Origin of the sequence: Vibrio sp. RM-69-4 (assembly GCF_024743775.1) — a bacterium.
In the GTDB taxonomy this organism is placed as follows: domain Bacteria; phylum Pseudomonadota; class Gammaproteobacteria; order Enterobacterales; family Vibrionaceae; genus Vibrio; species Vibrio anguillarum.
The window spans coordinates 1-57,671 of sequence record NZ_JAMQXI010000076.1; the positions used below are offsets into that span (position 1 = coordinate 1).

Annotated in this window: 49 protein-coding genes, 1 tRNA gene, 1 rRNA gene and 1 other RNA gene (1 of these 52 running past the window's edge); 34 read left to right on the forward strand and 18 right to left on the reverse strand. The window is 45.2% G+C overall.

Going from position 1 to position 57,671, the window contains the following annotated elements; translation table 11 throughout:
* Positions 1–59 precede the first annotated feature (59 nt).
* A tRNA-Thr gene (locus NB504_RS12185) sits at positions 60–135 on the forward strand.
* A gap of 31 nt (positions 136–166) precedes the next feature.
* Positions 167–282, forward strand: a 5S ribosomal RNA gene (rrf, locus tag NB504_RS12190).
* Positions 283–322: 40 nt separating this feature from the next.
* Here rrf and NB504_RS12195 read toward each other — a convergent pair.
* From NB504_RS12195 to leuA, 5 genes are all read right to left on the reverse strand, one after another.
* Complete coding sequence (locus tag NB504_RS12195; protein WP_258429392.1) at positions 323–1,108, reverse strand: DUF547 domain-containing protein; 786 nt, start codon at positions 1,106–1,108, stop codon at positions 323–325.
* Between the two features lie 112 nt (positions 1,109–1,220).
* Entirely contained in the window at positions 1,221–1,823 is a 603-nt protein-coding gene (gene leuD, locus NB504_RS12200) for a 3-isopropylmalate dehydratase small subunit (protein WP_258428985.1), read from the reverse strand.
* Between the two features lie 14 nt (positions 1,824–1,837).
* Positions 1,838–3,259 carry a 3-isopropylmalate dehydratase large subunit gene (leuC, locus tag NB504_RS12205; protein WP_258428986.1) on the reverse strand — a complete coding sequence of 474 codons (1,422 nt, stop codon included), beginning with the start codon at positions 3,257–3,259 and terminating at the stop codon, positions 1,838–1,840.
* 59 nt (positions 3,260–3,318) lie between these two features.
* Positions 3,319–4,410, reverse strand: a complete 1,092-nt coding sequence (leuB, locus tag NB504_RS12210) for a 3-isopropylmalate dehydrogenase (protein WP_258428987.1) — start codon at positions 4,408–4,410, stop codon at positions 3,319–3,321.
* Between the two features lie 73 nt (positions 4,411–4,483).
* Positions 4,484–6,031: a 2-isopropylmalate synthase gene (gene leuA / locus NB504_RS12215; protein ID WP_013856011.1), complete on the reverse strand. Its 1,548-nt coding sequence runs from the start codon at positions 6,029–6,031 to the stop codon at positions 4,484–4,486.
* Between the two features lie 459 nt (positions 6,032–6,490).
* Between leuA and NB504_RS12220 the strand changes: the two genes are divergently transcribed.
* The 6 genes from NB504_RS12220 (at position 6,491) to ilvN (ending at position 14,046) form a co-directional block, all read left to right on the forward strand.
* The gene (locus NB504_RS12220; RefSeq protein ID WP_017048684.1) at positions 6,491–7,024 is read left to right on the forward strand and encodes a phosphatase PAP2 family protein; all 534 of its coding nucleotides are present in this window, start codon (positions 6,491–6,493) and stop codon (positions 7,022–7,024) included.
* A complete protein-coding gene (locus tag NB504_RS12225) occupies positions 7,021–8,067 on the forward strand; it encodes an MJ1255/VC2487 family glycosyltransferase (RefSeq protein WP_176428367.1) in 1,047 nt (348 codons plus the stop codon). Before NB504_RS12220 ends, NB504_RS12225 begins: the two co-directional genes overlap by 4 nt.
* Before the next feature lie 343 nt (positions 8,068–8,410).
* Positions 8,411–9,370, forward strand: coding sequence for a transcriptional regulator LeuO (gene leuO, locus NB504_RS12230; protein ID WP_258428988.1), 960 nt, complete (start codon positions 8,411–8,413; stop codon positions 9,368–9,370).
* Positions 9,371–9,567: 197 nt separating this feature from the next.
* A complete protein-coding gene (locus NB504_RS12235) occupies positions 9,568–11,379 on the forward strand; it encodes a long-chain fatty acid--CoA ligase (RefSeq protein ID WP_258428989.1) in 1,812 nt (603 codons plus the stop codon).
* A 431-nt stretch (positions 11,380–11,810) separates the two neighbouring features.
* Positions 11,811–13,550 carry an acetolactate synthase 3 large subunit gene (locus tag NB504_RS12240; protein ID WP_013856017.1) on the forward strand — a complete coding sequence of 580 codons (1,740 nt, stop codon included), beginning with the start codon at positions 11,811–11,813 and terminating at the stop codon, positions 13,548–13,550.
* Between the two features lies 1 nt (position 13,551).
* The gene (gene ilvN, locus NB504_RS12245) at positions 13,552–14,046 is read left to right on the forward strand and encodes an acetolactate synthase small subunit (protein WP_010319822.1); all 495 of its coding nucleotides are present in this window, start codon (positions 13,552–13,554) and stop codon (positions 14,044–14,046) included.
* Between the two features lie 82 nt (positions 14,047–14,128).
* Here ilvN and serA read toward each other — a convergent pair whose 3' ends face one another.
* From serA to NB504_RS12270, 5 genes are all read right to left on the reverse strand, one after another.
* Positions 14,129–15,358, reverse strand: a complete 1,230-nt coding sequence (gene serA, locus NB504_RS12250) for a phosphoglycerate dehydrogenase (protein WP_026028313.1) — start codon at positions 15,356–15,358, stop codon at positions 14,129–14,131.
* A 263-nt stretch (positions 15,359–15,621) separates the two neighbouring features.
* Positions 15,622–16,278, reverse strand: a complete 657-nt coding sequence (rpiA, locus tag NB504_RS12255) for a ribose-5-phosphate isomerase RpiA (protein ID WP_017046477.1) — start codon at positions 16,276–16,278, stop codon at positions 15,622–15,624.
* A gap of 64 nt (positions 16,279–16,342) precedes the next feature.
* A complete protein-coding gene (locus NB504_RS12260; protein WP_258428990.1) occupies positions 16,343–16,933 on the reverse strand; it encodes a 5-formyltetrahydrofolate cyclo-ligase in 591 nt (196 codons plus the stop codon).
* Between the two features lie 2 nt (positions 16,934–16,935).
* Positions 16,936–17,120, reverse strand: a non-coding RNA gene (ssrS, locus tag NB504_RS12265) — 6S RNA.
* Positions 17,121–17,140: 20 nt separating this feature from the next.
* Positions 17,141–17,449, reverse strand: coding sequence for a cell division protein ZapA (locus tag NB504_RS12270; protein WP_010319818.1), 309 nt, complete (start codon positions 17,447–17,449; stop codon positions 17,141–17,143).
* Between the two features lie 243 nt (positions 17,450–17,692).
* Between NB504_RS12270 and NB504_RS12275 the strand changes: the two genes are divergently transcribed.
* The 3 genes from NB504_RS12275 to NB504_RS12285 are packed head-to-tail and all read left to right on the forward strand — an operon-like array spanning position 17,693 to position 20,704.
* Entirely contained in the window at positions 17,693–18,268 is a 576-nt protein-coding gene (locus tag NB504_RS12275) for a YecA family protein (protein ID WP_115339290.1), read from the forward strand.
* Positions 18,269–18,280: 12 nt separating this feature from the next.
* A complete protein-coding gene (ubiH, locus tag NB504_RS12280) occupies positions 18,281–19,462 on the forward strand; it encodes a 2-octaprenyl-6-methoxyphenyl hydroxylase (RefSeq protein ID WP_258428991.1) in 1,182 nt (393 codons plus the stop codon).
* 12 nt (positions 19,463–19,474) lie between these two features.
* Entirely contained in the window at positions 19,475–20,704 is a 1,230-nt protein-coding gene (locus NB504_RS12285; protein WP_258428992.1) for an FAD-dependent 2-octaprenylphenol hydroxylase, read from the forward strand.
* A 74-nt stretch (positions 20,705–20,778) separates the two neighbouring features.
* Here the strand turns inward: NB504_RS12285 and NB504_RS12290 are convergent, their stop codons facing one another.
* Both NB504_RS12290 and ygfZ read right to left on the reverse strand, forming a co-directional pair.
* A complete protein-coding gene (locus NB504_RS12290; RefSeq protein WP_010319814.1) occupies positions 20,779–20,985 on the reverse strand; it encodes a DUF1107 domain-containing protein in 207 nt (68 codons plus the stop codon).
* 639 nt (positions 20,986–21,624) lie between these two features.
* Entirely contained in the window at positions 21,625–22,596 is a 972-nt protein-coding gene (gene ygfZ / locus NB504_RS12295) for a tRNA-modifying protein YgfZ (RefSeq protein WP_258428993.1), read from the reverse strand.
* 147 nt (positions 22,597–22,743) lie between these two features.
* Here ygfZ and NB504_RS12300 point away from each other — a divergent pair, with 147 nt between their 5' ends.
* Complete coding sequence (locus NB504_RS12300; protein WP_010319812.1) at positions 22,744–23,004, forward strand: succinate dehydrogenase assembly factor 2; 261 nt, start codon at positions 22,744–22,746, stop codon at positions 23,002–23,004.
* Complete coding sequence (locus NB504_RS12305; protein WP_309303453.1) at positions 22,952–23,401, forward strand: protein YgfX; 450 nt, start codon at positions 22,952–22,954, stop codon at positions 23,399–23,401. Before NB504_RS12300 ends, NB504_RS12305 begins: the two co-directional genes overlap by 53 nt.
* A 54-nt stretch (positions 23,402–23,455) precedes the next feature.
* Here the strand turns inward: NB504_RS12305 and nadB are convergent, their stop codons facing one another.
* Positions 23,456–25,063 (reverse strand): L-aspartate oxidase, encoded by a 1,608-nt coding sequence (gene nadB / locus NB504_RS12310; RefSeq protein WP_017046483.1) that lies wholly within the window; start codon positions 25,061–25,063, stop codon positions 23,456–23,458.
* A gap of 405 nt (positions 25,064–25,468) precedes the next feature.
* On the opposite strand from nadB, the gene rpoE reads away from it, so the two are divergent.
* From rpoE to acpS, 11 genes are all read left to right on the forward strand, one after another.
* Positions 25,469–26,041 (forward strand): RNA polymerase sigma factor RpoE, encoded by a 573-nt coding sequence (gene rpoE / locus NB504_RS12315; RefSeq protein WP_026027282.1) that lies wholly within the window; start codon positions 25,469–25,471, stop codon positions 26,039–26,041.
* Positions 26,042–26,075: 34 nt separating this feature from the next.
* A complete protein-coding gene (locus tag NB504_RS12320) occupies positions 26,076–26,699 on the forward strand; it encodes a sigma-E factor negative regulatory protein (RefSeq protein WP_017046484.1) in 624 nt (207 codons plus the stop codon).
* Positions 26,696–27,676, forward strand: coding sequence for a sigma-E factor regulatory protein RseB (rseB, locus tag NB504_RS12325; RefSeq protein ID WP_017050475.1), 981 nt, complete (start codon positions 26,696–26,698; stop codon positions 27,674–27,676). Before NB504_RS12320 ends, rseB begins: the two co-directional genes overlap by 4 nt.
* A complete protein-coding gene (locus tag NB504_RS12330; RefSeq protein WP_017046485.1) occupies positions 27,673–28,143 on the forward strand; it encodes a SoxR reducing system RseC family protein in 471 nt (156 codons plus the stop codon). Before rseB ends, NB504_RS12330 begins: the two co-directional genes overlap by 4 nt.
* Positions 28,144–28,255: 112 nt before the next feature.
* A complete protein-coding gene (gene lepA, locus NB504_RS12335; protein WP_026027281.1) occupies positions 28,256–30,049 on the forward strand; it encodes a translation elongation factor 4 in 1,794 nt (597 codons plus the stop codon).
* A gap of 94 nt (positions 30,050–30,143) precedes the next feature.
* The gene (gene lepB / locus NB504_RS12340; RefSeq protein ID WP_013856032.1) at positions 30,144–31,040 is read left to right on the forward strand and encodes a signal peptidase I; all 897 of its coding nucleotides are present in this window, start codon (positions 30,144–30,146) and stop codon (positions 31,038–31,040) included.
* 36 nt (positions 31,041–31,076) lie between these two features.
* On the forward strand, positions 31,077–31,754 hold the full coding sequence (rnc, locus tag NB504_RS12345; RefSeq protein WP_017047438.1) for a ribonuclease III: 678 nt from the start codon (positions 31,077–31,079) through the stop codon (positions 31,752–31,754).
* Positions 31,747–32,721, forward strand: a complete 975-nt coding sequence (gene era, locus NB504_RS12350; RefSeq protein WP_010319802.1) for a GTPase Era — start codon at positions 31,747–31,749, stop codon at positions 32,719–32,721. Before rnc ends, era begins: the two co-directional genes overlap by 8 nt.
* 47 nt (positions 32,722–32,768) lie before the next feature.
* Positions 32,769–33,497 (forward strand): DNA repair protein RecO, encoded by a 729-nt coding sequence (recO, locus tag NB504_RS12355; RefSeq protein ID WP_026027280.1) that lies wholly within the window; start codon positions 32,769–32,771, stop codon positions 33,495–33,497.
* Entirely contained in the window at positions 33,494–34,225 is a 732-nt protein-coding gene (gene pdxJ, locus NB504_RS12360) for a pyridoxine 5'-phosphate synthase (RefSeq protein WP_013856034.1), read from the forward strand. Before recO ends, pdxJ begins: the two co-directional genes overlap by 4 nt.
* Before the next feature lie 9 nt (positions 34,226–34,234).
* Positions 34,235–34,615: a holo-ACP synthase gene (gene acpS, locus NB504_RS12365; protein ID WP_017042685.1), complete on the forward strand. Its 381-nt coding sequence runs from the start codon at positions 34,235–34,237 to the stop codon at positions 34,613–34,615.
* Positions 34,616–34,711: 96 nt separating this feature from the next.
* Here acpS and barA read toward each other — a convergent pair whose 3' ends face one another.
* Positions 34,712–37,492 carry a two-component sensor histidine kinase BarA gene (gene barA / locus NB504_RS12370; RefSeq protein ID WP_258428996.1) on the reverse strand — a complete coding sequence of 927 codons (2,781 nt, stop codon included), beginning with the start codon at positions 37,490–37,492 and terminating at the stop codon, positions 34,712–34,714.
* A gap of 183 nt (positions 37,493–37,675) precedes the next feature.
* Here barA and rlmD point away from each other — a divergent pair, with 183 nt between their 5' ends.
* The 5 genes from rlmD to eno all read left to right on the forward strand — a co-directional run bounded on the left by rlmD (position 37,676) and on the right by eno (position 45,461).
* The gene (gene rlmD / locus NB504_RS12375; RefSeq protein ID WP_129532741.1) at positions 37,676–38,998 is read left to right on the forward strand and encodes a 23S rRNA (uracil(1939)-C(5))-methyltransferase RlmD; all 1,323 of its coding nucleotides are present in this window, start codon (positions 37,676–37,678) and stop codon (positions 38,996–38,998) included.
* Between the two features lie 63 nt (positions 38,999–39,061).
* Positions 39,062–41,284 (forward strand): GTP diphosphokinase, encoded by a 2,223-nt coding sequence (gene relA / locus NB504_RS12380; protein ID WP_017046490.1) that lies wholly within the window; start codon positions 39,062–39,064, stop codon positions 41,282–41,284.
* Between the two features lie 134 nt (positions 41,285–41,418).
* Entirely contained in the window at positions 41,419–42,216 is a 798-nt protein-coding gene (mazG, locus tag NB504_RS12385; protein ID WP_258428998.1) for a nucleoside triphosphate pyrophosphohydrolase, read from the forward strand.
* A 223-nt stretch (positions 42,217–42,439) separates the two neighbouring features.
* Positions 42,440–44,080 carry a CTP synthase gene (locus tag NB504_RS12390; RefSeq protein WP_013856040.1) on the forward strand — a complete coding sequence of 547 codons (1,641 nt, stop codon included), beginning with the start codon at positions 42,440–42,442 and terminating at the stop codon, positions 44,078–44,080.
* Between the two features lie 79 nt (positions 44,081–44,159).
* The gene (gene eno, locus NB504_RS12395; protein ID WP_013856041.1) at positions 44,160–45,461 is read left to right on the forward strand and encodes a phosphopyruvate hydratase; all 1,302 of its coding nucleotides are present in this window, start codon (positions 44,160–44,162) and stop codon (positions 45,459–45,461) included.
* Between the two features lie 116 nt (positions 45,462–45,577).
* Here the strand turns inward: eno and NB504_RS12400 are convergent, their stop codons facing one another.
* A complete protein-coding gene (locus tag NB504_RS12400; protein ID WP_258429000.1) occupies positions 45,578–46,789 on the reverse strand; it encodes a multifunctional CCA addition/repair protein in 1,212 nt (403 codons plus the stop codon).
* A gap of 88 nt (positions 46,790–46,877) precedes the next feature.
* On the opposite strand from NB504_RS12400, the gene NB504_RS12405 reads away from it, so the two are divergent.
* Complete coding sequence (locus NB504_RS12405; RefSeq protein ID WP_258429001.1) at positions 46,878–48,476, forward strand: ExeA family protein; 1,599 nt, start codon at positions 46,878–46,880, stop codon at positions 48,474–48,476.
* Positions 48,476–49,243, forward strand: coding sequence for a general secretion pathway protein GspB (locus NB504_RS12410; RefSeq protein WP_088721291.1), 768 nt, complete (start codon positions 48,476–48,478; stop codon positions 49,241–49,243). Before NB504_RS12405 ends, NB504_RS12410 begins: the two co-directional genes overlap by 1 nt.
* 62 nt (positions 49,244–49,305) lie before the next feature.
* Here NB504_RS12410 and NB504_RS12415 read toward each other — a convergent pair whose 3' ends face one another.
* The 3 genes from NB504_RS12415 to NB504_RS12425 all read right to left on the reverse strand — a co-directional run bounded on the left by NB504_RS12415 (position 49,306) and on the right by NB504_RS12425 (position 52,157).
* Positions 49,306–49,914, reverse strand: a complete 609-nt coding sequence (locus NB504_RS12415) for a TIGR04211 family SH3 domain-containing protein (protein WP_026029138.1) — start codon at positions 49,912–49,914, stop codon at positions 49,306–49,308.
* Between the two features lie 158 nt (positions 49,915–50,072).
* On the reverse strand, positions 50,073–51,332 hold the full coding sequence (locus NB504_RS12420) for an inorganic phosphate transporter (protein WP_026027278.1): 1,260 nt from the start codon (positions 51,330–51,332) through the stop codon (positions 50,073–50,075).
* A 144-nt stretch (positions 51,333–51,476) separates the two neighbouring features.
* Positions 51,477–52,157 carry a TIGR00153 family protein gene (locus tag NB504_RS12425; protein WP_013856047.1) on the reverse strand — a complete coding sequence of 227 codons (681 nt, stop codon included), beginning with the start codon at positions 52,155–52,157 and terminating at the stop codon, positions 51,477–51,479.
* A 204-nt stretch (positions 52,158–52,361) separates the two neighbouring features.
* Between NB504_RS12425 and NB504_RS12430 the strand changes: the two genes are divergently transcribed.
* The 3 genes from NB504_RS12430 to glnE all read left to right on the forward strand — a co-directional run.
* Positions 52,362–53,885, forward strand: a complete 1,524-nt coding sequence (locus tag NB504_RS12430) for an inorganic triphosphatase (RefSeq protein WP_029189885.1) — start codon at positions 52,362–52,364, stop codon at positions 53,883–53,885.
* Positions 53,886–54,265: 380 nt separating this feature from the next.
* The gene (locus tag NB504_RS12435) at positions 54,266–55,522 is read left to right on the forward strand and encodes a methyl-accepting chemotaxis protein (RefSeq protein ID WP_013856051.1); all 1,257 of its coding nucleotides are present in this window, start codon (positions 54,266–54,268) and stop codon (positions 55,520–55,522) included.
* A gap of 126 nt (positions 55,523–55,648) precedes the next feature.
* A protein-coding gene (glnE, locus tag NB504_RS12440; RefSeq protein WP_258429002.1) for a bifunctional [glutamate--ammonia ligase]-adenylyl-L-tyrosine phosphorylase/[glutamate--ammonia-ligase] adenylyltransferase crosses the window boundary here: on the forward strand, positions 55,649–57,671 show its 5' portion. Its footprint extends 824 nt past the window's final position; the window shows 2,023 of its 2,847 coding nt (coding positions 1–2,023); its start codon is at positions 55,649–55,651; its stop codon lies beyond the right edge, outside the window.

Sequence of the window (57,671 nt, forward strand, 5' to 3'; positions counted from 1 at the left end):
TATAAGAGCCCGTTTGTAAGAGCGGGCTTTTTAGTCACTTGTGACACAAGATACAGTGTGCTGATATGGCTCAGTCGGTAGAGCGCATCCTTGGTAAGGATGAGGTCCCCAGTTCGATTCTGGGTATCAGCACCAGTTTTATAGCTCTGTAAGCTAAAAGAATTTGCTTGGCGACCATAGCGTTGTGGACCCACCTGAACCCATGCCGAACTCAGAAGTGAAACACAACAGCGCCGATGGTAGTGTGGGGTCTCCCCATGTGAGATTAGGACATCGCCAGGTTTGAATTACGAAACCTCAGCAGAAATGCTGAGGTTTTTTTCTATCTATTCGTATCATTCAATGTCCAATCATAGTGATAGCTGATACTCTTTTTCTCGCTTTTTAGTGCCTTGTTGTACTGCACTAAGTGCTCAAATAATTGCTGTTTCGTTCCAAAATCTTCAGCAAACCAGTCATAAATAGAAGACAGAACCCATTTATCATTGGTGATCTTTACTCCTTTTTCGCTATTGATAAACTCAGTGGCTGATTTCTCCAGTAATAATTCAGTATTTTCTGCTGTGAAAGCCTGCTTTTGTAAGTTTGGGCAGCCAAGGCTTGCGCAGTTGACCGCATAATGGGTTCGAGGATCTTTCCAAATGGGTCTTAAAATTCGATGTTCAATATCATTGAGAGTCAGCTCTTTTTGATTGATGGTAATGATCTTTTGTTCCCAAGGGCCAAATGAGAAAAATCCTCCCAGTTTAGTGATGGATGGTATTGGATAATGATCGACGATTAAGTTAACTGTTAAGGCATTATATAAGTTGACCCAGTAAGCATATTGTTCCAGCTTTGCATACTCTCTTGGATCAAGGGCTGATAATTGTGAAATATAGAGCTCTAATTGTTCTTTATCTTTTGAGTTGACCCTTTGATAATCGAAGAGGTTGTTGTGATTTTCTTGGATTAGATAAGTATCAAGTGTTGTCTGCCAAATTTGATGTGAAATGGCTTGTGTATTTTCTTCATTACTAGAGTTCCAATAATCCCATAGTTGTGATTTAGGAGTAGAAAATACATTCGTTGACCCGAGTGTCAAACATAGCGTTAATAGATATTTCATCATTTACCTCTCATCTCATAGGTTATATGACCTAGGTAGGGATTGATAAATTTCAGATAAAATAAAAGGTTGATGCATCTACACCAACCTCTGGAAATTAAATCGATACTCGCTATTTCAAAAAGCTAGGCATTTTTGTTTCATAATCAGCGATTTTATCTTCGTGCTGTAGCGTCAAACCGATATTGTCTAATCCATTAAGTAAGCAATGGCGACGAAATTCATCAATTTCAAATGAGTATGTTTTTCCATTGGCTTTAACTTCCATTCGTTCAAGATCTACAGTTAGTTGAGCACCTTCATTTCCTTCAACAAATTGGAATATTTCATCAACTTCTTGCTCTGTAAGGCGGACTGGAACCATTTGGTTATTGATTGAGTTACCATAAAAAATATCCGCAAAACTGGGTGCAATCATGGCTTTGATGCCGTAATCCGCTAAAGCCCAAGGGGCATGTTCTCGTGAAGAACCACAGCCAAAGTTTTCACGAGCAAGTAGAATGCTCGCTCCTTCATAGCGAGGTTTATTCATGACAAAATTTGGATTCGGTTGCTGACCTGCATCATCTAGAAAACGCCAATCATGAAAAAGGTGTTTGCCAAAACCAGTGCGATTTACTTTCTGTAAAAATTGCTTAGGGATGATGGCATCTGTATCGACGTTCGCTGCATCAAGAGGAACGACCAAACCTGTGTGCTGTTTAAAACCTGACATTGGTGATCCCCTGTTTAGTTGAGTGTTGAAGAATGAATATTACGGATATCGACAAAGTGTCCAGCGATGGCGGCGGCGGCGGCCATTGCAGGACTGACTAAATGTGTGCGGCCATCTCGACCTTGGCGGCCTTCAAAATTGCGGTTGGATGTTGATGCACAGCGTTCACCTGCACCGAGCCTGTCATTGTTCATAGCCAAGCACATTGAACAGCCCGGCAAGCGCCATTCAAAACCCGCTTCAATAAATATTTTATCCAAGCCTTCCGCTTCCGCTTGCGCTTTAACTTGCTCTGAACCTGGAACAATCAATGCATGAACGTGTGGTGCGACTTTTTTACCTTTCGCGACTTGAGCTGCTGCTCGCATATCTTCAATACGTGAGTTTGTGCAAGAACCGACAAAGACTTTATCCACTTTATAGTCTGACAAGGATTTACCTGCTTCCAGTCCCATATACGCCAGTGCTTTTTCTGCTGATGCTTTTTCGACAGGATCACTAAAGCTATCAGGAGATGGAATGGTTTCGTCGACAGCAATTACTTGCCCTGGGTTTGTGCCCCACGTTACTTGTGGTTTGATGTCCGCGGCATTTAGGGTAACGACTGCATCGAATTTGGCATTATCATCGGTTTTTAGCGTTGCCCAGTACTCAATGGCGGCTTCTAAATCGCTTCCTTGAGGAGAAAATTTGCGACCTTTAATGTAGTCAAACGTAGTCTGATCAGGGGCGATAAGACCGGCTTTTGCCCCAAGCTCAATCGCCATATTGCACACCGTCATACGACCTTCCATTGAAAGATCGGTAATCGCTTCACCAAAAAATTCAACGACATAGCCTGTACCACCGGCCGCCGTTGTTTTACCTATAATGGCTAGCACGATATCTTTAGCGGTGATGCCTGGAGCGACTTTGCCTGTCACCTCAATTTTCATCGTTTTCGCGCGAGCTTGTTTCAATGTTTGGGTTGCAAGTACGTGCTCAACTTCTGATGTACCGATGCCAAACGCTAACGAGCCAAATGCGCCATGTGTTGCTGTGTGTGAGTCACCGCAGACAATGGTCATACCGGGAAGAGTAATACCTAATTCTGGCCCCATGACATGAACGATGCCTTGGTATTTATGATTTAAGTCGTAGAGTGTTACGCCAAACTCAGCACAGTTCTTGGACAATGTTTCCATTTGGATTCGAGCCATCTCACCCGAGGCATTAATGTCTTTTGTGGTGGTTGAAACGTTATGGTCCATGGTAGCGAATGTTTTACTCGTCTGACGAACTTTACGTCCCTTTTCGCGTAAACCATCAAATGCTTGCGGTGATGTCACTTCATGAACGAGATGACGATCGATATAAAGGATGGGGGTTTCCCCTTCAGCTGATACCGCAATGTGGGCATCATAAATTTTTTCGTATAAGGTTTTTGCTTGCGACATTGCTTCTTCCTTGAGCTCTTTGAGCTTTATAAAGGACTAGGCGAGCCTAGTCCTACTAATTATGAGTTTAAAATATAGCTGGCAATTTTATCGCCCATTTCAGAGGTTGAAAGTGCCGATTTACCACTGGCAAGATCTGCGGTGAGTTCGCCTGCGGTAAGCGCCTTTGATACGGCATTTTCGATAGCTTGAGCGGCACTTTCTTCGCCCAAGCTATAACGTAGCATTAAAGCGGCGGAAAGAATTTGTGCAACTGGGTTAGCAATGTTCTTTCCTGCGATATCAGGTGCAGAGCCACCTGCTGGCTCATAGAGACCGAAATTGCTTTCATTAAGGCTAGCGGAAGGTAGCATGCCCATTGAGCCTGTGATCATGGCGCATTCATCGGAAATGATGTCACCAAAAATATTAGAGCACAGCATGACATCAAATTGAGAGGGATCTTTAATGAGCTGCATAGTGGCATTATCGATATAAATGTGTGAAAGCTCGACGTCCGGATAATCTTTTGCGATCTCTTCCACGACCTCACGCCATAAGATAGAGCTTTGTAATACATTCGCTTTATCGACTGAGCATACTTTTTTACGACGTAATCGTGCGGACTCAAACGCTATTTTTGCAATGCGTTCGATTTCGTAGCGGTGGTAAACTTCGGTATCAAATGCTTTTTCATTTGCCCCTTCGCCTTCTCGTCCTTTGGGTTGGCCAAAATAAATACCACCAGTCAATTCCCGAACAACCACAATATCGAAGCCACGATCGGAGATATCGGATCGTAAAGGAGAAAAGCTTTCTAAGCCTGAGTGAATTTGAGCAGGACGCAAGTTGCAAAACAGTTGAAAATGTTTGCGAAGCGGTAGGAGTGCACCGCGTTCTGGTTGGTCGTTGGGTGGTAAATGCTCCCATTTAGGGCCGCCTACGGAACCAAACAATATGGCGTCTGCTTCTTCACATCCTTTAATTGTGCTTTCAGGTAGCGGGCAACCGTGGTTATCAATCGCAATCCCGCCGACATCATGTTCTTTTCTAGCAAACCGGATAGCATGTTTTTTTTCAATCGCATCCAATACCTTATGTGCTTGTTGCATTACTTCTGGGCCGATACCATCACCTGCAAGAACGGCAATTTTGTATGTTTTGTCTGTCATGTTAGTCCTTTACTATTTTTATATTTGCTTGCCCCAGTGAGCTCTAAAGACTGAAAGCTCTAATCTAGGTACGTTAAACGGTTGCCACTTTCTTTTGTTTAATTTCTGCAATTTGATCGGCACGATGAATGCTATTGATTACGTGCAACAAGGCTTGTCCTGATGCTTCGACAATATCCGTAGAGACGCCTGTACCGTGATATTTTCGTCCTTTGTAGTTGGCAATAATATCGGCTTGCCCGAGTCCATCTTCACCTTCGCCCTTGGCGGTAAGGTCAAACTTATCCAATACGATCTCATAGCCAGTTAGACGGTAAATACATTGGTAAAGCGCATCGACAGGGCCATTACCAACGGCAGCTTCACATTTTTCTTCATCACCACAAAGCAATTTAATACTGGTGGTCGCCATAACACTGCCTGATTGAACACTCAAATAGTTCAATTTGTAGAAATCGTCTTCATCACGCAGATTTGAAAAGTGCATCAAAGCTTCTAAGTCATAGTCAAACACTTGGCCTTTACGATCTGCCAATTTTAAGAAATCTTCATACAAGGCATTGAGGTTGTATTCGTTTTCATTGTAACCCATGCTATCCATATGGCTTTTTACTGCAGCGCGGCCACTGCGGCTCGTTAAGTTCAGCGCTTGGTTTTTTAGGCCAATTGACTCTGGAGTCATGATTTCGTAAGTGTTTTTGTTCTTCAACATGCCATCTTGATGAATGCCTGACGAGTGGCTAAATGCGTTGGCACCGACAATCGCTTTGTTACTTTGAATCGGCATATTGCACAGTTGGCTAACCAACTTACTGGTGCGGTGGATCTCATCATGCTTTAAGCCAGTATGTACGCCGAGGAATTCTTGACGAGTTTTGATGATCATTGCGATCTCTTCCAGTGAACAGTTACCAGCGCGCTCACCAATACCGTTGATGGTGCCTTCTATTTGCCTTGCGCCAGCCTGTACAGCGGCAATCGAGTTTGCGACTGACATTCCCAAGTCATCGTGGCAATGAACGGAAATAATGGCTTTATCTATGTTAGGGACTCGCTCAAACAGCATCTGAATAATGCCACCAAATTCGCTAGGAACAGTATAACCGACCGTGTCTGGAATATTGATGGTCTTAGCTCCGGCATTAATTGCGGCTTCGACCATTCTACAGAGATTATCAATGGGCGTTCGGCCCGCATCTTCACAGGAAAATTCGACGTCATCGGTGTAGTTACGGGCGTGTTTCACCGCACTGACTGCCATCTCGAGCACATCATCATAACTGCGGCGCAATTTATCTTGCACATGAATGGTTGAGGTTGAAATAAACGTATGGATACGAAAAGCATCAGCGACTTTCAGAGCTTCGGCTGCTGCATCAATATCTTTTGCTACCGCGCGAGAAAGCGCGCAGACGCGGCTGTTTTTAATGTGTTTGGCAATCGTTTTGACCGATTCAAAATCACCAGGGGAGGAAACTGGAAAACCTGCTTCAATAACATCAACACCAAGGCGCTCTAATGCGTAAGCAATCTGCAGTTTTTCTTTAACGGTTAAGCTTGCTGACAAAGCTTGTTCGCCATCACGTAATGTGGTGTCGAATATAATGACTTGATTATTCATGTTTGCTCCCTTGCACCGATGGTTAATCGTTTACTTCCTAAATATAGTTATAAAAAAACCCGCATCTCAGTGCGGGCTCTTGTCATCTTGTGTGGTGTTTTTCTTCCACAACCTACCCGCGCGAATGGTTCACGATAAGGAGCAGGCCCAGCAGGATAGAAAAACGGATAGTCATTCGTAACATTCCACAAGATTAAGTTAACAAATTAGTACCGTACTCGACTTAACTCGTCAACCATTAAGTTGTTTTTTTATTCATATCGGATCAGTTTTAGTCAAAAGCGGTAAAAATGAGCAGAATTGGTAGAGAGGATCACTTTTTGTAGCACGGAATGTTTTCACGCAAGAACGTTTGTCATCGGTTAAATTCATTCATTCTCCAACAAACAGTCACGTATTTGTCATTTTAAACTTCTACGTTTAGAGCGTAAGAGGTTTATGGAATGACAGGAGTCGCTCATGCGTGCCATCGGACAAATTGTTAAGTTTGACGTAGCGTTTTCGCTATTTTGTTTACAGCATCGTTTTAATCAGCCTGTAGCGCAGATCAGCAAAGCTATTTCCCATACTGGGGATGGGCATTTGTACGCGTTGATTGGTGCTTTAGCTTGGTATTTAGACCCGCTTAATGGCCACCTATTCTTAATGGCTGGACTGGCCGCTTTCGCGATTGAACTCCCTATTTATTGGGGATTAAAAAATAGCTTTCAGCGTCGTCGCCCTGAAGAGTTTTCTCCTTCATTCATTGCCTTTATTACCCCTTCGGATCGCTACAGTTTGCCTTCTGGTCATACGGCTGCAGGGTTTGTTATGGCGACATTAATTGGCCATTTCTATCCTCATAGCGATGCTTTTGTCTTGGTTTGGGCTGGCTTAATTGGCGTATCTCGCATCCTACTTGGGGTTCACTTCTTGACGGATATCGTGATTGGCGCGCTGCTTGGTGTAAGTAGCGCAAGATTTGCTTTGTGGTTGGTGGAGAGAGGCTTTTGAAAATTCTGTATGGTGTCCAAGGCACCGGAAATGGCCATATTGCTCGTTCACGAGTGATGAGTGAAGCGTTGAAAGAAGCCAAAATTGATGTGCAATTTCTCTTTTCTGGACGTGAAAAAGAGAAATACTTTTCGATGGAAAGTTTCGGTGATTACCAAACTCGGCGCGGTTTTACTTTTGAAACTGAACAGGGACACGTAAATTACGTTAAAACGGCGCTGAATAATAATTTACTGACTTTCGTGAGTGAGACAAAAAACCTCGATTTGTCTCCGTATGATCTGGTCATTAATGACTTTGAACCAGTATCGGCATGGGCGGCTAAACAGCAAGGTATTCCGTGTATTGGGATAAGTCATCAAAATGCATTTCGTTATAATGTGCCTTTGAAAGGGGCAAGTTGGCTGGATAAACAGATTATTCAACAGTTTGCGCCTGCCAATTACCACGTCGGTTTACATTGGTATCATTTTGATCAACCGATCCTTCCTCCGATTATCTATCGTTCAGAGCAGCATACGTCTAGCGAGCATTTCATTTTGGTCTATCTTCCATTTGAGCATGTTGATGATATTCTTGAGTTGCTTTTTCGTTTTTCAAATCAAGCATTTATTTGTTATCACCCTTCTTTAATGGAAGCGCAATCCGTTGAAAATGTTGAGTTGCGTCCCTTATGTCATACCTATTTTCAATATCACTTGCATCGCTGCGATGGCGTGATTGCTAATGGTGGCTTTGAATTACCATCAGAAGCACTTTCATTGGGTAAAAAGCTGCTACTTAAGCCACTATCAGGTCAATTTGAGCAGCAAAGTAACGTTGCCACTCTTGAGAATCTCGGGCTTGCTGCATCTATGGAGTTTTTGGACCCGTCGGAGTTACGCCGTTGGTTGGATGAAAAACAGGTCGAGCGCGTTGTCTATCCTAATGTAGCGAAAGCCTTGGTTGAATGGGTACAAAATGGCAAATGGGATAATCATAAAGAGCTGAGCCAGTCTTTATGGCGACAGGTTGATTTCCCTAGTTATGTGTCATTTAGCTAATATTGACGAAATGCTTTGAATTTTGACGTAATTGATTTACTTGGTGAATATATCAAGGTGAAGGCTTGTTATTCATCACTTGATTCAATGTTTTGAATAAAATGCATAAATTTTTCTGTTTTATGGTTTTTTATAAAAATACATCGTACTGATAAATAAGGACAATCTTTTTGTTTGGATAAAAAAAACTGATATTTTATCAATCTTGTTGCCAATCGATAAATGCTTAGCAGATAGTAGCCTCCACCCAGTTGTGTCTGGGTAAATATAATAAATGGCAGGTTATCTATTCTAAAAAATTACTTTTACGGTATTGACGATAACAACAAGAGGCGTCCCAAAAATGTTAGATAAAAAAGATGCAATGAGCGCTATTGCTAGTTACCGCATGGAAAGCACATTACGTGGTGTAGATTTAAACCTGCTGACGGTTTTTGATGCAGTAATGCAAGAGCAAAATATTACCCGTGCCGCTCATAATTTGGGTATGTCTCAGCCAGCAGTCAGCAATGCTGTAGCGCGTTTGAAGGTAATGTTTAATGATGAACTGTTTATGCGACAAGGGCGAGGTATTCAACCTACTCAACGCGCACGTCAACTGTTCGGTCCGATGCGTCAAGCACTGCAATTAATCCGTAATGAACTGCCAAGTTCGGTGTTTTCTCCTGAAACATCAACCCGCTTATTTAAATTAGCGATTTGCAGTCCTTGTGATATTCGTTTCGCGCCGAAAATTATGTCATCAGTTCATGAACAAGCGCCTTTGGTCCAACTTCATCTTGATGCGGAATTTAACCGTTTGTTAGCTGAGCGTATGCGTTACCAAGAGATCGATTTTGTGATTGATTACGCGCGTTTTGATGAGCAAGGTTTCTCCAGTACGGAAATTTTCCAAGATGAATTAGTGGTGGTGGCATCTAAGTCTCATCCACGCATCAATGGCTCTGTTAACGCTGATAGCCTAACCGCTGAAAAGCATGCGAAGTTATCTCGCATCCATGGGCAACGTAGCTTTTCTGAGCAAGCATACCGCGAATTAGACTGTGTTCCTTATTATGAAGGGACCAGTTTGAGCAACGTGCTTTATGTGGTCGGACAATCTGAGTTGGTGACGATTGCACCTCGTTGGATGGTTGAGAATGCGGCTAACCGAGATCAGTTACAAATCCTCGATTTCCCATTTGCAAATGGCCAAATCAGTGGTTATCTCAGTTGGCATGAGTCTAGTGAAAAAGACAAAGGCCATATTTGGCTGCGTGATCAGTTAATGATGATTTGCGGCGAAGTTGTTGCATTAAACTAACGTTTACCCGTTAATTTTTACTGTGCTCTAAACTTAGTGACACACCTCTTTTAGCCTTGAATTGGTTATATCCATTCAGGGCTTTTTTGTCTGTAGAATTAATTGATAACTTTGACATCCGTCAGTTGCCTTTTTTGCTTCTAAATGTACACTTGTGCGCTCAAAAAGCTTACATGTGTAAGCTACAGGTAAAAAAGATGCCCAATTTAAATTTCCATATCGTAAAAAGAATTCGTGAACAGATTATCAAAGGTGGCGAGTGCATTGCTCTAAAACACAAAAAAATAGAGAAAGAGTGGCATGGGATCAGCTGGAAGCAATTTGGTCAACGTATCGATGCGATGTCACTTGCACTTTTAACGCAAGGTATAAAAATCCAAGATAAAGTCGGGATTTTTTCGAATAACATGCCGCAGTGGACAATAGCTGACTTGGCTACTTTGCAGTTAAGAGCCGTTACGGTACCTATTTATCCAACTAATACGCCAGCGCAGGCCAGTTATATTATTCAAGATGCTGATGTCAAAGTGCTCTTTGTCGGTGAACAGGCACAATACGATGCGGCACTGGATTTTTTTGATGAGTGCGAACAGCTTGAATTAATTGTCGCCATGAGTGATGGCATTGATCTAAAAAGTTTTCAACATGGCATCCATTGGCAGACTTTTATTGAACAAAATACAGATGGCCAGCAAGCGGAATTAGGGTCTCGCCTTGAACAGGCGAATATGGATGATCTGCTGACGCTCATCTATACCTCTGGCACCACAGGTCAACCTAAAGGTGTGATGCTTGATTACCGTAATATTGGCGCTCAGCTTGAAGGGCATGATGAGCGGTTAAACATCTCTAAGGATGATGTGTCACTCTGTTTTTTACCATTGTCACACGTGTTTGAACGGGCGTGGACTTTTTACATTCTTTACAGCGGTGCGACTAACTGTTATTTGCAGGATACGATGCAAGTACGTGATGCATTGAGTGAGCTAAAGCCAACGGTAATGTGTGCCGTTCCTCGCTTCTACGAGAAAATTTTCTCCGCTATTCACGAAAAAGTCTCGAAAGCGCCGTTGCATCGAAAAGTGCTATTTACTTGGGCGGTCAATATGGGGGCTAAGATGGCTCTTTGCCATCAAGAAAAGCGCCAGCCATCCTTCATGCTGAAAAAGAGTTACGCATTAGCGGATAAAATCGTGTTGTCTAAATTGCGTGCATTGCTTGGTGGGCGGATTAATTTCATGCCTTGCGGCGGCGCGAAATTAGATGAAACCATCGGCCGATTTTTCCATGCCATTGGCATTAACGTGAAGTTGGGCTACGGCATGACGGAAACCACAGCAACGGTTTCTTGTTGGGATGATCGGTGTTTTAATCCTGATTCAATAGGCATGTCGATGCCAGGAGCTCAGGTCAAAATCGGTGACAACAATGAAATTCTTGTTCGCGGACCAATGGTTATGCGCGGCTACTATAAAATGGCTGAAGAAACGGCGTTAGCATTCGATGAACAAGGTTTTCTCAAAACAGGAGATGCTGGGCACATTGATGAGCAAGGTAATGTCTTCATCACTGATCGTATCAAAGAGCTGATGAAAACCTCCGGTGGTAAATACATTGCGCCACAAGTTATTGAGGGAGCGATTGGTAAAGATCATTTTATTGAACAGATTGCGGTGATTGCTGACACACGTAAATTTGTATCGGCTTTAATTGTACCTTGTTATGACAGCTTGGAGGTTTACGCCAAAGAGCTCAACATCAAATATCATGACAGATTAGATCTTATCAAGAACAACCAAGTGGTTGAGATGTTGGAAAAACGAGTCAATGATTTGCAAAAAGAGCTAGCCAAATTTGAGCAGGTGAAAAAGTTTAAATTATTACCTAAGGCTTTTTCAATGGACAAAGGTGAGCTGACGCCGACTCAGAAACTGCGTAGAAAAGTCATTAGTGATCGTTACCAAGATGAAATCGAGGAAATGTACAAAGAAAAGACTAAAGGTGAGTAAGATTATCTTAAGATAGTTTTTTCATTGTTTAAAAATCCTCCACTTGCTTTTCAGATAAAGCGTGGGGGATTTTTTATATTACGACGGAAGTTAAACCTCGCTTCCTCATAACGCTACATTGCTGCATGGTAATATTTTTTGCTTTATTTTTGCTAATTACTCATGGATTGAGCTGTTTTTAATACCAGTTTTACGATAGTTACCTAATAAAATTCCATTTAACCAAACATTTGCCAAAGTGTGCGCTATTTGGCGTTCGACCCGATGATAAGAAAGAGTTACAGTTGTTGCGTTACCTTGTTTTTTGTTATGACAAAAGCAAGACATAGCCGAAAGTGGAAAGTTTTCGAATTAGGCTACAAATAAGCCCTAAACTATGTAAAACCAGGCCCATTGACTGACCATGTGTTGGGTACTGGTAAGGAGAAAAAATGGCAACGCAATCCAATCAACAGATGTTATCTGGCGCAGAGATGGTGGTTCAATCTCTGATCGAAGAAGGTGTAGAGCAAATATTTGGATACCCAGGTGGTTCCGTTCTTGATATTTACGATGCGCTGCACGCAAAAACCGACCAAATTAAACATGTCCTTGTTCGCCACGAGCAAGCGGCCACGCACATGGCAGATGGCTATGCTCGAGCAACCGGAAAAACGGGTGTGGTACTTGTTTGTTCTGGCCCAGGGGCGACGAATACCGTCACAGGGATTGCTACCGCTTACATGGACTCAATTCCAATGATTGTTATTTCAGGCAACGTGCCAAATAACCTCATTGGTAACGATGCGTTTCAAGAATGTGACATCGTTGGGGTTTCTCGTCCGATCGTCAAACACAGTTTTCTTGTAAAAAAAGCTGAAGATATTCCTGAAACCATTAAGAAAGCCTTTTATATTGCCTCAACAGGGCGCCCGGGGCCGGTCGTGATCGATCTGCCTAAAGATGTGATGAATCCTCAGATCAAACTCCCTTACACGTATCCTGAGTCGATCAAACTGCGCTCATACAACCCAACTACTTCTGGTCATAAAGGGCAAATTAAAAAGGCGCTAAAAGCGTTGTTAGAAGCCAAAAAACCCGTATTGTACATTGGTGGTGGCGCTGTTATTTCAGGCGCAGATCAGCACATTTTACAACTGGCTGAAACGCTCAATTTACCCGTAGTCAGCACGTTAATGGGGCTTGGTGCTTTCCCTGGGACGCATAAAAATGCGTTAGGCATGCTTGGAATGCATGGCATGTATGAAGCCAATATGGCGATGCACAATGCGGATTTGATTTTCGGTATTGGCGTGCGTTTTGATGACCGTACAACCAATAATCTAGAAAAGTATTGCCCGAACGCTAAGATCATGCACATTGACATTGATCCTTCGTCGATCTCTAAAAATGTGCCAGTCGATCTGCCGATAGTGGGATCAGCCGAACAAGTACTGGAAACTATGCTGCAATTGCTCTCTGAGCAAGGTGGCTGTAATGATTCGCAGGCGCTTGAACTATGGTGGCAAGATATCCAAAGCTGGCGCGACCGCCAATGCCTAGCTTATGAGAAATCCAGCGAACGCATTAAGCCGCAGCAAGTGATTGAAACTTTACATAAACTGACAAATGGAGACGCATATGTGGCCTCCGATGTTGGTCAGCACCAAATGTTCGCCGCACTTTATTATCCATTCAATAAGCCTCGTCGTTGGATCAACTCTGGCGGTTTGGGCACCATGGGGTTTGGTTTACCCGCTGGAATGGGGGTTAAATTTGCCATGCCAGAAGAAGAGGTAGTGATTGTCACTGGGGATGGCAGTATTCAAATGAATATCCAAGAGCTTTCCACCGCGTTGCAATATGATATTCCAGTGAAAATTATTAACTTAAACAACCGTTTTCTTGGCATGGTAAAACAGTGGCAAGATATTATTTACCAAGGACGTCACTCTAATTCTTATATGAGTTCTGTTCCCGATTTTGCAGCAATTGCAGAAGCTTATGGCCACGTTGGCATCCGTATCTCACAGCCTGATGAACTTGAAGCCGGGCTTAAAAAAGCACTCGATATGAAAGATCGATTGGTTTTTGTTGATATTAATGTGGATGAAACGGAGCACGTCTACCCAATGCAAATTAAAGGCGAAGGGATGGACAAAATGTGGTTAAGCAAAACGGAGAGAACATAATATGAGACACATTATTTCAATATTAATGGAAAACCAATCGGGTGCTTTGTCTCGCGTTGTTGGTCTATTTTCTCAACGTGGTTATAACATTGAATCACTAACGGTTTCGCCAACCGATGATGCAACATTGTCACGCTTAAACATCACCACTAAGACCGATGAAATGCAACTTGAACAAATTCAAAAGCAACTGCATAAGTTGATTGATGTGCTTAAAGTGCAAGAAGTGTCAGAGTGCGAACACATTGAACGTGAGCTGATGATGGTGAAAGTCAAAGCTAGCGGTTTTGCGCGCGCCGAAGTGAAACGTACAGCTGATATTTTCCGTGGGCAGATCGTGGATGTCACTGCGGCGCAATATACTGTGCAGCTTGCCGGAACCAGCGAAAAACTCGATGCCTTTATTCAAGCGTTGTCGGAAGTCACGGAAGTAATCGAAGTCGCGCGAAGTGGCGTGGTAGGTATTGCTCGCGGGGAGCGAGCGCTTAAAGCTTAATTTACCGAGCTCCCTATCGAAATAAGGAAGGCCACATTTTGTGTGGCCTTTTTGTCATTTAGTGCTTTTACTGGAGAAGTGCTTAGTGAAGAATACGCGCACGAATGGTGCCGCTGATGCTTTTCAGCTTAGTCAGAGCTTCCGCAGAGCGAGCGGTTTCTACGTCAATCACTACATAACCGATATCCGCTGACGTTTGTAAATATTGAGCGGCGATATTGATCCCTTCTTCGGCGAAGATGGTGTTGATTTGTGTCAGAATACCCGGACGGTTTTCGTGAATATGCAGTAAACGCGAACTATCACGGTGAATTGGCAGTGATACTTCAGGGAAGTTCACGCTTGATAAGGTTGAGCCGTTATCTGAATATTTTGCCAACTTACCGGCTACTTCAATACCGATATTTTCTTGTGCTTCTTGAGTTGAGCCACCAATGTGCGGTGTCAGAATGACATTATCAAAATGCATCAGTGGGGATTCAAAAGGTTCAGAGTTTGTGGCGGGTTCTTCTGGAAATACATCTATTGCCGCGCCAGCTAGATGGTTTGATGCCAATGCATCGCAGAGTGCGGGAATGTCGACTACCGTTCCGCGTGCTGCGTTGATAAAGATAGAGCCAGGCTTCATGCGTGCAAACTCTTCTTTACCCATCATATTTTTAGTATCTGGAGTTTCAGGCACATGCAGAGAAATGACATCACATTTATTCAGTAGCTCACTCATGGTATGTATTTGCGTTGCATTACCGAGTGAGAGTTTGTTTTCTATGTCATAGAAATAGACTTGCATACCGAGGTTTTCGGCAATGATACCGAGCTGGGTACCAATGTGGCCATAGCCAATAATACCTAAGCGTTTACCGCGTGCCTCATAAGAGTTATCAGCACTTTTTTTCCAAATACCACGATGTGCCAATGCATTTTTTTCAGGAATCCCACGCAGTAGTAGCAGTGTTTGGCCTAAAACGAGTTCAGCAACACTGCGAGTATTCGAAAATGGTGCATTAAAGACAGGAATCCCGCGTTTTGCGGCTGCATTCAGGTCAACTTGGTTGGTGCCAATGCAGAAGCAGCCGATAGCAACCAACTTCTCTGCCGCGTTGATTACCGCTTCAGTCAAATTAGTGCGCGAACGAATTCCGATGAAGTGAGCATCTTTCACCGCTTCGAGCAGTTGTTCATCACCCAGAGAACCTTTGTGATACTCAATATTGCTGTAACCGGCAGATTGCAGTACTTCAACCGTTGAAGGGTGTAGCCCTTCGAGGAGTAAGATTTTGATTTTGTCTTTTTCGAGTGAAACTTTGGCCATTATTCTCGTCCTTAAAAATGGGAAGGTGGGCAAACACGGCGCACATAAAGCAAAAGGGCTAATGTAAAGAGGAAGATTAACCATTTTGTTGGAAGACAAACGTTTTCCTTGTGCGTCTTCTGACCAATAAAGTAACAAACTTTTTTTGTTTTGGGTAAGAAAATTACGAAATAAGGCATGATTTTCTAGGGCATAGCGAAGAAAAACGGCACCCATGGGTGCCGTTTGTAATGAAATAACGGAAAGTAGCCTTATTTTGTGACTTACTCTTCGATTTTGGCACCATTTTCCGTGCCAGTGATGACGACATCAGCACCTCGGTGAGCGAATAAACCGACGGTTACTACGCCGACAATCCCATTAATTTTATCTTCTAATGCTTTAGCATCAGTAATTTTTAATCCGTGCACATCCAAGATAACGTTACCGTTATCCGTTATTACGCCATGGCGATAGGCTGGATCACCACCAAGTTTAACCAGTTGACGTGCCACATAAGAGCGCGCCATTGGGATCACTTCAACTGGAAGTGGGAATTGACCTAGAATATCGACCGCTTTTGTACCATCAACGATACAAATGAATTTATCCGCAATAGCGGCAACGATTTTTTCTCGAGTGAGCGCAGCGCCGCCGCCTTTGATCATATCGCGCGCAGGGTTGATTTCATCTGCGCCATCAACATAAATATCGAGTTGATCAACATCATTGCAGTCGAACACTTCAATACCTAGGCCTTTTAGCTTCTCTGTTGAGGCGATAGAACTTGAAACCGCACCCTTAATATCATCTTTAATCGAACCCAGTGCATCAATGAAGTGATTCACCGTTGAACCCGTACCCACACCAACGATGCTGCCTTTTTCTACATATTTGAGTGCGGCCCAGCCGGCGGCTTTTTTCATTTCATCTTGAGTCATGCCAATCTCCTGATATCGATTTATAGTGACGGTAATGTTGCGGGGCGATTATAGCCTCAATAATTTATGATTCCCATTGCCAGATTTGGCTTGGAGTCACTATTTGAGGTAAAGGTATATCCCATGCTTCGCTCGGCAGATGAGTCACTTGTTGGCAATCATGAGCTAAACCTATGGGTAGGGCACCTTTACCCGTTTTAAACCAAGTTTCTAACGTACGATCATAATAGCCGCCACCCATCCCGAGCCTTTGCCCTGTTTGATCAAAGGCCACCAATGGTGTGCAGATGATATCTAGCTCATTTGCTGGTTTGATCAATGTTTGGTTGAGCTTGGGTTCGGCAATGCCGTATTTATTTCGCGTCATTATGGTTTGAGCATCATAGCGCAAGAACAATAAATTCCCACTCGAGAAGGGGTGTAAAACGGGAAGATAGGTCTGTTTGCCTTGTTGCCATAACCACGCTATGAGCGGTTGTGTTTCAAGCTCACCATCGGTCGCTAAGTAGAGGGCAATGTGCTGACTCGTTAAAACTTCAGGCAGTGTTGAAAAACGAGAGACAAGTTCAATTGAAGCGTGTTTTTGCTGCGTAGGTGATAGCTGTTTACGCCGCTGGCGGATGACTTGACGAAGTGTGTGTCGAGTGTTTTGCATAAGGATACCCCAGAGTGCCGTTGCGGATTTTGGCCCTTGAACCAGCTGGTTCAAGGCGGATCAGCAATGGTAACCGCAGGCTTCTCGGTACGAGCCGAGCTTGCTCAATAGCTACCAAGTACTAACCCTTTGGTGTTGCTTATCGGCTCAGGGACTTAAATCCGGCTGACAAACACTCTAGGGTAAATTTGGTTACGCTGGTAAAGACTACTGCTGTCCTAGCTTCACTTTACTGATGGCATCTTCAAGAGATGCAGCGAGCTGTTCCATGCGCTCGGTTAATTGATTTTGTTGGCCTAGGCTCTCATTGTTTTTGGTTTGCAATTCATAACAAATGTTGAGCGCAGCAATCGTGAGTAGCTTTACCTCATTGGTAACTTTAGTACGCTCTGCCATCTCTTTCAATCGGTTATCAAGATCTTGCGCCGCTTGGATTAAAGACTGCTCTTGTCCCGCAGGGCAATTCACACGAGTCAATTTTCCTAAAATTTCTACGTCTACCGCTTGATTACTCATGATGGATGAACTCTTATCGCGCTGTCTAAGATGGTGCCACTCACATGCCCATCGAGGTGGAAACTATAGGTAAAGCGGCCCTAAGATTCAAGCTTTTCAAAGCGAGCAGTAAAAAATGAGGGACTAAAAACACAGTTATTAGGCAAATTGAGTAAAAGCTACCCACAATTAACGCTTTGAGCATTTTCGCATTGGAAGCTAAGTGGTAGGATCGCGCTTATTTGATTTTATTACGAGCTTCCCATGAGCGAAAAAAAACTACCGGATTATCTTTCTCTTGCCACTGCCCTTCAATCTGCAGCACTTGCGGTTAACCCTGCTGAGTTGCATGGGTTGCTAACGGGCATGCTGGCGGGTGGTCTGGGCTTAAATGATAAGAGCTGGCAGCCACTTATTTTTGATTACACTAACGAAGGTATGGGTTGGCCAGATCGTCCATTGACATTGGCTGAACAAGTACTCACCTTTACAATCGAAGAGCTAACTGGCAGCGAGATGGAGTTGTCACTGCTGTTGCCAGATGAAGAGGCGAGTGCCAGTGTATTTGATTTGGCTGATGGCGTAGCCGACTGGGTAAATCACTTCATTTCTGGGCTTGGCTTGATTGGGGTTGTTTTGAAAAAAGCGTCCGCAGAAACTAAGGAAGCCTTGGCTGACCTAGAAGAAATTGCCAAGCTCGGTATCGATGAAGAGGATGACTTGGATGAGCAAGCTCAACTTTTGGAACACGTCATCGAGCATATAAAAGCTTGTGTGTTAACAATTCATGCTGAATTTGGTATCAAACCTCTACAAGAAACTCAGCCGACCGTGCATTAAAGAGAGATGACTGTGAAGCAATTTGATGTGATTATCGCTGGTGGGGCGATGGCCGGTGCAACACTGGCGTTGGCCTTAGATACGCTTTCTCAAGGAAAGCTTGCGATTGCTGTGGTCGAAGCGCACCCGCTGGATGGTAAGCTCGCCCATCCCGGCTTTGATTCGCGTTCAATTGCTTTATCCCACGGTAGCGTACAAATTTTGCAAAATCTCTCCTTGTGGCAGTCGCTGCAAGAGGTCGCCATCCCAATTACACATATTCATGTGTCGGATCGGTCTCATATTGGGATGACCGATATCACTTGTCAGCAACTCGATTTAGAAGCATTAGGTTACGTGGTTGAATTAGCCGATGTTGGGCAGATTTACGCGCAAAAAATGCAGCAGAGCCCGCATATTGAGTTATTTTGCCCAAGCGCGGTTCAGCAAGTGGAACGCAGTATGGATAAGGTCACTGTCACCCTTAACGATCAACGAACGATCCAAGCTAAGTTATTGGTCGCAGCCGATGGGGCGATATCGACCTGCTGCGAGCAAATCGGCCTCATCCAACAAGAGCATGATTTTGAACAGGTCGCGGTTATTGCTAACGTTGTGAGCTCAAAAGCTCATCAAGGACGGGCGTTTGAACGATTTACCGCCGATGGTCCTGTAGCGTTATTACCAATGAGTGATAATCGACTCTCTTTAGTTTGGTGTTTACCTCCCGCGAAAGCCCAGCAAGTTTTTTCACTCAGTGATGAGGGTTTTTTAGCACAGCTTCAAGATGCGTTTGGTTGGCGTTTAGGGCGAGTGAATAAAGTGGGCACTCGTGCCTGCTATCCATTACAACTGCGTTATCGAGAGCAGAACATTTCACATCGTTTTGCCATTGTGGGCAATGCCGCTCAGACATTACATCCGATTGCGGGACAAGGTTTTAACTTAGGTATTCGAGATGTGGCAAGCTTGGCGGATGAGCTTATCAAGCAGCAAGCCGATGTTGGCTGCTATCACGGCTTACAGGCTTTTTCCCAACGCCGAGAAGCGGATCGTGATGCCACCATTAAGCTGACATCATCCCTGGTGCATCTCTTTTCCAATGATTGGCTAACCACTCGCATTGGTCGCAATGTAGGCCTCATGATGATGGATAATTTACCGTGGCTGAACATGCCGCTACTGCGCCGAACGCTTGGCGTAGTGAATAGATAAAAGGGTCTGTATATGATGCAAAGTGTCGATATTGTCATTGTGGGTGGCGGAATGGTTGGCCTTGCACTGGCCGCCGCATTAAAGCATAGCGAACTGCGCATCGCCGTGATTGAGGGCCGAGTACCCAGCCTTGAACTTGCAGAGCTGCCGGATGTGCGAGTCTCCGCCTTAAGCCGTTCCAGTGAAATCATGTTGCGAAACCTTGGTGCATGGCAAGGTATTATTTCTCGTCGCGCTGCGCCTTATTCGGCGATGGAAGTGTGGGAACGCGATAGTTTTGCGCGGATCGAATTTAGTGCCAATCAAATGACTCAGCCGGATCTGGGACACATTGTTGAGAACCGCGTCATTCAATTAGCCTTACTCGAACAAGTACAAAAGCAAGCGAATGTGACACTCTTTATGCCCGCTCAATGCCAATCGCTGGCTGTCGGAGAAAGTGAAGCGTGGCTAACGCTCGATAACGGTCAATCACTCACCGCAAAATTGATAGTAGGAGCCGATGGCGCAAACTCTTGGGTTCGTCAGCAGCAAGACATTCCATTAACCCATTGGGATTATGGACACAGTGCGCTGGTGGCAAATGTCCGCACGGTGGAACCACATCAATCGACGGCAAGGCAAGTGTTTACACCACAAGGTCCGCTGGCCTTTTTACCTATGTCTGATCCTCATATGAGCTCAATCGTTTGGTCTACAGAGCACAACCGAGCGCAGCGCTTGCTCAGCCTGTCTGAGCTCGAATTCAATAAGATACTGACCGCTGAGTTTGATCATCGTTTAGGTTTGTGTGAGGTGGTCGGTGAACGTGCTGCTTTCCCACTTAAAATGCGTTATGCCCGAGATTTTGCTTTACAACGAATCGCACTCGTTGGTGATGCGGCGCACACCATCCATCCGCTAGCCGGGCAAGGTGTTAATTTAGGTTTACTTGATGCTGCAAGCTTAGCTCAAGAACTACTCGCGTTGTGGCATCAAGGTGAAGATATTGGCTTGCTCAAAAATTTGCGAGGTTATGAACGTTGGCGAAAAACAGAAGCCGCCAAAATGATTGCCGCGATGCAAGGTTTCAAAGATCTTTTTGAAGGTGATAACCCGGCGAAGAAACTGATCCGTGGCATTGGCATGCAGTTGGCTGGACAACTTCCTGGAGCCAAAGATGAGATTATGAAAAGAGCACTGGGTTTAAAAGGTGATTTACCTGATCTTGCCAAGAGTAAAATGGTGCTGCTTGAGCCCTAACAGTGATTAACCTAATGATGGCAAAAGGGCTGGCTTATGGCCAACCCTTTTAAAATTCTTTAATGAAACTCGTATTATGCGTAGGCGCAGCGTAGTCTCATGATTTCCTGATTCACTTCCTTCACCGTCTGAAAGTGGCGCTTGTCTGCGCGCTCTGGCAAGATCAGTTTGCCATTATCGAATTCAAATTTTCCAACCCCGTAAATATAGATTCTTCCTTTAAAAAGCCGACTTACGTGTTTAGCTATCATACCTGGCGTATAGCGCTTAAACAGTCTCATACTTCGATCCTTCTGTTATTCTAACACTGCAAATTATAAATAAATTGCGCCTCTAATAGTGTGATTGCCATAGAGGAATATGCAGTTATTGATGACTCTTTTGGATATTTGTGCTGCCGTAGGCAGAATGTTGGATAAATACCCATGTTTGCGTGATTATCTCCTCAAAATAGTGCTAACAAAAAATGCTCAGTGCACCATTCACTTGGTGCATATTAAGCACGACAAATATTACACTTTAAAGAATAGCTGCTGTTTATGGAAAGTGTTAAATTTTGGTTAAGAATAGCCTAAAAAAAAGCCCGCTTAAATAATAGGCGGGCGAATAGTCACAGATGCATTACACAAAAAGTGGATGTCCTGAAACAATCAGTGGATTCACTTTTTTGCTGGTCAGGACAACTTTTCGTTTGCCCTGACCAGCATTGTTAAGAGTACGTCAAAATAAACCTTGTGACTATTTATGTTTCAAGAATGACTAAAAATTCACCCCTGATGTTGTGTGATTTAGAGAGCGATCACGCGTCAATGTAATGGATTACATTGTTGCATTCTTTTTCCTGAAATTTATTCGAGATAGGCGAGTGTTACAAAGCATACGCCTCGTAAAGAGGCGCATGGTCAATATAAGGAAGAAGCTTATTCGTCAGTAAGAGAGTAAGGGAGAGCTTGCATAAACCAACGAGTGTTTGGTTGGCTTGCAAGACGAAACTCAGTTTCTGGCTCGAGATTGTTTGGTAAGACTACTAAACCGATAGCGGTATTATCAGCAAACGTGTAGTGAACCATTAATTGCCCAGCACTACGCCAGTTTTCTCCAACTGAGCGTTCGATCATGATTGGTTGATCATTATTTAGCGGTTGCTCAATGTTGCCTTGAAGGATGTACATTGCACGCTTATTAATACCTCGATATTTAGCGCGAGCGACGGTTTCTTGACCTGTATAACACCCTTTATTAAAGCTGATACCATTAAAGGCCTGAAGATTAACGGCTTGCGGTATGTGCTCATTTTGATCCGCTTGACCAAGGACGGGGACTGCTTCTTCGATATCAAAGCGAGTCCACGTTTCCTCGGTGACTTTCAGAGCTTCACTTTGCGTCATGAGCTGTTGCGCGGTTTGCTCTGAAACAAGTAATAGCCAACGTTGGGATGAAATTTTGATGGCGCTACCGCCGTCAATCAAACGCACTTCACCTTCATCCGCCGTTAATGTATTGATATATTGCTCAGCTTGTTCGCCCATAACACCCAGAGCGATGTCTTGGCTCTGGCTGATATTGACCTTAGAAAAAATAGCGTATTTTTTCAGCTCTCTTAATTCAGCCTCTATTGCTGATAAAGGCTGGAACATCGCATAACCATCGTGATGGTGGAACAGGCGAAAGACGGACCACACTTTGCCTTTCGCATCACAATGGGCACTTAAGGTTGACTGTGTTGGTTCAAGAGTGACGACATTACAGGTCACTTGGCCTTGCAAATAGGCTTTTTTATCATTGCCTGAAATGATGATAGTGCCCCAGGATGCAAGATGAGTCAGCATCAGTGGTGGAAGTGAGTCATTGGCGGTTACTGCGAGAGGTGTCAATGTGTTTTGCCAGTCCATAGTCGTTACCTAAAGAGAATCTTGAGCCCCATGTTAATCCGGAAATTTTTTTTTGTCAGCTTGAACAGGGACTGTGACTCATCTACTAGTTGTATCTTCATCCAGTTGATACACTCAACGCAAATAAACATAAGGTGAGGAAAACCGATGTACACCACTGAAGAAAAAGCAAGAATCAAGTGGGCATGCCGTCGTGGAATGTTAGAGCTCGATGTGGTTGTGATGCCGTTCTTTGAAGAGTGCTTTGATTCTCTGAATGAAAATGAGCAACGAGATTTCGTTTCCCTACTTGAGTCTGACGACCCTGATCTATTTACTTGGATTATGGGGCATGGTCGTAGCGAAAATCTTGGGCATGCGGCAATGGTGGATAAAATTGTTGCCCACAACCTCAGCAAAGTGCGTTAATTTCGTATTATTTCCTTCCCATTTTGCCCGCATTACTAACGTCATTTTTTTGATGATAGCCGTGTGGGCATTATTGATATCGCCCATTCCACTCGTCACGCTTCCCTTATTTTTCGCTCTTCTTATTATCGCGCAAAAGAGTACCTCACTGTTAGTCCCTAGCTTAATCGGCCAATTCAAGCTCACGAGTCACGGTGAGTGGCAATGTGCCGACCAGAACCTGTCCATTGAAAAGGTTTCTACACAGTTTGCGTTTATGGTGTTGATCATTTATGCACAACAAGGTAAGCGCTATCTAGTGTGGCGCGACAGTTGTGTGGAAACGGATTATCGCCGTTTATTGGTGCAGCTTCGGCAGGTTACCCATAACCAATCACCAACAATAAAGGAGCGATAAACGCTCCTTTATTCATTCGGTCAACTTGACGCCAACAGATGATCGTTGGCGAGGTTACTCGTCTGGCGTTAGGATCGTTGGGCCACTATTTTCGGCTAACTCTGGATAATCGAGCGTGTAGTGCAAACCGCGGCTCTCTTTGCGTTGCATAGCACAACGCACCATCAACTCTGCCACTTGCAGTAAGTTACGCAGCTCAAGCAGGTTATTTGAAACGCGGAAATGACTATAGTATTCGTGGGTTTCTTGTTGCAGTAATTGAATGCGGCGTAGTGCTCGCTCTAAGCGCTTATCTGTGCGGACAATCCCCATGTAATCCCACATAAATAGGCGCAGTTCATGCCAGTTATGTTGGATGACGACCTCTTCATCAGAGTTATTGACCTTACTTTCATCCCAACCGGGTAAGCTTGGTGGGAGCTGAGCCGTTGGTAATCCTTTTAAAATATCCTTTGCCGCTGACCAAGCATAAACGACGCATTCTAATAGAGAGTTCGACGCCATTCGGTTGGCACCGTGTAAACCGGTGTAGCTAACTTCGCCGATCGCATACAGGTTATGCAGATCCGTTTTACCTTGTTTATTGACAATAACGCCACCACAAGTGTAGTGCGCCGCAGGAACAATCGGAATCGGTTCTTTGGTCATATCAATGCCCAAATCCATCAAGCGTGTATAAATGGTTGGGAAATGTTTTTCAATAAAATCGGCCGGTTTGTGGCTGATGTCCAGATACATACAATCAGCACCTAAACGCTTCATCTCATAGTCGATGGCGCGAGCCACGATATCACGAGGAGCCAGTTCGGCACGTTCATCAAAATCGAGCATGAATCGTGAACCGTCTGGGCGTCTTAAAAAAGCGCCTTCGCCACGTAGTGCTTCTGTCAGTAGGAAATTACGTGCTTCAGGGTGGAAAAGACAAGTTGGATGGAATTGATTGAACTCAAGGTTCGCCACTCGGCATCCTGCACGCCACGCCATTGCGATACCATCACCTGAGGAAACATCAGGGTTAGAGGTATATTGATACACTTTTGAGGCGCCGCCCGTGGCTAAAACGACAAACTTAGCGCGGATCGTTTCAACGTGTTCCTCATTGCGGTTCCAAATATAAGCGCCAACCACTCTTTTTTTATCGCCACCGATTTTATCTTCGGTGATTAAATCCAGCGCATTGTGACGTTCAAGGATAGTAATGTTGGGGTGATTATGAACATTGTCTTGCAAGGAGGTTTGCATTGCCATGCCAGTGGCGTCAGCCGCGTGCAAGATGCGGCGATGACTATGGCCGCCTTCACGAGTTAAGTGATAGCGAGGTGCTTCATCACTGTCATTCTCTTCTCTGTCAAAAGGAACGCCACCATCAATGAGCCACTGAACACACTCTTTAGCATGCTCGGCTATGAAACGGACAGTATCCTCTTCACAGATCCCTGCGCCCGCAATTTGAGTGTCTTCGACGTGTGACTCAATACTGTCTGATTCGTCAAAAACAGCGGCAATCCCCCCTTGGGCGTAATAAGTGGCACCTTCACTGCGTGGTCCCTTACTCAGTACAATGACTTTACTGTGTTTTGCTACGCGTAGTGCGAGCGATAAACCCGCTGCGCCACTGCCTACGACTAATACATCGCATAGATGTTCACGGTTTGCGTTCATAAAACTTTTAAATTCCCGAACTAGAGTAGAGTTGTCCAACTCTCATTTTAAATATGCATTGCATGTATCTATACTCTTGAAGTGATTCAGCCGCAAGGTTTATCCACTAACGGTATCGCTATGGCTTCAAGCCAATAGCAGTAGAGAAAGATTTGATGCAATACTTTGTAAATGCCATTGTCTTTCGTCTTATCGACCCTCACTATATTGGGGATCCCCTATAGTGAAATTAGATCACATTTATTGAATAATGCTTGGCAAATATTTTTAGACAGAATGGAACTTTCTATTCTCCCTTGAGTCACAATAGTGCTCATGTAAGCGGTGGTGTCAATACTACATTTTGCATAATGAATGCCCATATCTGAGAAGGTAAGGGGAATAACAATAGGAGTACAGGCTCGAATGAACGAGCAGCTGACCGATCAAGTATTGATTGAGCGAGTTCAGAGTGGAGATAAGCAAGCATTTAACCTTTTGGTTTTAAGGTACCAAAATAAAGTCTGCAACCTTATTTCTCGGTATGTGAGCAATTCCGGAGATGTAGCCGATGTCGCACAAGAAGCGTTCATCAAAGCGTATCGGGCTATCCCAAGTTTTCGCGGAGAGAGTGCCTTTTACACTTGGCTATACCGTATTGCTGTTAATACCGCTAAGAATCACATTGTAGCCCAAAGTCGTAGACCGCCCGCTAGCGATGTTGATGCTGAAGATGCTGAATATTACGAAAGTGGCAACGCATTAAAAGAAATATCGAACCCTGAGAACATTACGTTGTCGAAAGAATTGCAGCGGGTCGTTTTTGGTGCGATAGAAGCGTTGCCTGAAGATTTGAAAACTGCGATGACCTTGCGTGAACTGGATGGTTTAAGTTACGAGGAAATAGCAGAAGTCATGGATTGTCCTGTAGGAACGGTGCGTTCTCGCATCTTCCGTGCTCGTGAAGCGGTAGAAAAGAAAATTAAACCTCTTTTATAGCGCTCATACTGGTAACGAAAATGGTGAATAAATAATGGCTGACAAAGAAAGACTTTCAGCACTCATGGATGGGGAAATGGTCGATAAAGCGCTCATTCAAGAATTAGAGCTCGACCAAGAAAGTTTGCAAACGTGGAAAAATTACCATCTGGTTGGTGATGTGATGCGTGGAGATGCCCCAGTCCGAGCTGAGTGGGATATTGCACAGAGCGTTGCATTAGCATTGGATGACGAACCCGCACACAGTCGTTTACAATCTGCTTCGGTTATTGATTTTCGTGATGCAAGCCGTGAGTCTCAGCCGACGCCAGCTCAAGCTCGTCGGCAGTTACCGGCTTGGCTTTCCCAATTTGGCCAGGTTGCGGTTGCTGCGTGTGTGTCGTTTGTGGTGATTTTAGGTGTTCAACAATACGGTGGCCGTGATTCAGGAGTGAATCAAAACGACCAATTACCCGTACTGCAAACCATTCCGTTGGCTGGCAGCGCAGAGCCTGTGAGCTTAACGCGCGATTCAGTAGAGCGCCAAACCAGCGAAAGCCGCGTGCAAGAACAACGTCGCCGCGTAAACGCATTATTGCAAGACTACGAGCTGCAACTTCGCCTGAACAGTGAAAGTGCAAGCCCACATAACGATGTACTTGAATCGGTAGTTGAATGAATAAATTTCTGATCAGTGCACTGGCGCTGTTCAGTTTGAACTCTACATTAGCCTTTGCAGAAGACCAACCTGCAGAGGCTTTGTTGCTTCAAATGAACGAGGCCAGTCAGCATTTAAATTATGAGCTGTCTTACATTCTGATTAAGAAAAACAGCATCGATCCACTGCTGTATCGTCATGCAAGTCAAGGCGATCAGCAATTTGCGCATCTCGTTTATCTCAGCGGCCCGATCCGTGAAGTGATTCGCCGTGGCAATGAAGTGAGTTACATTGAACCTGGGGTAGAACCGTTCACCATTGAGTCAAGCACTATGGTTGCGCCGACGATTCCGATGCTAACCAGCAATGTCACCGAATTAGGCCGTTACTACGATTTCGTCAAAGTTGGCCGTGCACGTGAAGCGGGTACGGCTTGCCAAGTGGTGCGAGTGGTGCCGAAAGATGGCTTACGCTATTCCTATATTTTGTGGGTAGATGAAACCAGTAACTTGCCATTGCGAGCTGATTTAGTCGATCGCGACGGCGAGGTGCTTGAGCAATATCGCACTATCTCTTACGCCATTAGCGACAAATTAGCGCAGGCGATGCAAGGGCTAAATGACGTTGAGTTACCCGAAGTATTAACGTTACCGAAAGGCAACCTTACGGAAAGTTTTTGGCAAGTGAGTTGGAAACCCGAAGGCTTTGAACCCAAAGAGCTTAACCGTTATCGTATGGCGATTACTGAGCGTTTGGTAGAGAGCCAGATGTTCAGTGATGGGCTATTTAGTTTTTCTGTCTATATTTCCGATAGTGACAACCATTCGCTGAAAGGCCAACTGGTTCGTCAAGGTCGCCGTACCCTGCATAGTGTGGTGAAAGGAAACAATGAAATCTCAGTGGTCGGTGATATTCCACCGGCAACGGCGCAGCGCATTGCTCAATCTGTGACGTTTGTCCAGCCTGCGGCGTCCTCAACAGAGGTAACCAAACCATGATGACGGCGTTAGCAACAGTCACCGCTGTTCAACCTGATGCTAAAGGGTTTCACGTTGAACTCAGTTGTCAGCAGCAGACCAGTTGCAGCAGTTGTTCGTCCTCCAAAAGTTGTGGTACTGGGATCGTATCGAAAGCGATTGGTAACAAAGCGCTGTTATGGCAACTCGATACGAAAAAACCAGTGAAGCAAGGCCAGACGGTTGAAATCGGTTTCCCCGAAAAAAGCTTGCTTCAATCGGCAGCCTTAGTGTATCTGGTGCCGCTTTTTATGATGATGTTTGGCGCTTGGCTGGGTGAGAGCCTCTTGGCCCCTTGGCTCGGTTTAGGTGAGGGCATCGTGATCATCACGGCTGCTGTTTTTATCGCGCTGGGGATCGGAATTGCCAAACGTTGCTCTGTGGTTCTTGAAAAACGATCGCAGCAAGAGGTGGTTTTGGTCCGAGTCCTTGGTGAACCTATCGCCTAATTTATGATGCGAACCCTACCGAAATTGGGTAGAATCGGCCAACTTTATGGAAACGCCGCTTGATGTGGCTTTCTTATGTCCCTTTTTTCAAGAGTTTAGTCATCCCAAATCTATGAAGCACATTCGTAACTTTTCGATTATCGCCCACATCGACCATGGTAAGTCGACCCTATCTGACCGTTTGATCCAAGTTTGTGGTGGATTAAGTGATCGTGAAATGGAATCTCAAGTTCTAGACTCTATGGACCTTGAGCGTGAGCGTGGCATCACCATCAAAGCACAGAGTGTGACGCTCGATTACAAAGCAAACGATGGCGAGACATACCAGCTCAACTTTATCGATACTCCTGGACACGTTGACTTTTCTTATGAAGTTTCCCGTTCTTTAGCCGCCTGTGAAGGTGCTCTATTGGTGGTGGATGCTGGTCAAGGCGTTGAAGCGCAAACATTGGCTAACTGTTATACCGCCATTGAAATGGACCTTGAAGTTGTCCCAATCCTAAATAAGATTGATTTGCCAGCCGCAGAGCCTGAACGCGTAGCGGAAGAAATTGAAGATATTGTCGGCATCGATGCTATTGACGCAGTGCGCTGCTCTGCGAAAACAGGCCTTGGCGTGGATGAAGTGCTAGAAAAAATCGTTTCTGGTATTCCGGCTCCTGAGGGCGATCCTGCTGCGCCGCTGCAAGCGTTAATCATCGATTCTTGGTTTGATAACTACTTAGGTGTTGTCTCTTTAGTGCGAGTGAAAAATGGTGCGCTGAAGAAAAATGACAAGATTAAAGTGATGAGCACAGGCCAAACTTGGGGTATTGACCGTTTAGGTATTTTTACGCCAAAACAAGTCGACAAAACCATGTTGAACACTGGTGAAGTGGGCTGGGTGGTTTGTGGTATTAAAGACATTCTCGGCGCTCCTGTAGGTGATACTCTGACCAGCGCGAAAGATCCGTGTGAAAAAGCATTGCCAGGCTTTAAAAAAGTGAAACCGCAGGTGTATGCGGGGCTTTTCCCTGTCTCTTCTGATGATTACGAAAACTTTCGTGATGCGTTAGGTAAACTGAGCCTAAACGATGCCTCGTTATTCTATGAGCCAGAAAGTTCGGCTGCCCTTGGTTTTGGTTTCCGTTGTGGTTTCTTGGGTATGCTCCACATGGAGATTATTCAAGAGCGTTTAGAGCGCGAATACGATCTTGACCTTATCACCACTGCGCCAACGGTAGTCTATGAAGTGAAGAAGACCGATGGCACGATGCTTTATGTTGATAGCCCTGCTAAATTGCCTGCGGTGAACGACATTGAAGAGATTCGTGAACCGATTGCGCGTTGTAACATTTTGACCCCTTCTGAATATTTGGGTAACGTCATTATGTTGTGCGTTGAAAAACGTGGCGTGCAGGTTGATATGGTCTATCACGGTAACCAAGTAGCCTTGACTTATGATGTACCGATGGCCGAAGTGGTGCTTGATTTCTTTGACCGCTTGAAGTCAACTTCTCGTGGTTATGCATCACTTGATTATGGTTTCCAACGCTTTGAAGCTTCAAGCATGGTCCGTGTGGATATCTTGCTAAATGGTGACAAAGTGGATGCGCTAGCCATCATCACTCACAAAGACAATTCGCAAACGCGTGGTCGTCAAGTGGTTGAGAAAATGAAAGAGTTTATCCCTCGCCAAATGTTTGATATCGCGATTCAAGCGGCGATCGGTAACCACATTATTGCTCGTTCAACCGTGAAGCAGCTGCGTAAAAACGTACTGGCGAAATGTTACGGTGGTGATATTAGCCGTAAGAAAAAACTGCTTAAGAAGCAGAAAGAAGGTAAGAAGCGCATGAAGCAAATTGGTAATGTTGAGTTGCCACAAGAAGCCTTCCTTGCCATTTTGCACGTAGGTAAAGATTAAGCATTGCTTTGGCTTTCTTATGCATGCAGCAGTCACCATTTAAGTGAAAGAGTTTCGGCTCTTTCACTTTCGTATTTTTAGATAAGGGAACTCCATGGCGAATACATTTTCACTCATCTTGGTGATCGTCACATTAGTGACTGGCATAGTTTGGGTGCTGGAGAAGTTGGTGTGGGCGAAAAAACGTCAACAGAAGATGGCCGCTATTGAAGCGCAAACCAACGGCTTGGATGACAAACTCAGCGCCAAAATTTCCGCGCAACCTTGGTGGATTGAAAACAGTGTTTCCATCTTCCCTGTGATTGCTTTTGTGCTGGTGCTACGCTCTTTTGTGTACGAACCTTTTCAGATTCCATCTGGCTCAATGATGCCGACGTTGCTGGTGGGCGACTTCATCTTAGTTGAGAAATACGCTTACGGTTTGAAAGACCCAGTATGGCGTACTCAACTGGTCGAAACTGGTAAACCAGAGCGTGGTGATGTCGTGGTGTTTAAATACCCGCCGCAACCAAGCATTGACTACATCAAGCGCGTGGTCGGCATGCCGGGCGACACAGTTCGTTATAGCAGCAACAAAGAGATTTGTATTCAAGCTCAAGGTTCAACAGAATGTAAACAGGTCAAACTGTCCAATGTTGAAGAGAGTGAGTTCAACCAAAATGGCATCCCTTTAATTCAAGTGAATGAAAAGTTAGGTCAGGTTGAACACCAAATTTTGATCAATCCATTGCGTCGTGATCGTGTTGATGCTTATCAACCACGCCATGGCGTTAATGAATGGGTTGTTCCTCAAGGTCAGTATTTTGTGATGGGTGATAACCGTGACAACAGTGCTGATAGCCGTTACTGGGGCTTTGTTCCAGAAGCAAACTTAGTCGGTAAAGCGGTCGGTATCTGGATAAGTTTTGAATTTGAACGTGGTGCCGATAGCGTTTTACCTTCGTGGATCCCAACTGGTGTGCGTTTTAACCGCATTGGTGGCATTAACTAGGCTAGCTTTGGCTAGCCATCACTACATCGAGAGAGCATGAATTCTCCAATTAGTAAATTAGAAACTAAACTCGGTTATTCATTTAATGATCCCGAGTTTATTTCCTTAGCACTGACACATCGCAGTGCAAATGGTAAGCACAATGAACGTCTTGAGTTTCTGGGCGATTCAATTTTAAGTTTTGTCATCGCTGATGAGCTGTACCACCGTTTCCCTAAAATTAACGAAGGGGATATGAGTCGTATGCGCGCTACGCTTGTGCGTGGTCACACATTGGCTGAACTGGGCAGAGAATTTTGCCTAGGAGATTACTTAAAATTAGGTCCAGGTGAGTTGAAAAGTGGTGGTTTCCGCCGTGATTCAATCCTTGCTGATGCCGTAGAAGCCATCATTGGTGCGATTTATTTAGACAGCGATACCGAAGTAGTACGACGTATTATTTTGAGCTGGTATCAAGATCGCCTTGACGCCATTGAGCCGGGCGTATCGCAAAAAGACCCAAAAACTCGCCTACAAGAGTTTCTGCAAGGTAGAAGAAAGCAACTGCCTATCTACACAGTGACTAATATTAAAGGTGAAGCACACAACCAAGAATTTACGGTATCGTGTGATGTAGCAGGAATGGGAACGCCTGTAATTGGTAAAGGCACCAGTCGTCGTAAAGCTGAACAATCGGCGGCTGAAATTGCACTAGAGCAACTGACAAATGGCTGATAACGAATTTGATTTGGATGCGTACTTCGCATCAAACACCAACAGCAATGAAGCAACTCCGGAAAGTGGTGAGCAGCACTGTGGTTTTATCGCCATTGTGGGTCGCCCCAATGTCGGGAAATCAACCCTGCTGAATAACTTACTGGGACAAAAGATATCCATCACATCGCGCAAGCCTCAAACCACTCGTCACCGCATTATGGGTGTCGATACAGAGGGGCCATACCAAGCGATTTACGTTGATACTCCGGGGTTACACATCGAAGAAAAACGTGCGATTAACCGCTTGATGAACCGTGCGGCAAGTAGTTCACTCAGTGATGTTAACTTAGTGCTGTTTTTAGTCGATGGCACTCAGTGGACCGCCGATGATGAAATGGTGCTCAACAAACTACGTAATGCTAACTTCCCTGTAGTGTTGTGTGTCAATAAAGTCGATAACGTGAAAGATCGTAACGATGTAATGATGCATATGCTAGAGCTATCGAAGAAGATGGAATTTGTTGATGTCGTGCCGATTGCGGCAAAACATGGCAAAAACGTCGATGTATTGCGTAAACATGTGCGTGAGCATTTACCTCAAGCCACGCATCACTTCCCTGAAGAGTATGTGACTGATCGCTCACAGCGTTTCATGGCTTCCGAGATTGTGCGTGAAAAACTGATGCGCTTTACTGGTGAAGAGCTGCCGTATTCAGTAACCGTTGAAATTGAACGTTTTGACTATAACCCTGAAACTGATGGTTTTCATATTAACGCGTTGATCCTCGTTGAACGCAGCGGTCAGAAAAAAATGGTGATCGGCAAAGGTGGTGAAAAAATCAAAACCATCGGCCGTGAAGCGCGTTTAGATATGGAAGAGCTGTTTGGTCGCAAGGTTTACCTAGAAACTTGGGTGAAAGTGAAATCCGGGTGGGCAGATGATGAACGTGCCCTTCGTAGCCTTGGTTATATTGACGATCTATAACCTCTATTCGAGGTGGGTGAGAACATCGCTCACCTTTGAGTGCTGATATGTCAGACGGTTTACAGCGCTGTTTTGTCCTTCATCGACGTCCTTATAGCGAGTCGAGCCTAATCCTTGATGTGTTTAGCGAGGAGTATGGCCGCGTCACCTTAATGTCCAAAGGCGCACGCAGTAAACGATCGAACTTAAAAGGTGCACTGCAACCTTTTACCCCCTTATTGCTCAAATGGTCAGGCAACGGTTCAATGAAAACCTTACGCCAAGCTGAACCGATTAGCCTTGGCTTACCACTCAGTGGTATTCATCTCTATTCTGCCATGTACGTCAATGAGCTGATTGGCCGCGTGCTTGCGCAAGAAGTGCCTTGCCCAGGTCTGTTCCATGATTATCTGCATGCACTCACCGAGTTAGCTCAGTGTGAAAATCCAGAACCAGCACTGCGCCGTTTTGAACTCGCGTTGCTAGCTTCAATGGGTTATGGCGTTGATTTCTTGCATTGCGCCGGAACGGGAGAAGCCATCGATCCTCGCATGACTTATCGCTATCGTGAGCAAAAAGGTTTTATCGCTTCTGTCAGGCGCGATAACCTCACGTTTATGGGCGATGAGTTGATTGCCATTAGTGAGCGGCGCTTTGTCAGTAAAGAGCAGCTTCAAGCGGCAAAACGCTTTACACGCATAGCGTTAAAGCCGTATCTTGGCGGCAAACCTTTAAAAAGCAGGGAGCTTTTCCTGCCCATGTCTAGTTTTTCCAGAGTACGGAGTATAGGAAAATGAGCGCAATTTACTTAGGCGTTAATATCGATCACATCGCCACGTTACGAAATGCCCGCGGTACCAAATACCCAGATCCCGTGCATGCTGCTGAAATGGCAGAGCGTGCCGGAGCCGATGGCATTACCATTCACCTACGTGAAGACCGACGCCATATCAAGGATCGCGATGTGCGTATTTTACGCGAGACGTTGCAAACTCGAATGAACCTTGAGATGGCCGTTACCGACGAAATGATTGATATTGCTCTGCAAACTCAGCCTGAATTTGTGTGTTTAGTGCCTGAAAAGCGTGAAGAACTAACGACGGAAGGTGGGCTGGACGTATTAGGACAGCTTGATAAAGTGAAAGCGGCAACCGAAAAACTGACCGCTGCAGGCATCAAAGTCTCTCTGTTTATTGATGCTGATCGTGAGCAGATTAACGCAGCTAAAACTTGCGGTGCACCGTTTATTGAATTGCATACTGGTCATTACGCCGATGCAACAACCGAAGCGGATCAGCAAGATGAGTTAAAGAAAATTGCGGCGGCTGCGAGTTATGCAAGTGATTTGGGCATTACGGTGAACGCTGGTCACGGTTTGACTTACCACAACGTAGCTGCCATTGCTGCACTGCCTGAAATTTACGAACTCAACATTGGGCACTCGATTATCGGGCGTGCTGTATTTGATGGTTTGGAGAAGTCGGTCGCCGATATGAAAGCCATCATGCAAGCGGCTCGCAAATAAGGTCTACCGATGGCGATTATCGGCTTAGGGACTGATATTGCGGAAATTGAACGCATAGAAAAAGCATTGTCACGCAGTGGCGATGCTTTTGCCGAGCGGGTGCTAACCCAAGATGAATTGGCGGTGTTCCATTCGCTCAAGAAAAAAGGGCGCTATTTAGCGAAACGTTTTGCCGCTAAAGAAGCGGCATCTAAAGCGCTTGGTACGGGTATTGCGCATGGCGTTAGCTTTCAGGATTTTACCGTCACCAACGACGCCAACGGAAAACCCGTGCTAACACTATCAGGTAAGGCTAAGCAGTTGGCTGCCACAGCCGGTGTGAATCACATTCACCTAACCATTTCTGATGAGCGTCATTATGCGGTGGCGACGGTGATTTTAGAGTCTTAATCTGTCAATCTTCTCTGCTTGCTGATAAGCAAACATGGCAACTGCGCGGCAAGCCCCTTTTTTCATTCGGTTAAATTGTCTCTTCGGTTAAATTGCTCATTCGCTTAAATACGGTTTAGCGGTAGCGATCACTTTGTCCATCTCATCTTGTAACTCAAATAATTCCGGTTCGACATCGCTGATGGATTTGCCGGAGCGCAATGCCTGTTCGAGCGCCGCGCACACTTTTTTCAAGCGGGGTACGCCACTGTATGAGCAACTGCCGTGCAGTTTATGAATATGGTGCAGTAGATCTTGAGTAGAGTATTCATCATCTTCCAACGCCATACTGACGACTTGGCTCACCTGTGGAATAGAATCAACTAGCATCTGTAGCAGCTCTTTGGCCAAATCTTCCTTGTTGGCTGATTGTTTGAGAGCATTTTGCCAGTCAATGATAATGGTGTGATTAGGCTGCTCAGCTTCCTGTGACGGCGACGGTATAACTTGTTCTGTGAGTTGTAATTTCTCCAACTGTTTACGGTTGGCGTAGGGGTTCCAGTGTGCTAACACTTGCTGCAAGATGTGCTCTTCAATCGGCTTAGTGAGGTAATCATCCATTCCTTCTTTCAGCAGACGATCGCGCTCTCCGATCATTGCATGAGCCGTTACCGCAATCACGGGCGTTTGGTGATTGAGTACCGTTTTCTTAATTTCCTGGCAAGCGGTGACCCCATCCATCTGTGGCATTTGGATGTCCATCAAAATCATATCAAATTTCTGGCGGCTTGCTTGTTCGACCGCTTCTTGGCCATTCGTACAAGCGATGACGGTTTCAACACGTTCTTGCAGCAGGGCCATGATCAGTTTGAGGTTGGCAGGGTTATCATCCACCGCCATTACTTTCAGGGGCAGTGTATCGAGTGTGATCGGTAGATCTTGAATGGCAGGCTGTACCGGTTGGTGCGCGATTAACAGTTGCAGCAATTTTTTACGCGACAGTGGCTTGGTAATGCACTGCACTGGATGATGCTGCATTAAATAATCGGATAGTGCGAGCTCGGTACTTGGTGTACCGATAATCACGTTGTCGGCAAGCTGAATAGCCTTTGTGACCCACTGCTCAACCAAATCTAAATCAGTCTCTCTACTTGGGGCTAAATTGAGTAATACATAATCGAAGCGATCCGTCTCTTCTGGCATCACCGCTCGATATGTGACGGTCAACCCTGCCTGCACCAACATTTGCTGGATGATGGAGGCGGCTTGCATATTGGGTTCAACGAGCAACAGCTGTTTATTGCTCAAAATATGTGGGTCAAGCCAGTCGCTCATCGGCATTTCAGTGGTATTAAGACGCAGCGTAAACCAGAAGGTGGAACCTTGGTGAAGGCGGCTGGTGAGGCTAATTTCACCGCCCATGTGGCTGACCAATTTCTGAGTAATAACCAAACCAAGTCCAGTGCCGCCGTAGCGACGAGAAATACTGGCATCGGCTTGGCTAAAGGCTTGGAACAGCTGTGCTTGTTGGCGCTCTGAAATACCAATGCCGGTGTCGCGCACCATAAATTGCAGCTCAACCACATTGTCGCGTTGTGAGCGCAATTCAACACTGATGTCGATGTTGCCACGTTCGGTGAACTTAATCGAGTTACCGACAAGGTTGGTCAACACTTGTTGGATACGAAGTGGGTCACCTACCAAGCCTGCTGGGATTTTTTGATCCACTTTAAGAGTAATTTCCAATCCTTTTTCATGAGCACTGGTCGCTTGGAGGTTAACCACCTCTTCCAAACTTTCTTGAAACTCGAACGGAATATTTTCCAGCGCTAACTTACCGGCTTCTAGCTTGGAGAAATCCAAAATGTCATTGATGATGTTCAATAAGTTATTGGCCGATTTTTCAATGGTTTGTAAGTAATCTGCTTGGCTATTCGTCAACTGGGTTTTGAGCATTTGGCGGGTGAAACCAATGACACCGTTAAGCGGCGTACGCAACTCATGGGACATGTTGGCAAGAAATTCTGATTTTATGCGCGCGGCTTCTTGGGCGCGTTTTTTGGCAATGTCCAATTCAACGTTTTGGATTTCCAACTGCTCTAAGGTTTCTCGCAAATCCGAGGTGGCTTGGTCGATACTGTGCTGCATTTCGACGTGATATTCCGATAGCGATACCGCCATCGCGTTGATCCCTTTTTTGAGCGAATCTAACTCACCGTGCATTTTGCCTTCGATCCGCACATCAAGGTGGCCGCGACGAATTCTATCCACCATGTTTTTCATGTGTGATATAGGGCGAGTCACATCGTGCAGGAGTCGGAATGCGAACATCCCTGATAAACCAAGCCCAAGCGCAAGCACTAAAAAGGCGGAAAAGACCTCTTGATATTGTTGTAAACGCAATGAAGAGAGATCCAACTCTATCGCGATATAGCCGAGCGCAGGCGTTGATGTATTGGCATTTATGCCTTCGGTTAGACGGTTTTCAGCCAAAATTGGCGTGCGCAGTATTAAAGTGTTCTCGGTGAGATTTGAGCTGCTTAAAATCGGAATGGGCTTATCTTTTGGATAAGTTAAGCTTTCAAAGTTAGGGTGAAAATTCGAGGTGACAAACAGTTCGTGGTTGGCGTCAAACACCGCAATACTGCGGACAAATTTAGAGTTCTTCCGATGCGCGTAGCTGATAATGCGGCGTACCGACTCACGGCTTTGGCTTTTTAAGGCGTCTTCACTAGCAATGGCCAAGGGCTCGATGATGCTTGCCCCCGCATTGATCACCTGTTTTTCCAGATCATGGTAGCGATTGAATGAGAAAAAAGCACTGAGCAACAAGCCGATAATTAAGGTTGGAGCTAAGGTTAAAGTAATAACGCGCGCGCGTAAGCCATATCTGGTCATTATTGTCTAAACATCGTGGTGTGGATATGGGAAAATAGCCCGCAATTTGATGAGCAAGCCTGTACGAAAATCGTTTAATTGACGGCTAGCTTAATCAAGTCGAGTAAGTTCGACAATCATCCCCGCACTAAATAGTGACGCTAGGGCAAAAAACATCGATTTAATTTTACTTAGGCACAGAGCATGGCACGTTTTTTCCAACCGAAAAAGAAAGCGCAATTAGAAACAAAACATCAAACGGTATTGATTGAACGTCTTGATCATCAAGGTTCTGGTATCGCTTATCAACACAATAAACTGCTTTTTGTTGATGGCGCGCTGCCCGGTGAGCAAGTGCTGATGCAGCTAACTGAAAGCAAAAGTAAATACTCTCGCGGTCAGTTGATTAAAGTCTTAACGGCCAGTGAACAACGCGTGACGCCATTTTGTCGCCATTACGGTCAATGTGGTGGTTGCGATCTGCAGCATTTAGAGCACAGTGCGCAAGTGGCGCACAAAGAGCAAACACTCTCGCAATTGATGAGTAAATTCGCCGGACAAACGTTGGCATTGAGCCCCGCAATAAGTTGCGCCGATAAAGGCTATCGCCGCCGCGCCCGCATCAGCGTGTTGTGGGACAAAAAGCAGCAACAGCTGCAATTTGGCTTTCGCAAAAAGCAGAGCAAGCAAATCGTTAACGTGACGGACTGCCCAGTGCTAGAACCACAACTCAACACGCTACTTACACCTATCCAAGCGCTGTTAACGCAATTTAAATCTCAGCAAGCGATTGGCCATGTTGAATTGGTGCTGGGTGATCAAGGCGCGGTGATGGTGTTGCGCCATCTTCAGCCGCTACCAAGTGAAGATCACGCGGCGTTGCTGGCATTTGCTCAGCAGCATCATCTCACTTTGTATGTGATGCCAGAAAGCGATCAGCTCGAACGTCTTCACGGAGAGATGGCAAGCTACCGTGAAACCGGATCAGTTATCGAATTTTTGCCCTCCAACTTTATTCAAGTCAATCGCCAAATAAACCAAAAAATGGTGGCTCAAGCATTGGAATGGTTAGCCTTGACTGAGGATGACCGAGTGTTGGACCTATTTTGTGGCGTAGGGAACTTTAGTTTGCCGATGGCTCAATACGCTCAATCGGTAGTGGGCATTGAAGGTGTGGATGAGATGGTTGAGCAAGCGACACAAAACGCGCAGCGCAATCAAATCGACAATATCACGTTCTACCAAGCAAATTTGGAACAAGATATGTCAACGCAAGCGTGGGCAAAGCAAAAATTTGCTAAAGTACTACTCGACCCAGCGCGAGCCGGGGCGGCAGGCATTGTCGACCAATTGGCTAAGCTCGGCGCTCAGCGCGTGGTGTACGTTTCTTGTAACCCGGCAACACTGGCAAGAGACAGTCAAAGTTTACTCAGCCAAGGTTATAAGTTGGTAAAACTTGGCATGTTGGATATGTTTCCACACACCAGTCATTTAGAATCGATGGCGCTATTTGTAAAAAGTCGGTAGACAGAGAACTAACTCAGTCGAAGTTAGTCGAATACCACAAACTATAAAACTAGGACGAATCAGATGGTTGCGGTACGAAGCGCACACTTGAATCCAGACGAACAGTTTGAGCTAGATAAATGGATTGCGAGTTTACATCAAGATAAAAGCACAGCTTCTAAACTGACGGACGTATATCGTCAGTGTGAAACGTTATTAGAAGGTCATGCCAAAGGACCGCTACTGCTGTGGCGCGGCCGTGAAATGATCGAAATCCTGATTACCTTATCGATGGATCGCGCCACTTTAGTCGCGGCTCAGCTCTTTCCTATCGTCAGTAGTGGGCTTTTTGATCGTGAAGTCTTAGAAGAGACCTATGGTAAAGGCATAGTGAAGCTGATTGATGGTGTCGAAGAGATGGCGGCACTTGGTCAGTTAAACGTTACCTTGCAAGGCAGTGAAGCTTCAGAGCAGGTGGATAACGTTCGCCGTATGCTGCTTGCGATGGTGGATGATTTTCGTTGCGTGGTGATCAAATTAGCAGAGCGCATTTGTAATTTACGTGAAGTAAAAGATGAACCTGACGAAATTCGCCGTGTGGCGGCCAAAGAGTGCGCCAATATCTATGCCCCTTTAGCAAACCGCTTGGGCATTGGTCAGCTCAAATGGGAAATTGAAGATTACGCATTTCGCTACCAGCAGTCCGATACTTATAAACAAATTGCCAAGCAGCTTTCAGAGCGCCGCATCGTGCGCGAACAATATATTCACGATTTTGTCGAAGATCTGCGCGCCGAGATGAAGCTTTCTCATATCAATGCTGAAGTGAGTGGCCGTCCGAAACACATCTATAGCATCTGGCGCAAAATGCAGAAGAAAGGGTTGGCTTTCGATGAGCTGTTTGATGTGCGTGCGGTTCGCATTATTGCTGATCAACTGCAAGACTGTTACGCCGCCTTGGGCGTCGTTCATACCAAATACAAGCACCTGCCTAGCGAATTTGATGATTACGTTGCTAATCCGAAACCGAATGGCTATCAATCCATTCATACGGTGATTTTAGGGCCAGAAGGCAAAACCATCGAAATTCAAATTCGTACTAAGCAGATGCATGAAGAGTCTGAACTTGGGGTTGCTGCGCACTGGAAATATAAAGAGGGCGCAACGGTTGCCCGCAGCGGTTACGATGAGAAAATTACTTGGTTGCGTAAGCTTCTTGATTGGCAAGAAGAGATGTCTGATTCGGGTGAGATGATCGATGAGCTGCGTAGCCAGGTGTTTGATGATCGCGTTTACGCCTTTACACCTCGTGGTGATGTGGTTGATTTACCCATGGGAGCCACGCCGCTCGATTTTGCCTACCATATTCACTCTGAAGTAGGGCATCGCTGCATCGGTGCCAAAGTCGCGGGTCGTATTGTTCCATTTACTCATAAATTATCTATGGGTGATCAAGTCGAAATCATCACTCAGAAAGAGCCGAATCCGTCGCGTGATTGGCTAAATCCAGCAACGGGGTTTGTTCATTCAGGCCGTGCGCGCGCCAAGATTAACGCTTGGTTCCGTAAACAAGGCCGCGAGAAAAACCTTGAAGCCGGACGAGAGATCCTCGAGTCAGAATTAGCCAAAATCGGCGCTACGCTAAAAGATGCCGATAAATACGCGCTCAAACGTTTTAACGTCAATACGCCTGACGAGCTGTACGTCGGCATTGGCAGTGGTGATTTGCGAATCAACCAAATCGTCAATCACATCAATGCTTTGGTGAATAAGCCGACCGCTGAGCAAGAAGATCAACAAGCACTGCAAAAATTGCAAGATGCGCAAACTCGTCCAGCTCAGCCACATCGAGCGCACAAAGATGCCGTTGTAGTGGAAGGGGTAGATAACCTCATGACACACCTAGCGCGCTGTTGCCAACCTATCCCGGGTGATGAGATCAAAGGTTACATTACTCAAGGGCGTGGTATTTCAGTCCATCGCAGTGACTGTGAACAGCTAGAAGAGCTGAGCCATCACGCACCTGAACGCATCATTGATACCGTTTGGGGGCGTGGGTTTGTTGGAACCTATATTTTGACTTTGCGCGTTGAAGCGATGGAGCGAGGTGGGTTACTCAAAGACATCACCACCCTGCTTGCGAATGAGAAAGTGAAAGTCATCAGCATGAAAAGTCGTAGCGACTACAAAAGACAGTTGATCATCATGGATTTTGATCTTGAAGTGAGCAACATCGAAGCGCTGTCACGAGTATCAATGCGAGTAGAGCAGATCAAAGATGTCATGTTGGTGAAACGCCTAGGCTAAATTTCATATCACAGTAACACTCTTATTGGCGTGAATCGCAATTAAATCGCGACGCAAGCGCCTTGGGTTTTCAAAGGCGAGTGGCAATGACTGCTCGCTTTTTTATTTTAAATATTGATGTAAGGAGCAGATAAATGAGTCACCCAATCGAACAACTGGAACAGATCATGGCACAGTTGCGTGACCCAAAAACAGGTTGTCCTTGGGATATCAAGCAAACTTTTGACACGGTTGTTCCTTACACAATCGAAGAGACCTATGAAGTGGTGGAAGCGATCCACAACCAAGATTGGCCTAATCTCAAAGAAGAATTAGGTGACTTGCTATTTCAAGTTATTTTTTATAGTCAAATGGCGAAAGAGCAAGGGTTGTTTGATTTCTCGCAAGTTGTTGAAACGGTGAATGAAAAACTTACGCGCCGCCATCCTCATGTTTTTTCGGGTGCCAAGTTTGAGGATGAAGCGCAAATCAACGCCAATTGGGAAGCTGAAAAAGCCAAAGAAAAGGTACAAGCAGGAAAAAAAGATCAAAGTATTCTAGACTCAATACCACACGCTTTTCCGTCTCTTTTACGTGCTACAAAGATTCAAAAAAAGTGTGCCCAATATGGCTTTGATTGGGATTCTATCGGCCCAGTGGTTGATAAAGTCCAAGAAGAGATCGAAGAAGTCATGGAAGAGGCGTTGCAAATTAACTCTGATCCGGTTCGAGTAGAGGATGAAATGGGCGATCTATTATTTGCCACCGTTAACTTTGCTCGGCACTTAAAAATTGATCCAGAAGTGGCGTTAAATAAAGCAAATCGAAAGTTTTCACGTCGATTTAAAGGCATTGAAATGCTGGTGGCACGTCAGCACAAAACCTTGACCGATTTTTCTCTCGAAGAATTGGATGCGATGTGGAATGAAGTGAAGCGCTTGGAGTCGAAGTAATACCCTGTGTTGGCAATCCACAATAAAACCCACCCATTGAGACAAATTTGACTCATTTGAGTGGTGTGATAAGCCATATCAAGCGGTGCTCTTTGATTTGAAGCAAAAAATAAAAAATGACAGTGTGATAGATTTCACGTTGTAGCGAATAAGGGCTTCTGGTATATTTTTATCCCGTCCAGAAGAAATCCATTTCCCTCATTCAACCAATTTCAGGTTAAACATGACGACAAATTACATTTTTGTTACTGGCGGGGTTGTATCCTCTCTAGGTAAAGGTATTGCGGCAGCATCTCTTGCGGCGATTTTAGAAGCTCGTGGTCTTAAAGTGACTATGATGAAGCTTGACCCTTACATCAACGTTGACCCAGGCACAATGAGCCCAACTCAACATGGTGAAGTGTTTGTCACGGAAGATGGCGCTGAAACTGACCTTGACCTTGGTCACTACGAACGTTTTATTCGTACCAAAATGACCAAGCGCAATAACTTTACTGCTGGTCGTGTTTATGCCGATGTATTGCGTAAAGAGCGCCGCGGTGACTACCTAGGTGCAACGATTCAGGTTATTCCACACATCACTAATGCGATTAAAGATCGCGTTATCGCAGGCTCTGAAGGTCACGATGTCGCTATCGTTGAAGTAGGCGGAACCGTTGGTGATATCGAGTCATTGCCATTTATGGAAGCGATTCGTCAGCTTGCGATTGAAGTGGGCCGTGAACACGCGATGTTTATGCACCTGACTTTAGTTCCTTACCTTGCCGCTGCTGGTGAAGTGAAAACCAAACCGACTCAACATTCAGTTAAAGAGCTGCTTTCTATCGGTATTCAGCCTGATATTTTGGTTTGTCGTAGCGATCGCGTTATCCCAGCGAACGAACGTAAGAAAATTGCTTTGTTCTGTAACGTGCCTGAAAAAGCCGTTATCTCGATGAAAGATGTTGATTCTATCTACAAGATCCCTCAGCTGATCAAAGCTCAAGGTTTGGATGATATCGTTTGTAACCGTTTTGGTATTAAAGCACCGGAAGCGGATCTTTCTGAATGGGAACAAGTGATTTACGAAGAGGCTAACCCAACCGCTGAAGTGGTGATCGGGATGGTCGGTAAATACATTGAATTGCCAGATGCTTACAAATCGGTTAACGAAGCACTGAAACACGCAGGTTTGAAAAACCGCTTGAGCGTGAAAATCAAATACATCGATTCTCAAGACGTTGAAACCAAAGGTGCGGAAGTGCTGACTGGTTTGGACGCAATCCTCGTACCTGGCGGTTTTGGTGATCGCGGTATCGAAGGCAAAATTCTTGCTGCGCAATATGCCCGCGAAAACAAAGTTCCTTACTTAGGGATTTGTTTAGGTATGCAAGTGGCGCTGATCGAATACGCGCGTAACGTTGCGGGTATGAAAGGTGCACATTCAACAGAATTTAACAAAGAGACTCAATACCCTGTGGTAGGCTTGATCACCGAATGGGTAGATGACGAAGGTAACGTAGAAGAGCGTACTGAAAAGTCTGATCTTGGTGGTACTATGCGCCTTGGTTCGCAGCTATGCCATTTAGAGAAAGGCACCAAAGCGTATGAGCTTTACGGTAGCGCAACCATTCATGAACGTCATCGTCACCGTTATGAAGTTAATAATAAACTTCGTCCGCAGATTGAAAAAGCTGGCTTGAAAGTATCAGGTCTATCTGCTGATAAGAAGCTAGTTGAAGTGATTGAGAACCCTGCTCACCCATGGTTTGTAGCAGCTCAGTTCCACCCAGAATTCACGTCAACCCCTCGTGATGGTCACCCACTATTTGCAGGCTTTATTAAAGCGGCAGGTGAGTTCCAACGCGGTGAATCAGAGAAGTAACAAGAATACGGGCAGTTGCAATTGTTGTGCTGCTGCCCTTTATAGTTTTGACATTTAAATTCAACGAGAGGAAACATTAATGTCTAAGATCGTTAAAGTTCTAGGTCGCGAAATCATCGACTCACGTGGTAACCCAACAGTAGAAGCTGAAGTTCACCTAGAAGGCGGTTTCGTAGGTATGGCAGCTGCGCCATCTGGTGCATCTACTGGTTCTCGCGAAGCTCTTGAGCTACGTGACGGTGACAAATCACGTTTCCTAGGTAAAGGTGTTCTTAAAGCGATTGCAGCTGTAAACGGCCCAATTGCTGATGCTCTAGTTGGTAAAGATGCTAAAGATCAAGCAGCTATCGACCAAGTGATGATCGACCTTGATGGTACTGAAAACAAATCTAACTTCGGTGCGAACGCAATCCTAGCAGTTTCTCTAGCGAACGCAAAAGCGGCTGCGGCTGCGAAAGGCATGCCTCTATACGAGCACATTGCTGAGCTAAATGGTACTGCTGGCCAATTCTCTATGCCTCTACCAATGATGAACATCATCAACGGTGGTGAGCACGCGGATAACAACGTAGACATCCAAGAGTTTATGATCCAACCTGTTGGCGCAAAAACTCTTAAAGAAGCAGTACGCATGGGTGCAGAAGTATTCCATAACCTAGCTAAAGTTCTGAAGTCTAAAGGCTACAACACTGCTGTTGGTGACGAAGGTGGTTTCGCTCCTAACCTAAAATCTAACGCTGAAGCGCTAGAAGTTATTGCTGAAGCAGTTGCAGCGGCTGGCTACGTGCTAGGCAAAGACATCACTCTAGCGATGGACTGTGCAGCATCTGAGTTCTTCGACAAAGACGCTGGCATCTACAACATGAAAGGTGAAGGCAAAACGTTCACTTCAGAAGAGTTCAACCACTACCTAGCGGGCCTTGTTGAGCAATTCCCAATCGTTTCTATCGAAGACGGTTTGGACGAGTCTGATTGGACTGGTTTCAAACACCAAACTGAACTTCTAGGCGACAAAATTCAGCTAGTGGGTGACGATCTATTCGTTACTAACACTAAGATCCTTAAAGAAGGTATTGAGAAAGGTATCGTTAACTCAATCCTTATCAAGTTCAACCAAATCGGTTCTCTAACTGAGACTCTAGCTGCAATTAAGATGGCTAAAGACGCAGGTTACACAGCGGTAATCTCTCACCGTTCTGGCGAAACTGAAGATGCAACTATCGCTGATCTAGCAGTAGGTACAGCAGCAGGTCAAATCAAAACGGGTTCTATGAGCCGTTCTGACCGTGTTGCTAAGTACAACCAACTAATCCGTATTGAAGAAGCGCTAGCTGGTCGTGCTCCTTTCAACGGTCTTAAAGAAGTGAAAGGTCAAGCTTAATCCCACGGGGTACAGCTTAGCATCATTACTTTAAAGAACGCCCTGCAATGCAGGGCGTTTTGTTTTTTCTGCTATCGCAACTCGCATTTTGAATTGCGAGTTAAGAAGGGAAAGATTTACACCGCGCTAATTGCTGCGATCCGTCGTTTATCAAGTTCTTCTTTGATCGCTTTCCCTTGAAAACCATCACGGATCACTTGTTGTACATCGATACTCAGTGCCGCTTGATAAGCTTTGAGAAAAATATCGCGTTGCGGATAAGGGGTCTCTTCGCAACCTAATCGACCCGCATGATCGGCCTGACAACAAAGTAAAACGTCCTGCAAGCGCTCAGGCTTGCGCCATGCATCGAGTTTATCGAGTATTTTGAGTTTGGTGCTGGGTTTTAATTCTGCCGCTCGATGAATATTGGAGTGCTGCTCGCAGACGAGCAGTGCCAACTCTTTACACTCATTTGGAATACGCACCCGCTCGCACAAGGCTTTAATGATGTTAATTCCTGTGTGACAGTGCATTTTATGGCTGGGCCATTCGCTTTTAGGTGTGACTCCTTTGCCTAAGTCATGCACTTGCGCTGCAAAACGAACCGCTATCGATGAAGAGAGCTTCGCCGCTTGCGCTGCAACCATCAAGGTGTGTACTCCGGTATCAATTTCAGGATGCCATTTTTCCGGTTGAGGAACACCAAACAGGCGATCCAGTTCGGGTAATACCACTTTAAGTGCACCGCATTCATATAAAACAGAAAGAAATATTTCTGGATGCTGAGTGGCCAGTGATTTCTGCCACTCTTGCCATACGCGCTCGGCGGTTAAGTGTTGCAACTCACCTGATTGCGTTATTTGTTTCATCAGTGCCATGGTTTCATCGGCAATGGTAAAATCTAAATGTGCGAATTTGGCCGCAAAACGAGCCACGCGAAGGACGCGCAGTGGATCTTCGATAAAGGCATCAGAAACATGGCGCAGTAGGCGATTGTGCAGATCGCGCTGGCCGCCATAGGGGTCAATAAGCTTACCAGCGTTATCTTGTGCGATGGCGTTAATAGTCAGATCGCGGCGGGCGAGATCATCTTCCAAAGTCACATCAGGTGCGTAGTAGCAGGCAAAGCCTGTGTAGCCAGCGCCAGTTTTGCGCTCAGTGCGAGCAAGGGCATACTCTTGTTTCGTTTTCGGGTGAAGAAATACGGGAAAATCTTTTCCTACAGGAGTAAAACCAGTGGCCAGCATTTGCTCTGGGCTGCTGCCTACTACAACCCAATCTTTGTCATAGATATCAATATGGAGCAACTGATCGCGTACCGCGCCCCCAACTAAGTATACTTGCACCGGATTACCTTAAATATGCTGAAACGCCATTGGCGATTGATGTTAGTAATGGTACTTTTCATCACAGTGAAATGATAGAGACGAGAGAATGTATAAGGAATTTTTTGGATTTACCGAGCCGCCATTTTCAATTGTACCGAGCTCTCGTTACCTATTTTTGAGCCATCGTCATCGTGAAGCGATGCAACATTTACAAGCAGGGCTGGGTGATGGTGGTGGTTTTGCGCTATTAACTGGCGAAGTGGGGACTGGCAAAACAACCATCGCAAGAGCGATGCTTGCGGCACTCGATGATAGTACTCAGGCGGGGTTTATTTTAAATCCAACTTTTTCGAACATCGAGTTGCTTGAAGCGATTTGTGATGAGTTTGCGCTGTCTTACCCATCTTCAGGGAGTTTAAAGGCGCTTAGCCAAGTAATTTATCATCATTTACTGCATAACCACGCGCAAGGGAAACAGACGCTATTAGTGATAGATGAGGCGCAGCATCTGGCCGCCGATGTACTGGAACAGTTGCGACTACTGACTAACCTTGAAACGGAGAGCCGTAAGTTACTTAAGGTTTTATTGATTGGTCAGCCTGAGTTACAACAAAAATTGCAATTACCTCAATTACGCCAACTTGCGCAACGTATTACCGGTCGTTATCACTTGCTGCCTCTCAATGTTCAAGAGACAGAGCAGTACATCCACTTTCGTTTAGCGTTAGCCGGCGGTCACAAGGATTGGTTTGATCAGAAAAGTATCAAATGGATAGCGGAACAGACCCACGGTATTCCGCGTTTAATTAACTTAGTATGCGATGCGAGTTTCAAGTTAGCCTATCAGCAGGGCGTGAAAGTGCTCTCATTTGAATTAGTGCGTACCGCGGGTCAAGAGGTCATGAATTTTCAGTCCTCTGTCTATCAGTCGCCTCATGCTCGCCTCGTACCGTCTTCAATATCGTATCGCTCTCCTCTCATTGCGGGCTTAGTGTTAGCTGTGTTCATTGCGTGGTTTAGCCCGCCATGGATTGATCGCATGATGCGCTTTGCGTTGCCTTCCCCTGAATTACCTGAACCGATCACTCAAGTGGTGATCAGTGCTCAATTGGAACAAGATCTAGAACGCTCGAAGGCATTGGAAGCGGCCATTAGCGATCTTTATAAAGTGTGGGGTTACAGTGCATCTTTGGCCGATAGTTTTTGTGATGCTCAAGCACAAGGACGCTTTCAATGTCAGCGTATGCAGGGTGATTTCAACCAATTAAAGCAGTTAAATTTGCCAGTGGTGCTTACTTTAGCTGCGGAGCAAACACAAGCTTATGCGGTGTTGTACCAGATCAATGCTGAGCAGGTGCAATTGTTAATGGCAGGAAAGCATGTGCAAATTAACCAAAGTCAGCTCAATGATGTATGGACAGGAGAATATCACTACATTTGGCAGCACGATTTACTTCGAACGTTGAAACAGGGCATGCAAGGAGATGATGTTGAACTGCTTGACCAAAAATTGTCTCAGTTACTTGGAGAGCAAGCCACAGGGCATCAACAATTTGATGGTGAGGTAAAGCGCAAAGTAGCTTTTTTCCAACGCTGGCAAAAAATGGACAGCGATGGTATTGCTGGGGCTCGCACTATAAGTCGGCTTGAGCTATTGACTCAACACAACGCACCTCGTCTTCTCATTACTAAGGAGCAAGGATAATGTCGCAAGTGCTTAAAGCATTAGAGCAATCAGAGCTGAGCCACCAGAGCAAAAGCTTGCCGCACTCTTCTCATGTGGCAGTGTTTAATCAATCCTTGCCATCTTCATGGTGCTCGAAATCATCGCTTACCGTGTTGTTTGCTCCATCGTTACTCTGCTGCGGTTATCTTATTTATCATTCATACCAAGCTCGAATCGATGAGCTAGAACAATTGAAGCGCAATGCGCCACAAGTTGTGCAACAAGAGGGGGCTTACCAAGTTCTGGAATCCCCTGACTTTGGTGAGTTACAAACCAATACACCACGAGTGAAAACACTTACCGAGACAAGCTCTACGCCGCCATTTACTCCTTTACATGGTACTCAGTTGACGACTCGTGAGCCGCGAGATAAAAACGCAGATCAAGAGTTTGGCCTTAATGATCTCGACTTAAGTCAATTATCCCCGGAATTGGTACAACGAGTTGAGTTGGCGATTCAAGGCAAAGATCAAGTCGTACTGGTAGGAGACACATCAAAAGGTCATCTTCTGCTCACAGAACATCTTGATACCTTTTCAGGACGTATCCCAGCGCTGAATTTCCAGACTCACGTTTATTCAAGTCGCACAGATAAACGATGGGTAAAAATTAATGGCGTAGAGCGAAAGGTAGGTGATGATGTGGTGAATGGCGTGCAATTAGTCGAGATCAATCCGCAATCGACCTTGATACGTTTCGATGGTGAATTGATTGAAATCCCAGCTCTTTATGATTGGAAAGGATAAAAAAACGGTCACCTTTCTCTGGTGACCGTTTTTCAAGTGATAGATCCAGTCTGTTAGGGAGATTATGCCCAACCAGAAGGGTGTTTCTTACGGCGTGGGATAATGTGTGGCAAAATTAGTCCAAGTAACAGACCAATACCCGCTACGCCGCCCCCATAAGTAAAGTATTTAAGCAGTAGATCCTCTTTCTGAGTATCCAGCTTAGCGCGCAGTTCGCGAATTTCAGTTTGTGAATCAGTGAGCTGCTTACTGATATCACTGTAGTTTTGTTCTAACTCTGAAATTTGTTGATTGCGAGCCTCTAATGAATTGGCCAATCCGGCTTTTTCACTGTCTGCATTTTGCTTTGCATTGGCCAATTTACTTTTCACTTCGGCCAGCTCACTCTCCAATTTAGGCAAACGCATCGCCATGCTTTCTTGGCGAGTGACAAAACGGCTTTCAACCCAACCCGTGCGGCCTTTCTCATCGGCAATCTGGCTATAACCAGTATCGTTATTAACATCAAGCAGCTTTACTTTGTCTCCTGCATCGATGCTACCGAGAATGCGAAATTGGTTACTTGGACCTGAATGAATATAAGTAAAGAGTTTGTCCGCAATATAGCGGTCTTGCGCAAACGTTGGCGCAGCCAACATGGTCAGTAAAACCATGCAGATCAGTTTTTTCACGATAAGTCCTTTAGCTATCAAATGAGGTATTAAAATGCTTTCGACAAATATTAAGAAGTTTCGTTGATTGGTGCAACAAAGAAGGGAGGCTAAGCCTCCCTTTCTGTGCGTTTGAGTCAATTAATGACATTGCACTTACAATCTATTGACTTATTGTATTAGCCAAATATTGCTTGCAGGGCATAGAAGAAAATGACCGCAAGTAAAGCGCCTGCTGGCAAGGTGACAATCCATGAAGCAACGATATTACGCACCACACCTAGATTCAATGCCGCAATTCCACGAGCAAAACCAACACCTAATACCGCACCAACAAGTGTTTGTGTGGTTGAGATTGGAAGGCCAGTACCTGATGCCAATACGACCGTTGACGCTGTTGCCAATTGAGCGGCAAAGCCACGGCTTGGCGTCAGTTCAGTGATACCCGTACCGACCGTCGCCATCACTTTGTGACCAAGGGTAGCTAGGCCAACCACAATACCAAAACCACCCAGTGGCAAAATCCACCAAGCAATTGAGCTTTTAGCACTAACAGCACCCAAGCTTTCAACAGTTGAAACCACCGCAGACAGAGGACCAATCGCGTTAGCTACATCATTTGAACCATGCGCAAAAGCCATTGCACACGCAGTGATCACCATCAATACGCTAAAGATGCTCTCAACACCGGAAAACCCATGGTCTTCTTCGCGGTTGGCAAATTTTCTCTTGATGTAGTAGTAACCACCGACCATAACAAGGCCTGATAACGCCGCAGAACATAACCATGCTTCACCGGTGCTCAGGTGTAAGCCTATATGTTTAAGGCCTTTTTTGATGGTAACCAGTGCGATCACCATAGTGGTGATGAACATATAAATAGGAACAAAGCGTTTGGCATTCATCAGTGGATTTTCAGTATCGAAAATCAATCGTTGAGCACTGACGAAGATTAAGTAGGCGAACAAACCAGAAATGACTGGGGTGACAATCCAACTGCCTACGATGCCTTTTACTGAGGCCCAATCAACCGCTTCTGGGCCGACGGATATGCAGGCAAATCCGATAATGGCGCCGATGATAGAGTGAGTCGTTGATACAGGCCAACCCATGTATGAAGCCAACAATAACCATGTTCCGGCGGCGAGAAGTGCAGACATCATGCCATAAACAAGAACGTCGGGTTGGTGAGCGAAAAGTGCGGGTTCGATGACGCTGTTACGAATGGTTTCGGTTACTTCACCACCCGCTAAATATGCACCAGCGAATTCAAAAATCATCGCAATGATAATAGCTTGTTTTACGGTTAGCGCTTTTGAGCCTACTGAAGTTCCCATTGCATTAGCAACATCATTTGCACCAATACCAATCGCCATCATGAAGCCAAAAGCGGCTGCAACAAGAATCAGGACAGTGCCGTAGTTCGCAAGGATATCCATCGTAATACCTAGTCTTTTGATAACAAGCGGAGCATAACTGGACTCATTTTCTCGAAGCGAGTCAAAACCATCAGCGGAGAAAATAATCAACGCCTAAGCTGATGGATCAAGTTTTGCTCTTCGTTATTTGGTTAACTTACTGATTTAAGAGCGAGAAAGCATTAGTTCAAGACGAGCGCCAACGCGCTGAGCTTGATCGGCAATGCCGCCCACCCATTCTAGAATTTTGTACAAGAACATTACATCGATCGGATTCATTTTCGACTCAATAGCCATTAATTGTTGGCGGAGTCGAACCTGCATCGCATCGGTGTCATCTTCAATCACATCCAGTTGATTGATCATTTCCGCCACCAGTGTGACTTCACGACCTTTAAATCCTGTTTCCAATAACTCATCGAGCTCATTGATCACTTTTTGCGCTTGATTTGCTGCATCAAGGCAGCGTTTTACGTAGGCAATGAAGTTTTCTTGAAGAGGCTCTGGGATGATCAATTGACGACCGTAGACACGGCCTGCAATATCTTTTGCAAGGTTGGCCAGTTTATCTTGCTGAGTTAACAGCTCTAGCATGTCAGTACGATCGACAGGCATAAATAAACCGCGTGGTAGTTTAAGACGAATTTCACGCTTGAGTACGTCCGCTTCTTTCTCTAAATGAGAAATTTGGGCTCGAATTTCACCTGCTTTCTCCCAGTCACCCTTTGAACAAACTTCAAAGAAATTGACTAAGTGAGAGCAACATTCATTCACACACACAACGTGGCGCTGCAAAGGCTTTATAGGGGACTTTGCAAATAACCCCATAATTGTATTTACTGGCATGGTCGTTCAACCTAAAAAATATAACCTTAAAATAACATACACCATTCATGGCGAAATGTTGAGCGATGGCTATAAAGGCGCGCATGTTAACCCATTAAATCTCTCATTAAAACTGTTTTAGATCATCATTCCGGTGATATTTGTTACTTGCCCCACTGTGCATTAGGCCATATTCTTTCGCTATCTGCTTTGAAAGGGTTAGTTATGGAAACCGAGATAGAACTGAAGTTTTTTGTTTCACCAGAATTTTCGGAAATTTTGCGTTACAAGATCTCTGAAATCAAAGTACTTCAGCACAGTTGTCGAGCGTTAGGGAACACTTACTTCGATACACCTGACAACTGGTTGCGTCAACACGACACAGGGCTTCGTATTCGTCGCTTTGATGATGTGTATGTTCAAACTGTTAAAACGGCTGGTCGAGTCGTTGCAGGGTTGCACCAAAGACCAGAATACAATGCTGAGCACAACAGCAATGAACCGAACTTGACGCTTCATCCGGAAGATATCTGGCCACAAGGTAAAGATATTACGACCTTACAATCTGAACTGATGCCTCTATTTTCGACCAACTTCACACGCGAGCAGTGGTTGATTGGCATGGCCGATGGCAGCCAAGTTGAAGTGGCTTTCGATCAAGGCTTTGTCGTTGCAGGTGAAAAACAAGAACCTATCTGCGAAGTGGAGCTGGAGTTGAAATCGGGGCAAACGGATGCCTTGTTTACGTTAGCTCGCCAGTTTTGTGAGCACGGTGGTATGCGTCTGGGTAACTTGAGTAAAGCGGCGCGAGGCTATCGTCTTGCGTCTGGTTATCAAGGTGATGAAGTTCACGCCTTAACCTTGGTCAATACAGTCAGTACTGACAGCGTGGAAGAGTGTTTTATTCACTCGCTAGAGCATGCATTATCCCATTGGCATCACCATGAACAGATCTACACCGAGCGCGATTCAATTCCGGCGTTACATGAGATAAGCCACGCCACCAGTTTTTTACGCCAGATCTTGAGCATTTATGGCGGCATTGTGCCACGTCGCGCCAGCGCTATTTTACGTCAGGAATTAAAATGGTTGGAGCAAGAGTTATCGTGGTTAAAAACTCATGACTACCTAACAAATCTGCTTGAAGATAAAGGCCACGCACTGCGTAAACTGGACGCTCGTAAATTTATCATCGCCGAGTTAAAAGAGCAGCAAGAGGCACTACCTAATCGGGAAGAAAACTTAAAGCTACTCAGTTCGGCGCGGTATACTGGGTTACTGCTTGATCTCAGTCGTTGGATTTTGAGCCGTGGATGGCAACCCTTCTTGGACGATAAAGCCAGAGAAAAAATGGCGCGTAACGTCGGTTCGTTTTCGGTGAAGCAGTTGGATCGCACATGGGCCGAGTTAATGGAAGCTTTTCCTCCTAAAGTTGAGCTAAGCCCTCAAGAGTATATTGATCAGCAGTATCGTTTAATGCGTAATCTCTACACTGGCATCGGTTTTGCGAGCCTTTATGATATTGAAGAACGCAAAAACTTCCGTCTCCCTTGGGCTGATTTACTGCAAGGAATAGATGATTTATTAATGCTCAAGCCGCTAGAGAATTTGATCGACAAGTTGCAAGAAGACGAACAAGAACAACTCAAGCGATGGCTGATTCGCCAACAAAACTCCATTGTTCATGCGATGGAGCAGACGCGACAAATTGGCATTGAAGCCGAGCCTTATTGGCGTAAAAGTCGCTAATCCACATGGCTCATAGTCAAAATGAAAAAGAGATACTGCGGTGTCTCTTTTTTATATCTCTGCTCATTTAGTTTCATTAATTGCAATTGATTTGTGGATGAGATCAAATCTCCAACAGGTTGCACAACGAAACGACTACAGTTCAAAAAATCAGGGTCGATAGAAACCTAACAGGTATCATGATTGACAGGGATGAACAACAAGCCTGAGATCACAAATAATGCCATGAGTGAGTGGATCAGCAACAATAAACACATTGGATTTGTCTCATCTTTGATATCATCTTTTTTCATACGAAGCTCAAAATAAATAGCTTTTTAGTTTTTGAGTTTGCTTACTTACCGAAATTTCAACATATAAGACATAGTGGAGAACTGACAATGGCAACAATGGCATTTAAGCCATGGGAACGTTTGATTACCGATATTCGTCTCGTTCCTAAAATGGTTATGCTGATGGTGTTTAGTACAGTATTGATCATCGCAAAGCAGCTTTGGGATGCTCGTACTTTTTACGAATCACTGCTTGCAGCAACTCAGAATACCGAAATCGCTCAGCAACACTATGATGCTTATTTGACTCAAGTAGTATGGCAAACGGCATTCATGATCATCGTTTTTGTTGTGCTTTTACTCGCCGCAGCCAAAGTCATGCTGCGCCAAACACAATATTTAAGTGATTCAATTAAGTTGATGGCAAGTCGTGATCTTTCCACACCGATTAATATGGAATGTAAAGATGAGTACGGCGACGTTGCGCGAGAGCTTGAGAAAACCCGCCGCCAGTTGCAAGACGTCATTAAGATGCAAGTGGATGCCTCACAAGAGCTTTCGTCACTTACTGAAGTCATGACCATCAGCATGTCAGAAACCAAAGATTCGGCTCAAGAAGAGTTTAACGAAATTGACCAATTGGCCACCGCCATGAGTGAAATGACATCCACGGTGCAAACGGTCGCAGAGCATGCACAAAATGCATCAGCACTAACCGAGCAAGCGTCAGGTCAAGCAGAAACTGGTCAGCGTTTTGTTAAAGGCACCATCACTAAGATGAGTGAGCTATCGAAGGATATCGCGGCATCAGCGCAAGCCGTCAACCAAGTTGAAGAACGAGTGGTTGCGATTGGCAGTGTTGTTGGAACCATCCAAAGTATTTCCGAACAAACCAACCTACTCGCGCTCAATGCAGCTATTGAAGCGGCTCGGGCTGGTGAAGCTGGGCGTGGTTTTGCGGTGGTAGCCGATGAAGTGCGTAACTTAGCGCAGCGCACCCAAAAAGCGACGATTGAGATCCAGGAGATGATTTCTCAATTACAAAATAGTGCCAATTCAGCTGTTGATTTAATGGAAAAAAGTGTAGTTGAAGCGGCTGAAGGAGTTGAGCTGGTTACCAATGCGGGCACTGAATTAGATGGTATTGTGAATCAAGTGCAACGGATCAATGACATGAATATCCAAATCGCAACGGCCGCTGGGCAGCAAACTAGCGTGGCTCAGGAAATGGACCAAAATCTAACCAATGTGAGGGAGCTCGTTGAAGCTTCAGTAACAGTGGTTGGTGAGTTGCTTGAAACATCAGAGATCATGCAAAGCAACGCCGAAGAGTTAGATCGGAAAATTACGATGTTCAAAGTCTAACTCTGTAGAAATTCGATCCTTTAATCAACGCCCACAATTCTTGTTGTTGGGCGTTTTTTATTGATATAAGTTTGCTATAAATAGCCTTCTAGCGACTGCATTGGTCTCAATTCACAAGGATGTCTCATGTTACTGCCTTCATCACTTCACGCTTTTGCGCACACAACCTATCAACATTTGCTAGAGCAACAACCGAGCATTGCACAGTGGTCCGAGCCATTGAAAAAACAGCTGTTGTATGTGGTCGGGATGAGCCAGTTTATCAATGAAGCATTATTGCGAGATGAACGGTTGTGTATGCAATTACCGGAAATGTTGGCGGGAGAGTCAAGGCTAGAGCATTACCGAGACGATCTCGCTATACAGCTAGAAGAGTGCAAAGATGAAATGTCAGGGCATCGTATTTTGCGTCAGTTTCGTAACCGGGAAATGGTGTACATCGCTTGGCGAGATTTTACCTCCAGTTGGACGTTAGAAGAGAGCCTTGCACATCTTTCAGCACTGGCGGAAGCACTCATTTTTGAGACTTACCAGTGGCAGTACGCTGTTTGCTGCTTCGAGTGGGGAACGCCAACTAACGACCAAGGTGAAGCACAACCTATGCTGATCATCGGTATGGGCAAGTTAGGTGGCGGTGAGTTGAACTTCTCATCGGATATCGACCTCATTTTTACTTATCCTGAAAACGGTGAAACACAAGGCGCTCGCCGCAGCATCGCGAATGCGCAATTTTTTACCCGTTTAGGCCAGCGAATCATTAAAGCGTTGGATCAACATACCTTTGACGGTTTTTGCTACCGAGTTGATATGCGTTTGCGTCCTTTTGGTGAAAGTGGCCCACTGGTGATGAGCTATGCGGCGCTCGAAGATTATTACCAAGAGCAAGGGCGTGATTGGGAGCGTTATGCGATGATCAAAGCTCGAGTAATGGGGCGGGAAATGTATTCGCAGTACCAAGAGTTGCGTCAAATGCTGCGACCATTTGTGTTCCGCCGCTACATCGATTTTAGCGCCATTCAATCTCTGCGCCGTATGAAATCGATGATCAGCAGCGAAGTGAGACGTCGAGGGCTGCATAACAACATCAAATTAGGCGCAGGCGGGATCCGCGAAATTGAATTCATCGCACAAGTATTTCAGTTAATTCGCGGTGGACGAGAACCCAGTTTACGTCAGCGTGGACTATTAGAAACACTGGTTGCAATAGAAGAACTTGCCCTGCTCAAACCGCAAGAAGTGGCCGATTTACGACAAGCTTATCTGTTTTTACGTCGCCTTGAGAACCTATTGCAAGCGATGGCCGACAAGCAGACGCAAACCTTGCCAGACAATGAACTGGATCAACTTCGCTTAGCTGTTGCTATGCAATGCACTGACTGGGTAACGCTGTTTCACGAAACGCATCAACACATGACCAAAGTACATCAAGTATTTGCAACTCTGATTGGCGATGATGAAGAAGATGATGACCAGTGCGTTGCTAAACATTTTCACGAGCTGTGGGATATGGCGCACAAGCCTGATGTACTTGAAACGATTTTTCAACAAGAGCTTACCTGTGATGATCCTGCCGGTATGGCGCATGTATTGATCCAATTTAAAGAGGATTTGGCGAAAAAAACGCTGGGCCCACGCGGACGAGATGTATTAAACCGGTTGATGCCAAAACTGTTCCAAGCGATTTTCATTCACCCAGATGCGCAGTTTGGCTTACCTCGTGTGCTGCATTTGATGTACAAAATTGTGACTCGAACCACTTACCTTGAGCTGCTAGATGAACACCCTGCGGCATTGACGCAGCTGGTGCGTTTATGTACCGCAAGCCCGATGATTTCGGAACAGCTTAGTCGTTACCCCATTTTACTCGATGAACTTATCGACCCGCAGCATCTCTATAATCCAATCGAGTTGTCTGCTTATAAAACTGAACTGCGTGATTTTCTTGCTCGTATTCCCGAAGAGGATATGGAGCAGCAAATGGAAGGATTACGCCAATTTAAGCAGATCTGCATTTTGCGTATTGCTGCTGCTGATATTACCGGTGCTTTGCCTGTGATGAAAGTGAGCGATCACTTAACCTACCTTGCTGAAGCCATCGTTGAAGCCGTGATCAACCAAGCTTGGCAGCAAGTCAGTGCAAAATACGGCC

Coding starts and splice junctions, on each gene's coding strand:
- NB504_RS12195 (WP_258429392.1), bottom strand. CDS start 1,108: ATGAAATATCTATTAACGCTATGTTTGACACTCGGGTCAACGAATGTA.
- leuD (WP_258428985.1), bottom strand. CDS start 1,823: ATGTCAGGTTTTAAACAGCACACAGGTTTGGTCGTTCCTCTTGATGCA.
- leuC (WP_258428986.1), bottom strand. CDS start 3,259: ATGTCGCAAGCAAAAACCTTATACGAAAAAATTTATGATGCCCACATT.
- leuB (WP_258428987.1), bottom strand. CDS start 4,410: ATGACAGACAAAACATACAAAATTGCCGTTCTTGCAGGTGATGGTATC.
- leuA (WP_013856011.1), bottom strand. CDS start 6,031: ATGAATAATCAAGTCATTATATTCGACACCACATTACGTGATGGCGAA.
- NB504_RS12220 (WP_017048684.1), top strand. CDS start 6,491: ATGCGTGCCATCGGACAAATTGTTAAGTTTGACGTAGCGTTTTCGCTA.
- leuO (WP_258428988.1), top strand. CDS start 8,411: ATGTTAGATAAAAAAGATGCAATGAGCGCTATTGCTAGTTACCGCATG.
- NB504_RS12235 (WP_258428989.1), top strand. CDS start 9,568: ATGCCCAATTTAAATTTCCATATCGTAAAAAGAATTCGTGAACAGATT.
- NB504_RS12240 (WP_013856017.1), top strand. CDS start 11,811: ATGGCAACGCAATCCAATCAACAGATGTTATCTGGCGCAGAGATGGTG.
- ilvN (WP_010319822.1), top strand. CDS start 13,552: ATGAGACACATTATTTCAATATTAATGGAAAACCAATCGGGTGCTTTG.
- serA (WP_026028313.1), bottom strand. CDS start 15,358: ATGGCCAAAGTTTCACTCGAAAAAGACAAAATCAAAATCTTACTCCTC.
- rpiA (WP_017046477.1), bottom strand. CDS start 16,278: ATGACTCAAGATGAAATGAAAAAAGCCGCCGGCTGGGCCGCACTCAAA.
- NB504_RS12260 (WP_258428990.1), bottom strand. CDS start 16,933: ATGCAAAACACTCGACACACACTTCGTCAAGTCATCCGCCAGCGGCGT.
- NB504_RS12270 (WP_010319818.1), bottom strand. CDS start 17,449: ATGAGTAATCAAGCGGTAGACGTAGAAATTTTAGGAAAATTGACTCGT.
- NB504_RS12275 (WP_115339290.1), top strand. CDS start 17,693: ATGAGCGAAAAAAAACTACCGGATTATCTTTCTCTTGCCACTGCCCTT.
- NB504_RS12285 (WP_258428992.1), top strand. CDS start 19,475: ATGATGCAAAGTGTCGATATTGTCATTGTGGGTGGCGGAATGGTTGGC.
- NB504_RS12290 (WP_010319814.1), bottom strand. CDS start 20,985: ATGAGACTGTTTAAGCGCTATACGCCAGGTATGATAGCTAAACACGTA.
- ygfZ (WP_258428993.1), bottom strand. CDS start 22,596: ATGGACTGGCAAAACACATTGACACCTCTCGCAGTAACCGCCAATGAC.
- NB504_RS12300 (WP_010319812.1), top strand. CDS start 22,744: ATGTACACCACTGAAGAAAAAGCAAGAATCAAGTGGGCATGCCGTCGT.
- NB504_RS12305 (WP_309303453.1), top strand. CDS start 22,952: ATGCGGCAATGGTGGATAAAATTGTTGCCCACAACCTCAGCAAAGTGC.
- nadB (WP_017046483.1), bottom strand. CDS start 25,063: ATGAACGCAAACCGTGAACATCTATGCGATGTATTAGTCGTAGGCAGT.
- rpoE (WP_026027282.1), top strand. CDS start 25,469: ATGAACGAGCAGCTGACCGATCAAGTATTGATTGAGCGAGTTCAGAGT.
- NB504_RS12320 (WP_017046484.1), top strand. CDS start 26,076: ATGGCTGACAAAGAAAGACTTTCAGCACTCATGGATGGGGAAATGGTC.
- rseB (WP_017050475.1), top strand. CDS start 26,696: ATGAATAAATTTCTGATCAGTGCACTGGCGCTGTTCAGTTTGAACTCT.
- NB504_RS12330 (WP_017046485.1), top strand. CDS start 27,673: ATGATGACGGCGTTAGCAACAGTCACCGCTGTTCAACCTGATGCTAAA.
- lepA (WP_026027281.1), top strand. CDS start 28,256: ATGAAGCACATTCGTAACTTTTCGATTATCGCCCACATCGACCATGGT.
- lepB (WP_013856032.1), top strand. CDS start 30,144: ATGGCGAATACATTTTCACTCATCTTGGTGATCGTCACATTAGTGACT.
- rnc (WP_017047438.1), top strand. CDS start 31,077: ATGAATTCTCCAATTAGTAAATTAGAAACTAAACTCGGTTATTCATTT.
- era (WP_010319802.1), top strand. CDS start 31,747: ATGGCTGATAACGAATTTGATTTGGATGCGTACTTCGCATCAAACACC.
- recO (WP_026027280.1), top strand. CDS start 32,769: ATGTCAGACGGTTTACAGCGCTGTTTTGTCCTTCATCGACGTCCTTAT.
- pdxJ (WP_013856034.1), top strand. CDS start 33,494: ATGAGCGCAATTTACTTAGGCGTTAATATCGATCACATCGCCACGTTA.
- acpS (WP_017042685.1), top strand. CDS start 34,235: ATGGCGATTATCGGCTTAGGGACTGATATTGCGGAAATTGAACGCATA.
- barA (WP_258428996.1), bottom strand. CDS start 37,492: ATGACCAGATATGGCTTACGCGCGCGCGTTATTACTTTAACCTTAGCT.
- rlmD (WP_129532741.1), top strand. CDS start 37,676: ATGGCACGTTTTTTCCAACCGAAAAAGAAAGCGCAATTAGAAACAAAA.
- relA (WP_017046490.1), top strand. CDS start 39,062: ATGGTTGCGGTACGAAGCGCACACTTGAATCCAGACGAACAGTTTGAG.
- mazG (WP_258428998.1), top strand. CDS start 41,419: ATGAGTCACCCAATCGAACAACTGGAACAGATCATGGCACAGTTGCGT.
- NB504_RS12390 (WP_013856040.1), top strand. CDS start 42,440: ATGACGACAAATTACATTTTTGTTACTGGCGGGGTTGTATCCTCTCTA.
- eno (WP_013856041.1), top strand. CDS start 44,160: ATGTCTAAGATCGTTAAAGTTCTAGGTCGCGAAATCATCGACTCACGT.
- NB504_RS12405 (WP_258429001.1), top strand. CDS start 46,878: ATGTATAAGGAATTTTTTGGATTTACCGAGCCGCCATTTTCAATTGTA.
- NB504_RS12410 (WP_088721291.1), top strand. CDS start 48,476: ATGTCGCAAGTGCTTAAAGCATTAGAGCAATCAGAGCTGAGCCACCAG.
- NB504_RS12420 (WP_026027278.1), bottom strand. CDS start 51,332: ATGGATATCCTTGCGAACTACGGCACTGTCCTGATTCTTGTTGCAGCC.
- NB504_RS12425 (WP_013856047.1), bottom strand. CDS start 52,157: ATGCCAGTAAATACAATTATGGGGTTATTTGCAAAGTCCCCTATAAAG.
- NB504_RS12430 (WP_029189885.1), top strand. CDS start 52,362: ATGGAAACCGAGATAGAACTGAAGTTTTTTGTTTCACCAGAATTTTCG.
- NB504_RS12435 (WP_013856051.1), top strand. CDS start 54,266: ATGGCAACAATGGCATTTAAGCCATGGGAACGTTTGATTACCGATATT.